We start from the raw sequence: 57,671 nt of genomic DNA, 5'->3' as shown, positions 1-57,671 counted from the left end.
ATCGACATCTACTACGAGGACCACGGCTCCGGCCAGCCGGTCGTGCTCATCCACGGCTTCCCGTTCAACGGCGCCACCATGGAGAAGCTGACCAACCCACTGCTGAACGCCGGCTACCGGGTGATCACCTACGATCGCCGTGGCTTCGGCGCCTCCAGCCAACCGGACACCGGGTACGACTACGACACCCTGGCCGCGGACCTCGACACCCTCATGACGGAGTTGGACCTGCGCGACACCATCCTCGCCGGTCACTCCATGGGCACCGGTGAGGTGACCCGCTACCTCAGCAGGTATGGCTCCGAGCGGGTCAGCGAAGGCGTACTGCTCAGCCCACTGGCGCCGTTCCTGCGCAAGACCTCGGACAACCCCGAGGGGGTCGACGGAAGCGTCTTCGACGGCTTCAAGCAGGCCGTCGCGGCAGACCGGTTCGCCTACCTCGCCGCCTTCTGCACCAGCTTCTTCAACTACGACAAGACCAAGGGCAAACAGGTCAGCGAGGAAGCGTTCCAGGCGCACTGGGCCATCGGGCGGCTCGCCTCCGCCAGTGCCATGTACCAGTGCATCGACGCCATCGCCACCGACTTCCGGGCCGACGTGCCCCGCATCGACGTGCCGATTCTCATCGTCCAGGGCGACCAAGACGCGGTGCTGCCCTACCCGGTCACCGGCCAGCGGCTCGCACCGATGCTGCCCAACGGCAAGCTCATCACCCTCAAGGGCGCCCCGCACGGCATCCCGTGGACGCACGCCGACGAGGTCAACAAGGCGATCATGGACTTCATCGGCGCGCCAGCCATGGCCCGTGCCTGAGCGCCAGGTCAGGACTTGGGGCCGACGTGCCGGTCCAGTGTGGCGACGGCGTCGCGTCGCGCCACCGACAGCGAGTTGCGTCGGTTCATCCGCCAGGCGACGCCGAGCAGGTCGAGGCTCCACTGGCAGAGCCGCATGATGTCGGCCGACTCGTTGACGAACATGTAGCGCGGGTAGACGTACGCCTTGCCGCGCACCGTCACCCGGTTGGCGAACCGGCAGCCGTCGGAGTGGAACAGTCCACGCAGGAAGTCGCCCGGGTGTGCCGTCACGAGTTCGCGTTGCCAGTTGGCCAAGATGATCGGGCGTTCGTGTTTTTTGCCAGGGCCATGCTGAGGGAGCAGGCAGGGCCAGTGCTTGCCGGAACTCTGCACGCTGACGCAGCCGACCTGCTGGACGCGCTGCACCCTCGCGGCGAGCACTGCTCGCATAGCGGCGTCACAGGCCTCGATCAGGCCTGGCCAGCTATCGCTGCAGGCGATGCGAAGCACCGGGACCCGGGTGGACGTGACGAGATGACCGTCGCCCAGGTAGAGGCCAAGTAGGTACAGGTATGACGACGGATCTGTCTGAATGTTGACGTTCGGTCGGCAGCGGAAGCAGCGGGACTCGGTGCCTTGCTGTTGTGGCTCAGCCGGCCCCCTGCACCAGCCGCGAACGGTTGGATAGGGAAGTCTCAGTCCTCGGGCGACCTCAGCGACCGTGCTGCCGGCGAGGTGCTGACGCCGTGCTCGTAGGCGCAGTTCAGGTGGGTGCACAGCACGATTTTGGAACAGCCGTACGACAATTTTGGTGCCCCCGGTGGGATTCGAACCCACACTGTCGGAGGTTTGAGCTCCGCTTCTCTGCCGGTTGGAATACGGGGACGCTTGGCCGAATGCTCTGGTGGCCTCCCATAGGTTACCTACTACGCTGAGGGCGGCGACACCCGGTCGGGTTGGTGTCGGCTTATGACTGGTGGGGGTAGGGCTGGTGGCTGAGATGCCGACGGATGCCGAGCGTAGGCGCGTACTGATCGCCGAGGACGAGGCGCTGATCCGGCTGGACCTCGCCGAGATGCTGGTCGAAGAGGGTTACGAGGTGGTGGGGGAGGCCGGTGACGGCGAGACAGCCGTACGCCTCGCCGAGGAGCTGAAGCCCGACCTCGTCATCCTCGACATCAAGATGCCGATCATGGATGGGTTGGCCGCCGCCGAGCGCATCGCCGGTGCCCGGATCGCCCCGGTGATCATTCTGACCGCGTTCAGCCAGCGTGATCTGGTGGAGCGGGCGCGGGCGGCCGGCGCGATGGCGTACCTGGTGAAGCCTTTCCAGAAGAGCGACCTGGTCCCGGCGGTGGAGATCGCGCTGTCGCGGTACTCGGAGGTCGCGGCCCTGGAGGCGGAGGTCGCGAGCCTGACGGACCGCCTGGAGATCCGTAAGTCGGTGGAGCGCGCCAAGGGCGCGCTGATGACCACGTACGGGATGACCGAGCCGCAGGCGTTCAAGTGGATCCAGCGCACGGCGATGGACCACCGGATGACAATGAAAGAGGTTGCCGAGCGGATCCTCGCGGAGACCGCCGGCGGCGAGGTGACTCTGCCGGCACCCTGATCGGCATCGACCCGTGTCGAGGCGGATGGGGGCGGTGCTCGGCGTTCTCGCCGTGCTGGTGGCCGCCTGTGGGTCCTCGGCCTGTTCCGACTGTGCGGGGCCGCTACCGGTCCGGCCGGCCTGGCAGTCGGTGGTTCTGCCGGACACGCCGGGTGTGCCGGGTCGATCGGTGCTGCGTGACGCCACCGCCTGTGCCGACCGGTGGTACGTGGTCGGCGGCGTGGTCGATCTGGCCGGGGAGACCCGCCCGGCCGCCTGGAGCAGCCCGGACGCCAGTTCCTGGGTGCCGCTGCCGACGGCGCCGGTGACGTTCTACGGCCGGCAGCATGTGCTCTCCGCGGCGGCCTGCCGGGATGGGCGGCTGGTGGCGGTCGGGGCGAAGAGTGGGGGCGCGCACGGCAATCCCCGTACTGGCACCTGGAGGCAGGCGTCGGACGGCACGCTGCACGAGGTGGACGCGCCTTTCGAGCGGTACGGGGGGCCGCGCGCGGTCAATGTGGCCCGGCTGGCGGCGGGGCCGCAGGGCTGGTTGATCGCTGGTAGTCGGATCGACGGTGCGGCGGTGTGGATCTCCCCGGATGGGGCCGGGTTCGCGCTGGTGGAGGGCGCACCAGAGTTGGCCGGTGATGAGCGGGGGCGGACGGCGGCGTACGACGTGGTCGCCGTGCCGTCGGGTTGGTTGGTGGTGGGTGCGCTGTTGCCGCCCGGGGGTACCGCGCTGGTGCCGCTGGCCTGGTCCTCGACTGACGGCCGGAGCTGGCGGCGGGCTGCCCTGCCGGTGGTGGACGGGCGGGGGCAGGCGCAACGGGTGGCGGTGGTTGGCGACGTGCCGGTGGCGGTGGGGCCGGTGCGGGCTGGGTTCGGCAGTTGGCGGCTGACGGCGCAGGGTTGGCGGCGGGCGGGCGGATTCGGGGCGGCCGGACCGGGTGTGGCGTCGGCGGCGGGGCTGGTGGCCGTCGGGCAGAGATTGGTGGCGGTGACGAGGGGCGGGGACCGTCACACACTGTGGCTCTCGGTCGATGTGGGCGAGTCATGGCGGCCGATGATCTTGCCGCGGCCGGTACCGGACAGCGGAGACACTGCTGTCGCGGTGACCTCGACGGGAGATCGACTGTTGCTGGTGGCGGACGATGGGAAAACGTCGCGTGCCTGGTGGGCGGGGGTTTCAGACCTCGATCGGTAGCTGACGGAAGCCCGCTGGCCGGTGCCGACGAAACAAAGGTGAAAAGGCTTCACGACCGAAGGTTCTTACAGGGATCGTTTCCAATCCGCCACGGCGTGTAACGGTTCGGTCAACCCGCTCGCTTGGGGCTTACGTCACAGCTCCACGGTGGGATAACGTCCGGCCCCAGACCGGCGACGACGGTCTGGTTCGTCCGCCCCCGCAAGGGCCAATAGCCAGCGGGTGGTTCGGACCATGGGACGAGGAGGGTTCGGGCCTTGAGGCAAAAGCTCGCGCGCGTTATCGGTGGGGTCGCCATGGTGGCGCTCGTCGCCGGCGGAACCGCATGCTCCAGTGGCGACGATGCGGCAGGCGGGGGCGGTGACGCCTGCGGCAGCAAGATCGCATTCTTCGGCGCGCTGACCGGCAGCTCGGCCGCGCTCGGCATCAACGAGAACAACGGTGTCAAGCTCGCCGTCGACAAGTACAACAAGGAAAACGCCGACTGCAAGGTCGAGCTGGCCTCCCTGGACTCGCAGGGCAGCCCCGACCAGGCGCCTGGTCTGGCGCAGAAGGCGATCGACGACACCAAGATCCTTGGCGTCGTCGGCCCGGCCTACTCGGGTGAGTCCGAGGCCGCCGGCCCGCTGTTCAACGAGGCCGGCCTGGTGACCATCACCCCGTCCGCGACCCGGCCGAGCCTGGCCGACCAGAAGTGGAAGACCTTCTTCCGCGCGGTCGGCAACGACTTCAGCCAGGGCCCGGCGGCCGGCAACTACATGAAGAACGTGATGAAGGCCGACAAGGTCTACGTCATCGACGACCAGTCCGCGTACGGCGCCGGCCTGGCCGACGAGGTCAAGAAGCTGCTCGGCCCGGCGGTTGTCGGCTCGGACAAGGTCCAGGGCGAGGGCAAGCAGACCGAGTTCTCCGGCGTGGTCACCAAGGTCAAGGCCGCCAACGTGAAGGCGATCTTCTACGGCGGTTACTACCAGGAGGCCGGCCTGATCCGTAAGCAGCTCACCGCTGCCGGGGTCACCGCGCCGCTGGTCGCCGGCGACGGCGTCAACGACGGTGCGTACATCACCTCCGCTGGTCAGGCGGCGGCCGAGGGCACCATCCTCACCTGCCCGTGCCAGCCGGCCGCTGAGGCCCGTGGCACCTTCGTGCAGGAGTTCAAGGCGCTCAACGGCACCGACCCGGGCACCTACAGCGACACCGCCTACGACGCGGCGAACATCCTGCTGGCCGGTATCAAGGCTGGCAAGACCACCCGTGAGGGCCTGCTGGAGTTCGTGAAGGGCTACAGCGGCGAGGGTGTCGCGGCGAGCTACAAGTTCACCGAGACCGGCGAGCTGGACCCGGCTCAGGTCAAGGTCTGGGCCTTCAAGGTCACCGGCGGCAAGGTTGTCCCGGACCAGGAGATTCCGAAGTCCTGATGTTGGTCGCTGCTTCGGCGATTGAGTTGTGATCGCGGGTGCGGCCGGGAGCTGCTCGCTCCCGGCCGCACCCCAATTTTCTCTCCAGACGTGATGGAGCGTCCCTCCCTTGGACTTCAATGGACTGTTCTCCAACTTCGGGGAACTCACCACGACCGGCCTGACCCAGGGCGCGATCTACGCCCTGGTCGCGCTCGGCTACACGCTGGTCTACGGCGTGCTGAGACTCATCAACTTCGCTCACTCAGAGGTCTTCATCGCCGGCGCGTTCGCGGCGATCTGGACCTGGAACGGCTTTGGACTCGACCAGAACTCGCAGGTCAGCGGAATTGGATCGATCCTGTTCTACCTGCTGGTGGCGATGATCGTCGCCGCCATCGCCTCGGCGGGCACCGCGACGGTGATCGAGCGGGTGGCGTACCGGCCGTTGCGTAAGCGCAACGCTCCGCCGCTGGCCTTCCTGATCACCGCGATCGGTGCCTCGATCGCGATCTCCGAGGCCTTCGGCATCTGGACCCGCCGACTGCCGGAGGGCGCGCCCAGTCTGGTGAGCAGCAAACCGCTGTTCCACCTCTTCGGCGTGCCGATCGACTCGATCCAGCTGCTGACGATTGGCGCGGCGCTGCTGATGATGGTCCTGCTGGACCTCTTCATCAACCGCAGCCGTACCGGCCGGGGCATCCGGGCCGTGGCCCAGGACGCCAACACCGCCGCGCTGATGGGCGTGAACAAGGACCGGATCATCCTGATGGTCTTCATCACCGGTGGTGCGATGGCCGGCGTGGCCGGTCTGCTCTACGACGTGCGGATCCAGACCCTGACCTACAGCGTCGGCTTCCTGCTGGGGCTCAAGGCCTTCACCGCCGCGGTGCTGGGTGGTATCGGCAACCTGCGCGGCGCGCTGATCGGTGGCCTGCTGCTGGGCGTGGTGGAGAACTACGCCGCTGGTCTGTTCGGCAGTCAGTGGAAGGACTTCGCCGCCTTCGCGGTGTTGGTGGTGCTGCTGATGTTCCGGCCGACGGGTCTGCTGGGCGAATCGCTGGGGAGGGCACGGGCATGACGACCGTCCTGGAGAGGGTGCGCTCTGGCCGCGAGGCGGCCGGAGAACGGTGGCGCGGCGCGCCACGCTGGGTGCGTTGGGCGTTGCTGGTCGCGGTGATCGCGTTCTTCTACGCGCTGCCGAACAGGGAGTTCTACCAGTATCTCGGGCCGATCCCGACCCCTGGTGCGAACTTCACGCAGGTGCTGTTCACCGTCTCGATCTACGTGCTGCTGGCCGTCGGGTTGAACATCGTTGTCGGTTTCGCCGGCCTGCTCGACCTGGGCTACTTCGGCTTCTTCGCCGTCGGGGCGTACACGGTCGCGGTGCTGACCTCGCCGAGCAGCAACCTGAAGACGCTCTGGCCGTGGCTGCTCGTGGTGCCGCTGGCGATCGGGCTGACCATGCTCTCGGGTGTGATGCTCGGTACGCCGACGCTGCGTCTGCGTGGTGACTACCTGGCGATCGTGACGCTCGGCTTCGCCGAGATGATCCGGATCGCCGCGGTCAGCTCGGAGTTCCTCAAGGGTCAGCGGGGTTTCAACCAGATCCCGCACCCGCCCGGCAAGTACGCCGACGGCAAGCCGTTCTTCGGCGTGCTGGACGCCCGGCCGTACTACTGGCTGGTGCTCACGCTGATCATCCTGGTGGTGATCGGTGTGCGGAACCTGACGCACAGTCGGGTCGGTCGGGCCTGGATCTCGATCCGGGAGGACGAGGACGCCGCGCAGCTGATGGGTGTGCCGACGTTCAAGTTCAAGCTCTGGGCGTTCGCCTCGGGTGCCGCGATCGCCGGTCTGGCCGGCGCGCTGTTCGCGGGTAAGCAGAACTTCGTCAACTCGCAGAACTTCGAGCTGCTCAACTCGATCATCATCCTGGCGGCGGTGATCTTCGGTGGTTCGGGCAACATCGTCGGCGCGATCGTCGGTGGTGGCCTGGTGGCGTACATGATCGAGCGGTTCCGCGGCATCGAGCTGTTCGGCGTGGAGCTGTACGAGTACCGGTTCCTGATCTTCGGTCTGGTCCTCGTGGTGATGATGATCTTCCGGCCGGAGGGCCTGATTCCGAACCGACGACGGGCGGCGGAGTTCAAAGACCGTCGCAAGGAGGTGATCGTCGGTGAGTGACACCGATCAGACGCCGGCTGTTCCGGCGCAGGCCGGCGCGCCGGCGATGGAGGCGGTCCCCACTCGGGAGCCGCTGCTGGAGGTCGACAACGTCACGCTGCGCTTCGGCGGCGTGGTCGCGCTCGACAACGTCAACTTCACCCTCTACAAGGGGGAGATCCTCGGGCTGATCGGCCCGAACGGCGCTGGCAAGACCACCTGCTTCAACGCGATGACCGGCATTTACCAGCCCACCAAGGGTGAGATCCGGTTCCGTGGCGGCAAGATCAGTGGGAAGAAGCGCCACCAGATCACCCAGATGGGTATGGCCCGGACGTTCCAGAACATCCGCCTGTTCCCGGAGATGACCGCCCTGGAGAACGTCCAGGTCGGCGCGGACGCGCACCACAAGACCAGCGTGCTCTCCGCTCTGTTCCGGTTGCCTCGGCACCGGCGCGAGGAGCGTGAGGGACGGGAGAAGGCCGAGCGGCTGCTGGAGTTCGTCGGCATCCGGCACCGGCTGCACGAGTTCGCCCGCAACCTCTCCTACGGGGAGCAGCGGCGGTTGGAGATCGCCCGGGCGCTGGCCACCGATCCGGTGCTGCTCTGCCTGGACGAGCCGGCCGCCGGCTTCAACCCGGCGGAGAAGGAGGAGCTGCTCCAGCTCATCCGGCAGGTCCGGGACACCGGCGTGACAGTGCTGCTGATCGAGCACGACATGCGCCTGGTCATGGGCGTCACTGACCGGATCGTCGTGCTGGAGTTCGGAAAGAAGATCGCCGAAGGGCTGCCCGCCGAGGTGCGGGACAACCCGAAGGTGGTCGCGGCGTACCTGGGGGTGCCGGACGATGTTGCTTGAGATCGAGGATGTGAGCCTGCTCTACGGGCGGATCCAGGCGTTGCACGGCATCAGCCTGACCGTGGCCGAGGGTGAGATCGTCGCGCTGATCGGCGCCAACGGCGCCGGGAAGTCGACCACCATGCGGGCGATCTCCGGCATTCGGCCGATCGCCACCGGCAGCATCCGCTTCGAGGGCGAGGACATCTCCAAGCTCCGGGCGGACCTGCGGGTCCGGCGGGGGCTCTGCCAGGCGCCCGAGGGCCGGGGGATCTTCCCCGGCATGTCGGTGCTCGAGAATCTGGACATGGGGGCGTACACCCGGCGCGACCGTGCCGGAATCGCCGAGGACCTGGCCCGGGTGCTCGACCTCTTCCCCAGGCTCGCGGAGCGACGTAAGCAGGCCGGAGGTACCCTTTCCGGCGGCGAGCAGCAGATGCTGGCGGTCGGTAGGGCGTTGATGAGCCGGCCCAAGCTGCTGTTGCTCGACGAGCCCTCGATGGGGTTGGCGCCGATGCTGATCCAACAGATCTTCGACATCATCAAGGAGATCAACGAGCAGGGCACCACAGTCCTGCTGGTGGAGCAGAACGCGCAGCAGGCGCTGGCCCGAGCACACCGGGCGTACGTGCTCGAGACCGGCAAGATCGTCAAGACCGGAACCGGCGCCGAGCTGCTGCACGACCCGGCGGTCAAAGAGGCATACCTCGGCGTGGCCTGAGCGGCCGTCACACCCCTCACGCAAGGAGTGCAGAGACATGTTCATTACCAACGGTGCCCGCCGGGCGGCGCTCGGTGCCGCCAGTGCGGCGCTGATCGCCCTCTCGCTGACGGCGTGTGGGGAGAAGGAAAACAGCGGCTCGCCCGGTGCCGGTCCGACCGTCACGGCGGCGGCCGACTCGGCGCTGGCCGGGAAGGTGCCCGACGCCATCAAGTCCGACGGTGTGATCAAGGTCGGCACCGACTCGACGTACGCCCCGGCGGAGTTCCTGGACCAGGACGGCAAGACGGTGGTCGGGTTCGACGTCGAGCTGTTCAACGCGGTGGCGCAGAAGCTCGGTCTCAAGGCCGAGTACGAGTCGGCGCCCTTCGACGCGATCCTGCCCGGTGTCGACTCCGCCAAGTACGAGATCGGCGTGTCGTCGTTCACGATCAACGCCGAGCGGCTCAAGAGCGTCAACATGGTGAGCTACTTCTCCGCTGGCACCCAGTGGGTGACCAAGGCCGGCAACGCGGCCAAGATCGACACTGAGAACGCCTGCGGCAAGAAGATCGCCGTGCAGACCGGCACCGTGCAGCTCGACGACATCACCGCCCGGTCGAAGAAGTGCACCACCGGCGGCAAGCCGGCGATCACCATCGACCAGTACCAGGCGCAGAGCGACGCCACCGCCGCCGTGTTCAGCGGCAAGAACGACGCCATGCTGGCCGACTCGCCGGTCGGGGCGTACGCGGTGAAGCAGAGCAACGGCTCACTGGAGCTGGTCGGCGAGATCTACGAGTCCGCCCCGTACGGCTACGCCGTCAAGAAGGACCAGACCGCCTTCGCCGAGGTGCTCAAGGAGGCCGTCCAGGCGGTCATCGCTGACGGCTCGTACCAGACCGCGTTGAAGAAGTGGGGCGTCGAGGGCGGCGCCATCACCTCCTCGGCGCTGAACCCCGCCAGCTGACGCATGTCGTCGGAAACGGACACAACCGAACGGGCACGGCCGGAACCCATCCAGGCCGTGCCCGTCCGGCATCCCGGGCGTTGGGTAGCGGTCGCCGTGATCGGGGTGCTGGTGGCCATGTTCGTCCACCTGCTGGTGACGAACAAGGCGTTCAACTGGGCGTTCATGGTCGACGAGATGTTCCGGCCGCCGATCATGGAGGGTCTGCGCGGCACGCTCGCGCTGACAGTGCTCGCGATGGTGATCGGCGTCAGTCTCGGCGTTGTCGTCGCCATCATGCGGTTGTCGGAGAACCCGATCTTGCGGGGCGTCTCCTGGGCGTACACCTGGTTCTTCCGGGCGGTGCCCCGGCTGGTGCTGGCGATCCTCTTCGGCAACCTCGGCATCCTCTGGGCCCGGATCGAGTTCGGGCTTCCGTTCGACCGGCAGATCGGCGCGCTCTTCGGCGTCGACGACTTCGAGGCACGTCTGTTCGGCTTCTCCGCGCTGGAGATCCTCACGGGATTCGTCGCCGGCATGCTGGCGCTCGGGCTCTCCGAGGCGGCGTACATGGCCGAGATCGTTCGGGCCGGGATCCAGTCGGTGGACGAGGGGCAGACCGAGGCGGCACAGGCGCTGGGCCTGAGCCGTACCCAGATCCTGCGCCGCATCGTGCTGCCGCAGGCGATGCGGGTGATCATCCCGCCGACCGGCAACGAGACCATCGCGATGCTCAAGGACACCTCGCTGGTGGCCTTCGTACCGGTCTCCACCGAGCTGTTCTTCCAGCTCAAGGCCGTGGGTAACCGAACCTTCCAGGTCTTCCCGATGTACGTGGCGGCCTGCCTGTGGTACTTGCTGCTGACCAGCGTGCTGCTCGTCGGGCAGTACTACCTGGAGCGGCACTTCTCCAAGGGGTTCGGCAAGAGCGCCCAAGCGAAGATCAGACTGCGCGGGATCACCGCGGAGGCCGGCGGTAGCGCGAGCGAGGCGGGTCGGTGATGAAGCAGGTGACGACACCGGCGGATGCCGCGGGAACGGCCGGCGACGGCGTGATGGTCCGCGCTGAGCAGGTGCACAAGTCGTTCGGGTCGGTGGAGGTGCTCAAGGGCATCGACCTGGAGGTCCGCAGCGGCGAGGTCTGCTGTCTGCTCGGGCCCTCCGGCTCGGGCAAGTCGACGTTCCTGCGCTGCATCAACCATCTGGAGAAGATCAACGCTGGCCGGATCCGGGTGGACGGCGACCTGATCGGCTACCGGGAGCGCGGCGGCAAGCTGCACGAGATGCGGGAGAAGGAGATCGCCACCCAGCGCCGCGCGATCGGCATGGTGTTCCAGCGGTTCAACCTGTTTCCGCACATGACCGCCCTGCAGAACGTCGCCGAGGCGCCGGTGCTGTCGGGCCGGGAGCGCAAGGCCGCCGCCCGGGACCGGGCCGCCGCGCTGCTCCAGCGGGTCGGGCTCGGCGACAAGCTGGGCAACTACCCCGCGCAGCTCTCCGGCGGGCAGCAGCAGCGGGTGGCCATCGCCAGGGCGTTGGCGATGCAGCCGAAGCTGATGCTCTTCGACGAGCCCACCAGCGCGCTGGACCCGGAGCTGGTCGGCGAGGTGCTCGACGTGATGAAGGACCTGGCCCGCGACGGCATGACGATGATCGTGGTGACCCATGAGATCGGCTTCGCCCGGGAGGTCGGCGACTCGCTGGTCTTCATGGACGACGGCGTGGTGGTGGAGTCCGGTGCGCCGCGCGAGGTGATCGCCAACCCCCAGCACGACCGGACGAAGGCGTTCCTGGCAAAGGTGCTCTGAGCCGGCACCCGGCGCGGCCGTCCCGAACGGCCGCGCCGGGCGTCGTGCCGGTGTCTCATCCTGTCGTAGCGGCGGGCTAGAGTCGCTGCCGTGACAGCTACGACACCGCGCCTGCTCCTTGTCGACGGACATTCCATGGCATACCGGGCTTTCTTCGCCTTGCCTGTGGAAAACTTCTCCACCACGACGGGGCAGCCGACCAACGCGGTGTACGGCTTCACCTCGATGCTGATCAACGTGCTGCGCGACGAGCAGCCCACCCACATCGTCGTGGCCTTCGACGTCTCCCGCCACTCCTTCCGCACCGACAAGTACGCGGAGTACAAGGCCGGCCGCAGCGAGACCCCAACCGACTTCAAGGGCCAGGTCAGCCTGGTCAAGGAAGTCCTGGCCGCGCTCCAGATCCCGGTGGTGGAGAAAGAGGGCTTCGAGGCCGACGACGTCATCGCCACGCTCGCCTGCCAGGCCCGCGACCAGGGCATGTCGGTGCTGATCAGCAGCGGTGACCGCGACGCGTTCCAGCTGGTCGACGATCAGATCACCGTCCTCTACCCGCGTAAGGGCGTCTCCGACCTGGCCCGGATGGACCCGGCGGCGATCGAGGCGAAGTACGGCGTTCCGCCACAGCAGTACCGGGACCTCGCCGCGCTGGTCGGCGAGACCAGTGACAACCTGCCCGGCATCCCGGGCGTCGGCCCGAAGACCGCTGCCAAGTGGATCACCACGTACGGCGGGGTGGACGGCGTGATCGCCCGGGCCGACGAGATCAAGGGCAAGGCCGGCGACAGCCTGCGGGAGCGGCTCGCCGACGTGATCCGCAACTACGAGATCAACTGCCTCGTCTCCGACCTGGAGCTGCCGCTACGCCCGGAGGACAGCCGCTGGACAGGCTGGGACCGGGAGGCGGTGCACCAGGTCTTCGACACCCTGGAGTTCCGCATCCTGCGCGACCGTCTCTACCAGTACCTGGAGGCGGTCGAGCCGGAGGCCGAGTCCGGCTTCGACCTCACCGGCGAGGTGCTCACCGAGCCCGGCGCGCTCGCCGGGTGGCTGACCACGCACGTCCCGACCGGCGCCCCGGTCGGGTTGGCGGTCAAACTCGACACCGGTCCCAACCGCCGGCATACCGCCTCGATCACCGGTCTCGCGCTGGCCACCGCCGGCGGCGCGGCGGCCTGGGTCGACCCGGCGCAGCTCGACCCGACCGACGAGGGCGCCCTGGCCAGCTGGTTGGCCGACGAGCAGCGTCCCAAGGTGCTGCACGACAGCAAGCCGGCCGTGCTGGCCTGCGCCGCGCACGGCTGGCAGCTCGCCGGCATCGTCCGGGACACCCAGATCGCCGCGTACCTGGCCCGCCCCGACCAGCGCTCCTACGACCTGACCGACCTGGCGTTGCGCTACCTGCACCGCGAGTTGCGGGTCGACGTCCCGGAGTCCGGCCAGCTCACCCTCGACGGCCTCGGCGACGAAGGGGTGGTCGAGCAGAACCTGATGCTCCAGGCCCGCGCCACCCTCGACCTGGCCGACGCGATCGACGCCGAGCTGTCCCGCGACGGCGAGCAGTCCGCCCGGCTGATGGCCGGCGTGGAGCTGCCGTTGATGCGGGTGCTGGCCACCATGGAGAGCACCGGCATCGCCGCCGACACCCACTACCTCTCCGAGCTGGAGGCCCACTTCGCCGCCGAGGTGAAGGCCGCCGCACAGGGCGCGTACGAGGCGGTGGGGCGGGAGTTCAACCTCGGCTCGCCCAAGCAGTTGCAGGAGATCCTCTTCACCGAGCTGGGTCTGCCGAAGACCAAGAAGATCAAGACGGGTTACACCACCGACGCCGACGCCCTGCAGTGGCTCTACGCGCAGCAGCCGCACGCGGTGCTGGCCCACCTGCTGCGTCACCGGGACGTGGCCAAGCTCAAGTCGACAGTCGACGGGCTGCTGAAGTCGGTCTCCGACGACGGGCGGATCCACACCACCTTCAACCAGACCGTGGCGGCCACCGGTCGGCTCTCCTCCACCGAGCCCAACCTGCAGAACATCCCGATCCGCACCGAGGAGGGCCGTCGGATCCGGCGGGCCTTCGTGGTGGGAGACGGCTACGAGTGCCTGCTCACGGCCGACTACAGCCAGATCGAGATGCGCATCATGGCGCACCTCAGCTCGGACGACGCACTTATCGACGCGTTCAACTCCGGCGCCGACTTCCACGCCGCCACCGCCTCGTCGGTCTTCGGGGTGCCGCTCGGCGAGGTCACCCCCGACCAACGCCGCAAGATCAAGGCCATGAACTACGGCCTGGCGTACGGTCTGAGCGCCTTCGGCCTGTCCCAACAGCTCAGCATCAGCACCGAAGAGGCGCGCGGGCTGATGGAGAACTACTTCGCCGGCTTCGGTGGGGTGCGCGACTACCTCCAGCAGGTGGTAGCCCGGGCCCGTCAGGACGGCTATACCTCCACCATCCTCGGCCGTCGCCGCTACCTGCCCGACCTGGTCAGTGACAATCGGCAGCGCCGTGACATCGCGGAGCGGATGGCGCTCAACGCTCCCATCCAGGGCTCCGCCGCCGACATCATCAAGGTGGCGATGCTGCACGTCGACACCGCGCTGCGCGAGGCTGGGCTGCGCTCGCGGATGCTGTTGCAGGTGCACGACGAGTTGGTCTTCGAGGTCGCCCCGGGTGAGCGGGAGTCGTTGGAGGCCCTGGTCCGGCGGGAGATGGGCGGGGCGTACCCGTTGTCGGTGCCGCTGGAGGTGTCGGTCGGCCTCGGTCGGGACTGGAACAGCGCCGATCACTGATCGTTTCTTGGTTGCGGGTGGGGGGTTCCGGGGCAGCCCGACCCACTCCGGGCGGTCAGGCTTGATCCCTGCGTGGGTCGGGCCGCCCCGGAACCCCTGACCGGGTCGTCCTGGTCGCGGCCGTTGGCGTGGTGGATCAAGGGTCGCCGGGCTGCGCCGTCTACTTCAGGGGGTCGTGGCCCCAGTTCATGAGGGACCAGCGCCACTTGGTGTCGCGGACGTTGCCAGAGGGGCGCTGCGCCATGTGCCGGCGTACGTAGCCGACGACCTTGCGCATGTGCTTGTAGTCGCCGTCGGACAGGTCACCCCGTTTGCGACGGAGCAGGTTGATGATCTTCCGCCCGGATTCGTGTCCGACGGACTCGCCACCACCAGCTCGACCGCCCTTGTGCCAGCCGACCTGCTTCGACTCGTCGGTCTCCAGCCATGTGGACAGCTCACCGGGCTTCATGTTCACTGCTTCGGTGAACTCCCGGTAGGTGTCCCGGCCGTCGTCACCTCTGCTCATGGCGCAGCGCCTCGGGGCGGTGGGCCACGTCGCGGCCCGTGCCGTCACTGCGGACCCGGTACTGCGGGTCGTCGGGGCCCGCGTTCACGGCCCGCCCACGGATCCGTGTCCGCTCGGTGATCGTCCCCCGCACCACGCCGTACGCGCGGCTGCCGTGGGCCGACCAGGAGACATGGTCGCCCTCGTGGAATCTCTGTTCGGCCATGGTCCTCGGCTACCCGGGGCGGCCACTGCGAAACGACTACGGGGTGATCTCGGCGACCGGCAGCTTGATCTCGAACGGCTCGGTCAGGTCGATCAACTCGGCACCGTCGGCGACCAGCTCGTACTGCCGCTCACCGCCCGGCCCCACCCGGTCGCCGATCCGGTACGCGTACACGTGCACCGGATCCTGCTCGATCCGCCAGAAGAACGGGATGCCGGCGGCGGCGTACTCGCCCGGTTTCGCGAACCGGTCGATCCGTCGCGTGCCGGGCGAAACGATCTCCACGGCGAGCACGACATCCTGCGGCAGCAGCGAGGACCGGTCGGACGGTACGTCGGAGCGGCACAACAGGACATCCGGGCGCCGGATGGTGTCGTGACCGAGCTCGACCGCGACGGCCTGGGTGGCCCGGATCTCCGCCGGCGCGTGGCTTCGCAGCCACCTCCAGAGCAGGCCTGAGATGTCCTGGTGACCGAGGGTCGGGAAGGGCACCACCTGGAGGGCTCCGTCGACGAGTTCGACGCGCCGGCAGTCGTCGTCCGGCAGGCTCTGCAGGTCCGCGACCTGATAGTCGGCGCGCTGTTGTCGTGCCGGGTACGGACGCCAGCGGTCCGGTGGTGTCGGATTCGGCCATGCGCTCACCGGGGGACCGTAGCGCCGGTGACGGGCGGCCCCGTCGCACCCGGCGTGCGGCGCTCACCCGGCGGGCTTCTCCGTCACGAAGATGGCGGTGCCCGGGAAGAGTCGTCCGCGCAGCGGGCTCCACTGCCCCCAGATCCCCTCGTGTCCCTCCGGCCACTCCGGCTCCACCAGGTCCACCAGCCGGAACCCGGCGCCGACCAGCTCGCGGATCCGGTCGCCGAGGGTGCGGTGCTGCTCGACGTAGGTGGCCACGCCGCTCTCGTCCTGCTCCACGTACGGGGAGCGGTCGAAGTACGAATGCACGGCCGTCAGGCCGCCCTCGCCGGGGTCGTCGAGGAAGATCCACCGCATCGGGTGGGTCACCGAGAACACCCACCGGCCGCCCGGGCGCAGCACCCGGTGCACCTCGGCGAACAGCGCCGCCGAGTCGTCCACGAACGGGATCGCGCCGAACGCGGTGCAGGCGACGTCGAACGACCGGTCGGCGAACGGCAGGGCGAGCGCGTCGGCCTGCACCAGCGGTACGCGTACCCCGGTGCGGTCGGCGGCCTCGGCGGCGTGCCGCAACATGCCGGCGGACAGGTCGAAGGCGACCGGCCGGGCACCCTGGGTGGCGAGCCAGCGGGCGGCGGCCGCGGCGCCGGCGCCCACCTCCAGCACCCGCCGCCCCGACACGTCGCCGAGCAGCCGGGCGTCGGCCTCGCGTAGGCCCTCGGGGCACCACACGAAGTCCACGTCGCCGAGGAACGCGCCGTGTTCGGCCTGGTAGGCGTCGGCGTCGGTGTCCCACCAGCCGCGGTTGGCGCGCCGGGCCTCGGCGTCACCCACCCGGCGCCGGGTAACCCGGCTGTCGTCATCCACGCGCTCACGCTAGGCCCCACCCACCCCATTGGGTGCGGCGGCGCGTCCACGATCTGAGCGACTCCTTCGCGCGGCGGGCTTGAGCGGCCCGTCTTCGGCGACGTCGCGGTGTCCGAGCCGCTTGGACGCACCGACATCCGAAGAACCGAGTCGATCAAGTGCGGTGGCGGTGGCGCGGTCGGCGGGGCGGGAGGGGCTGCTGTGACGCAGGAGACAGCAGGGGTGTTTTCCGGGCGATTGTTCGGCTTTCGCAGGTCATCGCACGAAGAGAACCCGGGAGGGCTTGCACGCTGTGGTAATGCGCACGGTAGGCTAGACGATGCGCTCGCGGATCGCGTTGCCTCGGCAGGGAGCAGGTGCGCGGTCGACGGAGCCACATCATGATCTCACTAGGCGATCGTTCGGTGTGCCCGGCGACGGATCCGCTGGCGCGAACAGGTCACTGCGACACACCAGCCTGCTGTGACAACCCACCGACCGGAGCAACCGCCCACATGACGAGCAGCATCGAGGCCCCCTCGAGCGCCACCCGGGTCACCCACGACGATCTCGGTTCCGAGGAGGCATTCCTCGCCGCGATCGACGAGACCATCAAGTACTTCAACGACGGCGACATTGTCGAAGGCACCGTCGTCAAGGTCGATCGGGACGAGGTCCTGCTCGACATCGGCTACAAGACCGAGGGTGTCATCCCCTCTCGGGAGTTGTCGATCAAGCACGACGTGGACCCCGCCGAGGTTGTGACTGTTGGCGACCACATCGAGGCCCTGGTTCTCCAGAAGGAGGACAAGGAGGGTCGTCTGATCCTCTCCAAGAAGCGGGCACAGTACGAGCGGGCCTGGGGCACGATCGAGAAGATCAAGGACGAGGACGGCGTCGTCCGCGGTTCGGTCATCGAGGTGGTCAAGGGCGGCCTCATCCTCGACATCGGGCTGCGCGGCTTCCTGCCCGCGTCCCTGGTCGAGATGCGTCGTGTGCGTGACCTGCAGCCGTACGTCGGGCGGGAGCTCGAAGCCAAGATCATCGAGCTGGACAAGAACCGCAACAACGTGGTTCTGTCCCGCCGGGCCTGGCTGGAGCAGACGCAGTCCGAGGTGCGCACCGAGTTCCTCAACAAGCTGCAGAAGGGCCAGGTCCGCAAGGGCGTCGTGTCCTCGATCGTCAACTTCGGCGCCTTCGTGGACCTGGGCGGCGTCGACGGTCTGGTGCACGTCTCCGAGCTGTCCTGGAAGCACATCGACCACCCGTCCGAGGTCGTCGAGGTGGGCCAGGAGGTCGAGGTCGAGGTCCTGGACGTCGACCTGGACCGCGAGCGTGTCTCGCTGTCGCTGAAGGCGACCCAGGAAGACCCGTGGCGGCAGTTCGCCCGCACCCACGCGATCCAGCAGATCGTGCCGGGTAAGGTCACCAAGCTGGTTCCGTTCGGTGCGTTCGTCCGCGTGGACGACGGCATCGAGGGCCTGGTCCACATCTCCGAGCTGGCCGAGCGCCACGTGGAGATCCCGGAGCAGGTCGTCCAGGTTGGCTCCGAGGTCATGGTCAAGGTCATCGACATCGACCTGGAGCGTCGCCGGATCTCGCTGTCGCTCAAGCAGGCCAACGAGGGCTTCGTCGAGGGCGAGGAGCACTTCGACCCGACCCTCTACGGCATGGCCGCGACGTACGACACCGAGGGCAACTACATCTACCCCGAGGGCTTCGACCCGGAGACGGGCGAGTGGCTCGAGGGGTACGACAAGCAGCGCGAGACCTGGGAGAACCAGTACGCCGAGGCTCGTCTGCGCTGGGAGGCCCACACCAAGCAGGTGCAGACCTCTCGGGCCGCCGACGCCGAGGCTGCTGCCAACCCGACTCCGGTCGTCCCGGCCGCTGCCGGTGGCGGCGGCGGTGGCACCACCTCCTCGTCCAGCCCGGCCCCGAGCCGGCAGGCCGAGGAGCCGGCCGGCACGCTGGCCACCGACGAGGCGCTCGCCGCTCTGCGGGAGAAGCTCGCCGGCGGTAAGTGACCCGCTGAACGACGACGGGCCCCGTCCCCGCGATCTCCGGATCGCTGGGGGCGGGGCCCTCGCCGTACCCGCCGCCAGCCGTGCGGCACGCTCGACCGGGGATGGGTTTGGCGGCGGGCTTGTCGATCCGGTTGACTGTTCGGGTGCTGAGGGTGGGGTTGACCGGCGGGATCGGGTCAGGCAAGAGCGCGGTGGCCGCGCGGCTCGTCGAGCGGGGCGCGGTGCTGATTGACGCCGACCGGGTGGCCCGGGAGGTGGTGGCGCCGGGTACGGACGGGCTGGCCGAGATAATCGCCGCCTTCTCCGACGCGGTGGTGGACGCCGACGGCGCACTGGACCGTGCCGCGCTGGGAGCTGTGGTGTTCGCCGACGTGACCGCCCGCCGTCGGCTGGAGGCGATCACCCACCCCCGGGTTCGGGCCCGCACCGCGGAGTTGGCCGCAGCGGCGGCACCCGACGCGATAGTCGTCAACGACGTACCGCTGCTGGTCGAGGTGGGTCTCGCGCCGACGTACCACCTGGTGGTCGTGGTGCAGACGGCCGTGGCGACAAGACTGGAGCGGCTGGCGCGCGACCGGGGGATGGGTCGCGCGGAGGCCGAGCGGAGGATCGCCGCCCAGGCCGACGACGCCCGCCGCCGGGCGGCGGCGGACGTGGTGCTGACAAACGACGGGAGCCTGACGGCGCTGCACGACGCCGTCGACAGGCTCTGGAAGCAGCGGTTGGTGCCCTACGAGGACAACCTGCGCCAGCGGCGGGTGGTCCCCCCGGACGCGGCCGAGTTGGCGGGGGCCGACGCGAGTTGGCCGGAGCAGTACGCGCGGCTGGCCGCCCGGATTCAGCACACGCTCGGCTCGGATGCCCTACGCATCGATCACATCGGTTCGACGGCGGTGCCCGGCCTGGCCGCCCAGAACGTCATCGACGTGCAGGTGGCGGTCGCCAGCCTCGTCGACGCCGACGGGCCGTTGGCCGATCGGCTGGCGAGCGCCGGGTTTCCGCGGGTGCCGGGGCAGTGGTGGGACGACCCGCGCCCGGCCGGCAGGGGCCGGTGGGAGAAGCGGTTGCACGGTAGTGCGGACCCGGCCCGCCCGGTTCGTCTGCACGTGCGGGTGGCGGACTCGCCGGGTTGGCGGTACGCGTTGCTGATGCGTGACCACCTGCGTGCCGACCCGGATCAGCGGGCCACGTACCTGCTGCTCAAGCGGGATCTGGTCGACGCGGCGCCAGAGGCCGGCGATTCCGGCACGGCGCGCAACCCGTGGTTCGACGAGGAGTACCTGCGGGCCGAGCAGTGGGCCGCGCAGACCGGCTGGCGCCCCTGAGGCGTCGGTCAGCGGCCACCGGGTCGAGGGGTCGGAGACCGAGGGGCCGTCGGTCGAGGGGCGGCGGGCCGCGGGTTGGCGGCCAGTCGGGGCACGACGGCGGGCTGGAGATCCAGGTGTGCCCACGCGCCGGCGTCGGTCTGCACCTCGAGCCGGCGGAGCGACCCGTCCCGGTCGAGCCAGTAACGCAGCCGCGCGTCGGCCGGACCCGACTCGATGACGTCCACCGTCCGTCCGGCGGTGACGTCCTCGCGTACCCGCACGGCCGCGCCGCGCTGCCCGACCGACCCAGCGGCGATTGCGGCGTCGACCAGCACGCTCAGGTCGTCCCGGGCGGGCCGGGAGACCCGCCATCCTCCGGCCGGGGGTGGTAGCGGCGGCCGGGCAGGCGCCTCCGCGGTGCCGCCGGCGTCGGCCGCCGGCAGGTCCGCCCGGGCCAGACCGGCGGCGTCGCGGCGCAGCAGGGTCCGGCGGTCCGGTACGCCCAGGTCGGCGACAGCGAGGTACGCGGTACGCGCGGTCCAGCTCAACCAGCCGGTGCCCCGCAGGTTCGTGTCAGTGCCCACCGGTGCGGTCAGCGTCACAGTGGCACCGCCGTGGGCTCGGAGCCGGGCCGGCAGCCGGTCGAGCCGACGTTGCTCGGCGTCGGTCAGCGCGCGGGGCAGACCGGGGCGGCCGCCTAATGCGTCCACCGGTCGAAGTGTCGGCCGGTCCGCGCGGTTGAAGATCATCGTGATCGCACCGGTGCCGGGCAGCACAGTCACCAGCTTGTGCAGCCGGGCGTCCTGGTCGAGCCAGAACCGGGTCTGTCCGTGCGGGGCGGGCGTCGCGGCGCTGGGGGTGCCGATGGCCGTGCTGGCGGCTGGCGCGCCGCTGGGCAGTGGTGCCTGAATGACGTCCAGTGGGCCAGCCGGGACGGCCTCGCGGGCGATCCAGCGCGCCCCGTCGGACGCTGCCGCCCGGGTCGCGGTGTCGGGGCGGTCGGCGGCGAGATCGAGGAGCAGGTCGAGCACCGGTGCCAGGTGCGCCCCGGGTGCCAGTCGGTGCAGCCGCCACCGGTCCGGCGGGGGCATCAGCGGTGGTGCGGCGGGAGTGGGCACCGCCGCCGGATCGGGCCGGATCACCAGCACCGGGCCGCTCTTCTGCAACAGCCCTCGTTCGGCACCCGCTCCCGGCCCGCCCACGTCGAGGTAGAGCAGGGACCGGGACCAGTCCACCCAGCCCACCAGCTCGATGCGGGCGGCGCCGGTGCCGGCAGTGACCCGTACGCCCGCGCGCAGGTCCCGCAGGTTGGTGACCCGCACGGCGGCCAGCCGCTCGCCCTCCGCCAGGGTCAGCGGTCGGGCCGGCTCGGGCGGGTCGGGCGTCCAACTCAACAGCCCGAGCACCAGCGCCGTCGCGGACGTCACAGCCGTTAGACCGAGCAACAGCAGCACCGTACGACGACGACGGCCGGCCGAGGGCGGCCCGGTGGTGTCGGCGGTCTCGCTGTTGTCGGCGGTGTCCGAGGTGTCGTCGCGGCGGGTGGTCCCGCGGTTCTCCGCGAGGCTTCGCTCGGCGGCGGCCCGCCGCGTGTCGTCGGTCTTGCGGCCGGCGGCGGCTCGGCGCGCGCCACCGGCGGACCGGCCGGCTGTGGACCTGTTCCCGGTGTCGTTGGTTCGGCCGGCCTTGGACGTGTTCTTGGTGTCGTTGGTTCGGCCGGTCGCCGAGGCGCCGCCGGCCGAGCCGGTGCGGTGCCGCCCGCTGCCGCTGGCCGGGCTGCCACCGCTGGCCGGGCCGCTGCCGGTGCTCCCGGCCTCCGGCCGGGGTGTGGCGGTGCGGGCGGTGTCGGGCGCCGGGGTCGGAGAGGTGTCCACGGAGATGAAACGGGCGGGAAGGCACCGGGGTGACGAGCAGGGGCGCTCGCGGCGGCCGGTCTGCGCCTCGAGCGCGACCACACGGGTGCGCACGCCGGACGAGCCGGGTGCTGCGACCGCAGTGCCGGGGGTGACCGGCCGTGATGTTGGCCTGGCCACCGGCCCGGTCGGCCGCCGCGAGCGGCCTACATGAAGAGGGTAGTCCCGGTGACATGGGCCACACAATGGGAATATTGAAGCCGATCACGTACCTGGCGTGACGGCCGTTCCTGTCGGACCTCCGGCGTACCGTTGACGGCATGGCGCTCGACATTCCCCGGCTGGACAGCCGCTTCCAGGTCGTCAGTGACTTTCAGCCGGCCGGCGACCAACCGGCGGCCATCGATGACCTTGAGCGTCGGGTTCGGCGCGGCGACCGCAACACGGTTCTGCTCGGCGCGACCGGCACCGGCAAGAGCGCCACCACGGCGTGGCTGATCGAACGGCTGCAACGCCCCACCCTGGTGCTCGCCCCGAACAAGACGCTCTGCGCGCAGTTGGCCAAGGAGTTCAGCGAGCTGCTGCCGCACAACGCTGTCGAATACTTCGTCTCGTACTACGACTACTACCAGCCCGAGGCGTACATCCCGCAGACCGACACCTACATCGAGAAGGACTCCTCGATCAACGAGGAGGTGGAGCGGCTGCGGCACTCGGCGACGATGTCGCTGCTCACCCGCCGCGACGTGATCGTGGTGGCTACCGTCTCGGCGATCTACGGCCTGGGCACTCCGGAGGAGTACCTCAACCGGGCGGTGAAGGTGCAGATCGGGCAGGAGCTCGACCGCGACCAGTTGCTGCGCCGGCTGGTCGACATCCAGTACACCCGCAACGACATGGCCTTCCAGCGGGGCACCTTCCGGGTCCGCGGCGACACGCTGGAGATCATCCCGGCGTACGAGGAGCTGGCGATCCGGATCGAGCTGTTCGGTGACGAGGTGGAGAAGCTCTACTACCTCAACCCGTTGACCGGTGACGTGGTCCGCGAGGTCGACCAGCTGGTGATCTTCCCGGCCACCCACTACGCGGCCGGACCGGAGCGGATGGAACGGGCGATCCGTGACATCGAGGTGGAGTTGGCCGAGCGGCTCGCCGAGCTGGAGCGGCAGGGCAAGCTGCTGGAGGCGCAGCGGCTGCGGATGCGCACCACCTACGACATCGAGATGATGCGGCAGGTGGGCTTCTGCTCCGGCATCGAGAACTACTCGATGCACATGGACGGGCGGCTGCCCGGCAGCCCGCCGCACGCCCTGCTCGACTACTTCCCCGACGACTTCCTCACTGTGGTCGACGAGTCGCACGTGACGATCCCGCAGATCGGCGGCATGTACGAGGGCGACGCGTCGCGCAAGCGGATGCTCATCGACCACGGCTTCCGGCTGCCCAGCGCTGCCGACAACCGGCCACTGCGTTTCGACGAGTTCCTGGAGCGGGTCGGCCAGATGGTCTACCTATCCGCGACCCCCGGCACCTGGGAGATGGAGCAGGCCCAGGGCGAGTTCGTCGAGCAGGTGATCCGACCCACCGGTCTGGTCGACCCGGAGGTCGTGATCAAGCCGACCAAGGGCCAGATCGACGACCTGATGCACGAGATCAAGCTGCGGACCGACCGGGACGAGCGGGTGCTGGTCACCACGCTGACCAAGAAGATGGCCGAGGACCTGTCCGACTACCTCCTGGAGAACGGCATCCGGGTGCGCTACCTGCACTCGGAGGTCGACACGTTGCGCCGGGTGGAGCTGCTGCGCGAGCTGCGCAAGGGCGACTACGACGTGCTCGTCGGCATCAACCTGCTCCGCGAAGGTCTGGACCTGCCCGAGGTGTCGTTGGTGGCGATTCTCGACGCCGACAAGGAGGGCTTCCTGCGCAGCGGCCGGTCGCTGATCCAGACCATCGGGCGGGCCGCTCGTAACGTCTCCGGCCAGGTGCACATGTACGCCGACAAGATCACCCCTTCGATGGCGGCGGCGATCGACGAGACCGATCGGCGTCGGGCCAAGCAGATCGCGCACAACGAGGCGCACGGCATCAGCCCGGAGCCGCTGCGCAAGAAGATCCACGACATCCTGGACGACATCTACCGCGAGGCGGAGGACACCGAGAACTCCCGGGTCGGCGGCGCGGTGCGTCAGCTGTCCCGAGGGAAGGCGCCGGTCAAGGAGACCCGCAGCCGGAGCCGGTCCGCCGCGAGCACCACCTCACGGGAGGGGATGGCCCGCGCCGACCTCGCCCAGCTCATCCAGGAGCTCAACGACCAGATGTTGGCCGCCGCTCGCGAGCTTCAGTTCGAGTTGGCCGCCCGGATTCGTGACGAGGTCTCCGACCTGAAGAAGGAGCTGCGCGGCATGGACGCCGCCGGCGTGAAGTGACTGTCACCCGGTCGGCCCCGCCCAGCGCACCGCTCGGGCCCGGCCGACCGGGGCACGCGAAGGGCGGGCACTGTTGACGGCGGTGGCACCGATCGGCGAGATGGTCCTCGGGCTGCCTGACGCCAGCCTGCGTCCCTTCGTCGACAGGTACGTGGGCTACCGGGAGCGGGCGGACGTGCCACTGGTCCGCCGGGAGTCGGCGGGCGTCTTCGTGGTGCTGATCCTGGGCTGGGGCGCTCCGCTGGACGTGACCGACCCGCGTAGCGCGCAGCGTGGCGTCACAGCTGTCGACTCGTTCGTGGCCGGCACCTTCGACAGTTGGTGCACCACGCGCACGGTGGGCGTGGGGGAGGGCGTCGAGCTGCTGCTCGCTCCCCTCACTGCCCGCCGGCTTCTCGGCCTGCCTCTGAGTGAGCTGACCAATCGGGCCGTCGGCGTCGGGCAGCTCCCGGGCCGTTGGCTGGATCGGCTGCGCGGCCGGCTCGCCGAGGCCCCCGGCTGGTCGGAACGATTCGACCTGCTCGACCGGGTGCTCGCCGCCCGGCTGGCGGCGTCCCCGCCGGTGGACCCGCGGCTCGACTGGGCGTGGCGGTGGCTGACCGCCAGCGGTGGGCGGGGGAGCGTCGGTGTGCTCGCCGACGAGTTGGGCTGGAGCCGCCGGCACCTCACGTCCCGGTTCCGGCAGGAGGTCGGCCTGCCGCCCAAGATGGCCGCCCGGCTGCTGCGTTTCCAGCAGGCTCATGCCGCCTCGACCCAGGCCGGCGGGGCCGGGCGAGGAGTCGACTGGGCCGCTGTGGCGGCGGGCTGCGGCTACTACGACCAGTCCCACCTGATCCGGGACTTCCACGAGTTCGCGGGGGCCACACCGGCCGCGCTGCTCTCCGGGCGCTGACGACCGCCGGCCGACCGGAGCCGGGTCGGCGACCCGCCGAGGTCACATTCGTCCAATCCGGAGCCGTGCCGCCGGCCGCAGAATCGGGTCATGCGAGCCATCTATCCGATCTTCCGTTATCCCGATCCCCGCGCCGCGATCGACTGGCTCGGTGCCGCCTTCGGTTTCCGGGTGCATGCCGTGTACGAGGCGCCGGACGGTACTGTCGCGCACGCCGAACTGGTCCTCGACACCGGCATGATCATGCTGGGTGGTCGGGCCGACGCCCGGCCCCGGCCGGCCGACGACGACTGGTCGGTCTACGTGGCCGTGCCGGACGTCGACGCCCACTGCGCCCAGGCCCGCGCGGCAGGCGCCGAGATCATCCGCGAGCCGTTCGACACCGACTACGGCTCCCGTGACTACGCAGCCCGCGATCTGGCCGGCAACGTCTGGTCCTTCGGCACCTACCGACCCTGAGCCCGGCCATGCCGATCGGGGACGGGTGACCCGCCGGAGCCAGCCTTCGCTGCCTAAAACCACACTGACCTGCGGAAACGGTGTGTGCGGGCTGGTCCGGACGGCCGACGGCGTCGAATGCCCTGATTGCGGTGCGCGAGCGAGCTATTGCACTGGGTGATCGTCCTGCGTAGTCTCCCTCGGTGGGGAGGCCGGGATGCCGCTGCCAACAAGTCCTGTCATTCGACGTGCACGTCTCGGCGCAGAGCTGCGCCAACTCCGTCGGCGCGAGTCGCTGACCCTGGAGCAGGTCTGCGACCGGCTGGGCTGGGCCTCGACGTCGAAGCTGTCCCGCATCGAGCTGGGTCAGAGTCGCCCGGACCTCGCCGACGTGCTCGATCTGCTGGATGTCTACAAGGTGCCCACGCCGGCCCGGGAGGCGCTGATCGTCATCGCCCGGGACGCGGCGACCAGTCGAGGCTGGTGGAAGACGCTGGGCGAGATGAGCGAACGGCAGCGCACCTACGCCGAGTTGGAGGCGGGCGCCGCCGACATCGTCGAGTACCAGCCGTCGGTGGTGCCGGGGTTGCTCCAGACGCCCGCGTACGCCCGGGTGTTGGTCACCGCCGGCGCCCAGCTCACGCCGGAGGTCGATGTGGAGGCCGAGGTGCGCGCAAGGGCGCTGCGGCAGGAGGTGCTGCGGCGGGCCTACCCGCCGCGCTACACGGCGGTGCTCGCCGAGGCCGTCTGCGACCCGGGTGACCTGCCGGTGGCGGTCTGGCGTGAACAGCTGCGTCATCTGGTAGCGGTGACCGGCCTGTCCCACGTCACGGTGCGGCTGTTGCCGCGCGGAGTGGCCGGTGGCGGGCTGCATCCACTCACACCGTATTCCTGCTACGCCTTCCCCGACCCGGCGGACCCGCGCACTGTCATGCTCGAGGCCTTGACCACCGACGTCCGGTTGGCCACGGTGATCGACGTCGACCGCTACGAGCGGATGACCGCGGCGCTGCTGGCCGCGGCGCTGTCACCGGAGGAGACGGTCACAGTGCTGGCCCGCCGCGTCGGCGAGTGACGGCTGACCGGTGCCCCACGGTGAGGCGCCGCGCGGCCACCGGGCCCGGCGCCCCCGAGCCCGTCGGGACCGGCGGCCGGCGCGTGCGTCCGGCACGATAACCGTGGGGTACGACAGCTCGGCTCAGGCCGGTACGTCGAGGAAGTGTTCGACGACTGGCGGTCCCGCGAAGTGCGGCCCGATCAGCGCCCGCCACTTGTCGAACCGATCGGTGGCCCGGAAGTTCTTCTCGTGCGCCTCGACCGAGTCCCATTCGACGAGCAGCACGAAGCGGGTCGGTGACTCGATTCCTCGGGTCATCCGCACGGACCGGCAGCCGGTCGCACCGGCGAGCACCGGGTGACCCTCGGCGTACGCGGCGGCGAACGCGTCCTCGTGTCCGGGTAGTACGTCGATCAGCGCGACCTCAAGCACCATGTCGGACAGCCTCCCACGGCGGTCGGGGCAGTCGGTGTCGCGGGTCTGTGCCGGACCACTGCCTGGACTCCGCCTCGGCTCGACGGAGGACGTTGACACGGACCCTAGGGTGGCCTCGTGATCATCGACTGGCTCACCGGCACCGCGTTTCGGGTGGCCGGTACGGGCACCACCTGGGCCGAACTGCTGGGGTTCGTGACCGGTGTGCTCAACGTGTGGTTGGTGGCCCGGCAGAAGATCGCCAACTGGCCGATCGGCATCGCCAACGTGCTGCTGCTCATGGTGCTGTTCTGGACCGCCGGGCTGTACGCCGACGCGGGGCTCCAGGTCGTCTACGTCGCGCTCGGCTGCTACGGCTGGTGGCACTGGCTCTTCGGGGGTGAGCGGCGCACCCGGCTCACTGTCAGCCGGACGGGGCGGCCGGAGTGGCTGGCGCTGGCCGCCGCCGGGCTGCTGCTCACCGGCGCGCTCTGGGTGCTGCTGGACCGGGCCACCGACTCGACAGTGCCGCTGCCGGACGCGTTGACCACGACGCTCTCCTTGCTGGCCACGTACGGGCAGACCCGCAAGCGGGTGGAGAGTTGGTGGCTCTGGATCGCCGCCGACCTGATCTACATCCCGTTGTACGCGTACAAGGGGCTGCACCTGACGGCAGTGCTCTACCTGGTCTTCCTCGCCCTGTGCGTACTCGGGTTGCGCGCCTGGCGCGCCGACCTGCGTCGGGCCGACCGGCCGAGCGCGATCCCGCCCGGCCCGGCCCCGGTCACCGCGTGAACGCCGAGACATCCGGCCCCGCGCCGGCACCACGCAAGCCGGCGCGTCCGGCCGCAGCGGAGTTCGGGCACGGGATGGTGGTCGGCAAGTTCTATCCACCGCACGCCGGGCACCACGCGCTGATCCGGGCCGCCGCCGCCCGCTGCGCCGAGGTGACAGTCGTCGTGGCGCCCTCGCGTCGGGAGTCCATTCCGCTCCCGCTTCGCCTCGACTGGATGCGCGAGGTGCACGCGGACACGCCGTGGGTCCGTTTCGTCGGCCGATACGACGACCACCCGGTGGACTACGCCGATCCGGCGGTCTGGGACGCGCACTGCGCGGTGTTCCGCGAGGCGGTCGGGCCGGGGTCGGTGGACGCGGTCTTCTCCTCCGAGGCGTACGGGGCCGAGTTGGCGCGCCGCTTCGACGCCGTACCCGTGTCGGTGGATCCGGATCGGCGGACCGTGCCGGTGTCCGGGACGGCGGTGCGCGCGGACCCGGCGGGTCACTGGCGGTGGCTGAGCCCGCCGGTGCGGGAGTGGTTCGTCCGGCGGGTGGTGGTGGTCGGGGCCGAGTCGACCGGGACCACGACGATGGCGGCGGCGCTCGCCGGGCACTACGGCACGTCCTGGGTGCCGGAGTACGGCCGGGAGTTGACAGCTCGCAAGCTGGCCCGGTTGCGGGAACGAACACTGGAGGCGACCGTCTTCGACGTCACCTGGGATCCTGACGACTTCCGCGCTGTGGTCCGCGAGCAGCAGGCGGCCGAGGACGCGGCGGCCCGGACGAGCGGGCCGCTGCTGGTCTGCGACACCGACGCGCGGGCGACGGCGGTGTGGGAGGAGCGCTACCTGGGCAGCGCGTCGGAGGAGGTACGGGCGGCGGCGCGCCGGCCGGCGCTGTATCTGCTGACCGACCACCGGGGGGTGCCGTTCACCGATGACGGGTTGCGCGACGGTGAGCACCTGCGGGCCTGGATGACCGAGCGCTTCCGGGCCGAGCTGGCCGGGTGCGGGGTGCCGGTGGTGGAGTTGGCCGGGTCGCACGCCGAGCGGTTGGCCCGAGCGGTGCGGGCCTGCGACGACCTGCTCGCCGCCGGCTGGCCGCTCGTCGACCCGATCGCCGCACCAGACATGCACTAGCCTCCTAGGATGCGTCAGGCGGTGTGGCGCGTCGAGCGGTGTCCAGCACCACCGGGTGCCCGGGGTGTGATCACGGGGCGTGGTGGGCAACAATGGTCACCGAGGAGGGGAGTATTCCCCCGCAACGGAGTCGTCAGCACGGTCGATCGCCGGAACCACGGCGCCCGACCCGGCCCCGTAGGTCGCCGCCCCTTTCCGGGGCGACGGCGGAAGAGACCTCCGACAGTCACCAGAGTGAGCGACAGCGGCACGCCGGCTCCCGCAGGGGCGTACGGTGTGCCCGACGCCGCGTGTCTGCCGGAGGAATGAACGTTGGACGTGTCCGGATTGGTGTGGGCGGGAACGCTTGTCGCACTGACTGCGGTCCTGCTCGTCGACCTGTTGATCATCGGTCGGCGCCCGCACGAGCCGAGTGTGCGGGAGTCGAGCCTCTGGGTCGGCTTCTACGTCGGTCTCGCCCTGCTCTTCGGTGTGGGTGTGTGGCTGACCTCCGGAGCCAGCGCGGCCGGCCAGTTCTACACCGGCTGGCTCACCGAGTACAGCCTCTCGGTGGACAACCTCTTCGTCTTCGTGATCATCATGGCCCGCTTCGGGGTGCCTCGGCAGTACCAGCAGAAGGTGCTGCTCGTCGGCATCGTGCTGGCGCTGGTGATGCGCGGCGGGTTCATCGCCGCGGGTGCGGCGCTGATCACACAGTTCTCCTGGGTCTTCTACATCTTCGGCGCGTTCCTGATCTACACCGCGGTGAACCTGGCCCGGCAGGGTGAGCCGGACGAGGACGAGTTCTCCGAGAACGTGCTGATCCGGTGGAGCCGCAAGGCGCTGCCGATCTCGAAGGACTACGACGGGGCGAAGCTCACCACCCACGTGGCCGGCAAGCGGCTGTTCACCCCGATGCTGATCGTGATGATCGCGATCGGCACCACCGACCTGATCTTCGCGTTGGACTCGATCCCGGCGATCTTCGGCATCACCCAGGAGCCGTACCTGGTCTTCACCGCGAACGTCTTCGCGCTGATGGGCCTCCGGCAGCTCTACTTCCTGCTCGGTGGCCTGCTGGACCGGCTGATCTACCTGAGCTACGGCCTGGCCGTCGTGCTCGGGTTCATCGGGGTCAAGCTGGTGCTGGAGGCACTGGCCGACAACAAACTGCCGTTCATCAACGGTGGCGAGCACGTCGGCTGGGCGCCGCACATCCCGATCTGGTTGTCGCTGCTGGTCATCATCGGCACCCTGGGCGTCGCCACCGCCGCCAGCCTGATCAAGTCCTCCCGGGACCGGCGTCGCGAGTTGGCCGACGCCCGACACTGACCGGTCACCGGCCGGGTGCGGACACGCGCCCGGCCGGTGCAGGCTCGACCGACGCGTCCTAGACCCGGTGCGCGCTAACCAGCGTGGCCGTCCGGTCGGCCTGCAGTTCCTCTTCGATGACCCGCCGCCGCCGGTAGCAGGCGTGCAGCATCCGGCGCTGGCCGCCGTCGCCGGGGGCGGCGGTGACGATGCCGATGTGGTGGATCTTGCGGCCCGGTCGGGCGAAGAAGTAGAGATCGCCGGGGCGTTCCGCGCCCAACGACAGCGGGGTGGTGGCCACTGCCTGATCGTCGGCGTCGCGGGGCAGCAGCACCCCGAAACGCCGCCAGGCCAGATGCACCAGCCCCGAGCAGTCGATGCCGTGTGCGGAGAGACCGCCCCAGATGTAGACCACGTCCAGCAGGCGTTGTGCCACAGCGAGCGCCTGCGCGGCGGCCGGCGACGCGGCCGCCGACGGGACCAGGTGGCTGTCGGGCAGCCAGAGCGGGGTGGACCGGCCGGGGACGTGCACCGGCCGCCAGTCGTCGAGCGCGGGGCCGGCCGGGACGAGCCGGGTGCCGACGACGACGCCGGGCAGCACCACCGGCCCGTTCGGGGCGGCGTGCAGGCCAGTGACGGTGGCGTCGACCACCAGCGGGTGGTCGGTGCTGGTGTGGGTCGGGTCGAGAACGGTCAACTGCTCGGCGGGGAGCCAGCCCGGGTAGCCGCGGGGGTCCAGCTTGGCGGCTGGTTGTTCGACGGCGACGACCCGGGCCCAGCCGTCCGGGCGTAGCTCGCTGACGAGGACCCGTTCGCCGAGCAGGAGTTGGCTCAGCACGCAGTCGCCGACCTGCTGGTCGGTATCCATTCCCGAGACCCAGCTCGGGATGTCGGCGCCGGCGGTCAGCGCCGGACGGTCGACCGGGCGGACGGCCTCGGGGGAGGTCCACAGCGTCGCCACGGCGACCCGGACGACGGCCTCGCGGCCCGGTTGCAGCTCCACGTCAACCCCCAGATCGTGTCGGCTGTCCAGGGGAACCCTATGAAAGAAACCGACAGTCATCAACCATGCGCCTGCACTTTTGCTTCAGCGAGGCCGGAGATGCCCAGGCCAGGGGCGTCCGGAAGCACCACTGTCGCCCCGTCGTAGCGGATGCCGCCCTGCACCGGTGACCACGCCAGCCACCAGGCGGCGTCCAGGTCGGGGACCGCTGTGGTGCCGTACGCGGCGACCAGACTCGCGGCTGCCCCGATGCCGACCTGGCTCTCCATCATCGAGCCGACCACAGTGCCGAGCCCGTGCGCGGTGGCCAGGTCGAGGAGGGTACGGGCCGGATGCAGCCCACCGCACTTGGCCAGCTTGACGTTGACCAGGTCGGCGGCCCGGCGGCGGATCACCTCCACCAGGTCACGGACCCCGAAGACCGCCTCGTCGGCCAGGATCGGCACGGACACCCGGTCGCTGACCCAGGCCAACCCGTCCAGGTCCCAGCGGGCCACCGGCTGCTCGACCAACTCCACGTCGAGCCCGGCGTCCTCGATGCCGCGGATCACCCGGACCGCCTCCCGGGGCGTCCAGCCCTGGTTGGCGTCCAGCCGGATCCGGGTGCCGGGGCCGACGGCCGCCCGTACCGCCCGCACCCGGTCCAGGTCACCGGCCGCGTCGGTGCCGACCTTCAACTTGAGCACGCCGAAGCCGTCGGCCTGCCGCTGCCGTGCCGCGGTCGCCAGGTCCACCGCGTCGCCTGCGGCGAGGGTGACGTCCGTCGGGACCCGCAGCGTGGTGCCCCCGAGCAACCGCACCAGGGGTACGCCCAGCCGCCGCGCGGCGAGGTCGTGCAGGGCGACGTCCACCGCCGCCTTCGCGGCCTCGTTGCCGACCACGGCGCGCTGCACCTCGGCGCAACGGGTCACCAGGTCGTCCGGGTCACGGCCGATCAGCTGTGGGCCGAGCAACTCGCGGACGCACGCCTGCGCGCCGGCGACCGACGCGCCGGTGACCTGCCAGACCTGGGGCGCCTCACCGAAGCCGGACCGGCCGTCGCTGTCGACGAGTTCGACGACCAGGGTGTCCACTGTGGTGGTACGGCGCAGCGCGGTGACGAACGGGGTGTGTAAGGGGGCGGAAACCCGGTGGGTGCGTACCGCCGAGATCGTCATGTGAGGCACCCTATACAAAGGTTCACCGCGGGAGGGGAGACCGGATGACCGGGCAGGGCTGGGAGCTGGTGGGTGCACCGAACGCGCGTGACCTGGGCGGGCTCGTCGGCGCGGACGGGCGGCGGGTCCGGGTCGGCCAGTTGATCCGTACTCCGGCGCTGGGTCGGCTGACCGACGAGGACCTACCGGTGCTGGCGAAGCTGGGGCCGGCGTGCGTGGTGGATCTGCGCGACGCCTCGGAGATCGCTGTCGCGCCCGAGGACCGGTTCGCCGGTGAGCCACGGGTGGTGCGCCTGCCGGTGCACGACGCGGAGCACCCGGTCTTCACGTACGTCTCGGCGGTGCTGCTCGGTCACGACCTGGACGCGTACGCGGAGCTGGCCCGGCAGGGCACGGCGGGGGCGATGGCGGCGATCTACCGCTGGTTCGTGACCGGTGAGTCGGCGCGGGTCGGTTTCGCCGAGGCGGTGCGGCTGGCGTCCCGGCCGGAGAATCTGCCGCTGCTCTACCACTGCTCCGCCGGCAAGGACCGCACCGGTTGGTTGACAGTCATCCTGTTGACGGCGCTCGGGGTGGACGACACGGCGATTCGCGCCGACTACCTGCGCAACAACGAGCTGACCGACAGTCTGCGGGCGGTGATCGTCGAGGCGATGCGTCGGCGGAATCCCGAGTTGGACGTCGACGCGGTGTTGCCGGTGCTGGAGGTCCGCGCCGAGTATCTCGACGCCGGTTACGCCGAGGTGCGTCGGGTGCACGGTTCGTTCGACGCGTACCTGCGCGACGGGCTGGGGCTCACCGAGGCCGACCTCAGGGCGTTGCGGGCGCAGTTGCTGGAGTGACAGGTGCGTCGGTGGGCGTGCCGGCGCGGGCGGCGAGGCCGGTGACGATCAGTGCCTGGCCGGCGGCGTAGGTAGCCATGACCAGCACCGGCGCGCCGGTTGGTTGGGCCACCTCGGCCACCCCGGCGGCGATCAGCAGGTCGGAGCCGAGGAAGAGCGCGGCGCCGAGACCGACCCGCCAGCCCTGGGTGGCGGCGGTGCTGGCCATGGCGGCCAGCGCGATCGCGTAACCGGCCACCGGTAGGGCCAGCCCGACGTCGGTCAGCCCCGCCCACATCCAGGTCAGCGCGACGACGGTCAGCACCGCGTACCCCAGGGGCACGGCGACCAGCGGCGTGCGACGCAGCGCTGTCGCTGCGCCGTGTCGGGTGAAGGCCGCGAGGTAGCAGAGGTGCGTGCCGAGGAAGCAGGCCATGCCGGCGAGGAACCAGCCGGTGCCGTCGATCATCAGGGCGACGTCGCCGCCGGTGGCGAAGGCCAGCGCGGCCAGCAACAGCCGGTCCGGTCGGGCCGCGCGTTCGGCGCTGACCCGCCAGAGGTACGCGGCCAGCAGCGGCATCAGCAGCGGCTTGGTCAGGAGGAAGGCCAGGCCGCCGCCGGTGGCGTTGGCCAACAGGTTCGCGGCCGTCACGACGAGGAAGGCGATCAGCACTGTGCGACTGCGGGGCATCGGCGGCTCCGGGGTGGGGGTGCGAGCAGCGTAGCCGCAGTCGGCGGCGCTGGCCTCGCCGCCGAGGCTGTCGGGTCAGAGTTGGTGGCGGGCCGCCCAGACCTGCGCCGAGATGTGCGCGAGCAGCAGGCAGGCGTCGTCCTCCACCTGGTCGTCGCCGTCAGACAGGTCGGCGGTGGTGCAGACGGCGATGAGGTACGGCGGGGCGTCGTCGGGCAGCACCAGGCCGGCGCCGTGACGGACGCCGCGCACCCAACCGTTCTTGTGCGCGATGCGGGTGCCAGTGGGCAGGCCGGCGGCGAGGTCCTCGCGGTGTTCCTGGGCGAGCAGGACGTCAAGCATGGTGGCGCAGGCGGCCGGTGAGGCGAGTGGGCCGGGGGTGTCGGCCCCGGTGGCCAGGGCGCCGAGTAGGGCGGCCAGGTCGGCGGCGGTGACCGTGTTGGTGATGCCGGCCTCGCGGGCGGCGAAGTCCTCGATGCCGCGGCCGGTGACGCTGTTGCGGGCGCCGGCGAGCGCCCAGACCTCGGCGACCGCGGGTAGCCCGGCGTGGCCGAGGACGAGGTTGGTGGCGAGGTTGCTGGAGCGCACGATCATGCGGTCGGCCAGCCAGCGCAGCGACGCGGTGCCGCCGATGCGGTCCCAGACCGCGTCGTCGTTGTCGTAGGGCTGCGCGTTGGCGAAGCGGGGTGCGCCGGGCTGGGCGGAGGCGAAGTCGTTGACGACCGGGACCGGGGCGTCCAGGTCCAGGGTGCCGGCCTCGGCGGCGCGGTGCAGCGCGGCGAGCACCGCCACCTTCATGGTGCTCGCGGCGTAGTGGCCGGCGTCCGCGTGGCGGGTCCAGGTCGGCGGGGCGTCGAGTCGCCCGACGTACGCGGAGACGGTGCCGGGCACCCGGTCCAGGTGGGCGTCGAGATCATCCCAGGTCATGCCGGTGACCGTAGCGGATCAAGCGGGGGTGGGCTCGCGTAGCCGTCGGGGGAAAGACGACGGGCGCGTCGGCCGCAAGCGGCCGACGCGCCCGGTGTCGGGTGCTGGTGGGTCAGCCGGCGTGCTTGCGGCGGGCGGTGGCCCGGCCCCGCAGCTGCTGGTCGAGCACCACCTTGCGGATGCGCACCGTGGCCGGGGTGACCTCGACGCACTCGTCCTCGCGGCAGAACTCCAGCGCCTGCTCCAGGGTGAGCTTGCGCGGCGGGACCAGCTTCTCGGTCTCGTCGGAGGTCGACTGCCGCATGTTGGTGAGCTTCTTCTCCTTGGTGATGTTGACGTCCATGTCGTCGGAGCGGGAGTTCTCCCCGACGATCATGCCCTCGTACACCTCGGTGGTGGGCTCGACGAAGAGCTGACCGCGCTCCTGCAGGTTGGTCATCGCGAAGGCGGTGACCGCGCCGGCCCGGTCGGCGACCAGCGAGCCATTGTTACGGGTGCGCAGCTCGCCGAACCACGGCTCGTACGACTCGAAGACGTGGTGCAGGATGCCGGTGCCCCGCGTGTCGGTGAGGAACTCGGTGCGGAAGCCGATCAGGCCGCGCGCCGGCACCAGCCACTCCATCCGGATCCAGCCGGTGCCGTGGTTGACAAGCTGCTCCATCCGGCCCTTGCGGGTGGCGAGGAGCTGGGTGATCGCGCCGAGGTATTCCTCCGGGGCGTCGATGGTCAGCCGCTCGACCGGCTCGCAGGTCTTGCCGTCGATTACCCGGGTGACCACCTGCGGCTTGCCGACGGTCAGCTCGTAGCTCTCCCGGCGCATCTGCTCGACCAGGATGGCCAGCGCCAGCTCGCCGCGGCCCTGCACCTCCCAGGCGTCCGGCCGCTCGGTGGGCAGGACCCGCAGGGACACGTTGCCGATCAGCTCCTTGTCGAGCCGGTCCTTGACCATCCGCGCGGTGACCTTGGAGCCCTTGAGCCGGCCGACCAGCGGCGAGGTGTTGGTGCCGATGGTCATCGAGATGGCCGGCTCGTCGACGGTGATCAGCGGCAACGCGACAGGGTTCTCGACGTCGGCGAGGGTCTCACCGATCATGATCTCCGGGATGCCGGCGACGGCGATGATGTCGCCCGGGCCGGCGGTCTCGGCCGACGTGCGCTCCAGGCCCTCGGTCATCAGCATCTCGGAGATGCGGACCCGCTGGGTGCTGCCGTCGGTGCGGCACCAGGCCACCGTCTGGCCCTTGTTGATGGTGCCCTGGCGGACCCGGCACAGCGCGAGCCGGCCGAGGAACGGCGAGGCGTCCAGGTTGGTGACGTGGGCCTGCAACGGCGCGCCCTCGTCGTACGAGGGTGCCGGGATGGTGTCCAGCAGGGTGCGGAACAGCGGCTCCAGGGAGGTGCTGTCGTCGGGCACCGAGCCGTCGGCGGGCTGGGTCAGCGAGGCGACGCCGTCGCGGGCGCAGGCGTAGACGATCGGGAAGTCGATCTGCTCCTCGTCGGCGTCCAGGTCGAGGAAGAGCTCGTAGGTGTCGTCCACGACCTCCTTGATCCGGGCGTCCGGACGGTCCACCTTGTTGATCACCAGGATGATCGGCATCCGGGCCCGCAGCGCCTTACGCAGCACGAAGCGGGTCTGCGGCAGCGGGCCCTCACTGGCGTCGACGAGCAGCACCACACCGTCGACCATGGTCAGGCCGCGCTCCACCTCGCCGCCGAAGTCGGCGTGGCCGGGCGTGTCGATGATGTTGATGGTGACCGGGTCGGAGCCGTCCGCCGGCAGGTAACGCACACCGGTGTTCTTGGCCAGGATCGTGATGCCCTTTTCCCGCTCCAGGTCACCGGAGTCCATCACCCGCTCGGTGTTCTCGCCGCGTGCGCCGTACGCGCCGGCCTGCCGCAACATGGCGTCGACCAGGGTGGTCTTGCCGTGGTCGACGTGAGCGATGATGGCGACGTTGCGGAGGTCGGTGCGAAGCTGCATACCCTCTATCCTTCCGCCTGCGCTCGCGCAGGCTGCGTCGGGGTCACCCCCAGGTGCCCCTGATCTATGGTGAAACCGCTGTGCCGGTGGTTCTCCCGGCTGGCATGCTGGCACCCGTGTCCCGGGGGCCTGAGTGCACGACCTGCTGACCTGGGTGCAGGGTCTGCCCACCCTGTGGATCTACCTGGTCGCCGCGCTGATCGTGGCGGGCGAGACCGCGGTGATCTTCGGCCTGCTCGTGCCGGGTGAGGCTACCCTGCTGCTCGTCGGCTTCCTCACCTACAACGGTACCTTGCGGCTCGGGCCGGCGTTGCTCGCGATGATCGTCGCGGCGGTCCTCGGCGATGGGCTGGCCTTTCGCGCCGGACGGCGGTACGGCTCCCGGCTGCGCGCCGGGCTGGGTCACCGGGTCGGGCCGCAGCGGTGGGCCCGCGCCGACGCCATGCTCGCCCGTCTCGGTGGGCGGGGGGTGTTCGCCGCCCGATGGGTGGCTTTCGCCCGGACCCTGGTGCCCCGGCTGGCCGGTGCGGCCGGCATGCCGTACCGGCGGTTCGCCCTCTGGAACCTGGCCGGGGTGGTGACCTGGGTGGGCGGCTCGGTGCTGCTCGGTCACCTCGCAGGTGAGTCGTACGACACTGTCTCCCGGCTTCTCGGCCGGGCCACCGGGGTGGCGTTCCTGCTGCTGGCCGGCCTGGTGGGTGTGGTGCTGGTGGGTCGGTGGCTGGGCCGTAACCCCGACCCGGTGCGCGCGCTGCTGTCCCGGGCCGGCGCTCTGCCTCCGGTGCGGTGGCTCACCGCCCGCTACGGGGTGCTGTTCTTCCTGGTGGCCATGCGGATCGGCCCGGCCTGGACGCTGCTGCTCAATCTGGCCGCCGGGCTGCTGCTGCTGTTCGCCGCCGGGCTCGCCATCGCCGGTCTGCTCGCGGTGGCGGTCCGCAACAGTGGGCTGGCCGCGCTGGACGGCGCCATCGCGGGGTGGTTCGCCGCTCGGCGTACCCCGGACGCCGCCGACGCCACACTGGTGTTGGTGTCGGTGGTACGCGGGTCGGTGCTGATCCTGTTGGTGGCGCTGGTGGCGGCGGTGCTGGCGTGGCGCAACCGACCCTGGCGGGCGGACCTGCTCAGCGTGGTCGGCACTGTGGGCGCGTTCGTGCCGCTGGTGGTGCTGGCCGTGGTGGCCGAACTGACCGGCCCGAACGGGACCGCCCCGGGCGGCGGTGAGGTGGCGCCGCTCTCCACCCAGAACGCCGTCGTCGCGGCGAGCTTCTGCACCCTGGCGTGGCTGGTGTCGCGCAGCGCCCACTGGCCGGTGGCGGTGGCCGCCTGGACCGCAGCGGCGGCGGGGGTGCTCGGGATCGGCGGCGCGCGGCTCTACCTCGGACTGGACACGGCGAGTGGGACGGCCGCCGCGGTGCTGCTCGGGGTGCTCTGGACAGTGGTGTTCATGGTCGCCTGGGCGACCCGGGACCGGGCGGTGGGCAACGGTCAGCCCTCAGTGGACCAGGCCCCCCGGCGGCCGTCGCAGGGGCAACGCCGCCCGGTCGAACCTTGTTAGGGTGCGGCGACAATCACACGGGGGAGGCCACGGCATGGTTCGACGCACCGATCGGCTGGGCGCCGCAGTGCTCGCCGGGCTTCTGCTCGCGAGCGCGCTGGTCGGCTGCGCCGCCAAGGGGGAGAGCCCACCGGGCCTGGCCGCGCCGGTCGCCATCACCGACGGGCCGACCGACACCCCGTCCGACGAGGTCAGCGAGGAGCCGAGCCCGTCGGTGAGCGCCGTGGAATCGATGGGTTCCGCCCCGAGTCGGAGCGCGACCCCGAAGCCGAAGACGACGAAGAAGCCGACCCGGGCGGCGCCGAAGCCGCGCCCGGTGCCGAAGCCGCCCACCGAGACCGAGGTGCCGCCGGCACCGCCGAAGCCGGCCCCGAGCTCCTGCAAGCCGACCTACAAGGGCAGCCAGGCGAGCCGGTCCGAGGTGAAGGCGGCGCTGACCGATGCGGCCAACCGCACCTACTGGCCGGTCTCGGCACCGGACATCAAGATCCCGCTCAACCTGCTCAAGGCCACCGCGTGGCAGGAGAGCGGCTGGCAGTCCAACATCTACGCCTGCGACGGTGGGGTCGGGCTGTTGCAGGTGATGCCGGACACCGCGACCTGGATGAACCAGCGGTTCGAGAAGAGCTACAAGATCGACGCCTACCAGGACAACGCCTACCTCGGCGCCACCTACCTGGCCTGGGCGACGAAGTACATCGGCGACATGTACTTCGAGTCCGACTTCCGGCTCGACCCGGCACTGTGCACCAGCGAGCTGAATTCCTGCCTGCTCAACGCGGTCATCGCCGCGTACAACTTCGGGCACGGTGCGGTGGCTCAGGAGGGGAGGCCGCTGGCCATCCCCAACCCGTCGTACGTGCGCAACGTGCGGGCGCTGATGAGCGAGTGCGTCTGCCTGGCGTACTGACCTCGACGGGAGCCGTGGCGGATCCGCCACGGCTCCCGTCGAGTCGGTCAGTCGTGCGCGGCGACCGGCTCGGGCGAGCGCGGGGTGGCCTGCACCGGGTCACGCGTGATGCGACCGGGCCACCAGAAGCGGTCGCCGAGCAGGAACGCCAGCGCCGGCACCAGGACCGTACGGACCAGCAGGGTGTCGAGCAGGACACCGATGCAGACGATGATCCCGATCTGGGTCAGGGTGATCAGCGGGAGCACACCGAGTACGGCGAAGACCGCGGCGAGCAGCACTCCGGCGCTGGTGATCACACCACCGGTGACCCGCAGGGCGGAGAGCATCCCGGCGCGGGTGCCGGCGCTGCGGGCGTCCTCCCGGGCCCGGGTGACCAGGAAGATGTTGTAGTCCACCCCGAGCGCCACCAGGAAGACGAAGGCCAGCAGCAGTACACCGCTGTCCAGGGCCGGGAAGCCGAGCACGTGGTCGAAGAGCAGCCAGGCCGCGCCGAGGCTGGCGAAGTACGACGCGATCACGGTCAGCACCAACAGCAGCGGCGCGAGCAGACCGCGTAGCAGCAGCACGAGCACGGCGGCGACCAGCAGCAGGATGATCGGCAGGATGAGTCGCAGATCCCGGTCGTTGGCCTCGTCGGAGTCGTAGGTGGCGGCCACGGAGCCGCCGACGATGGCCCCGGGCGGGGCGTCGGCGCCGGCGGCGGCCGGCGGCGCGGAGTCGGGAACGGCGGCGACCGCCGCCCGCAGCGCCTCGATCGCGCGGTCCGAGGCGGTGGTGCCGGGTTCGGCGTCGAGGACCACGTCGACCTGGGCGATGGCCGCGCCGGCGTCGCCGGGGCGTGCCGAGGCGACACCGGGCACGGCCGTGGCTGCGTCGGTGACCGCCCGCACCGCCGCCGGGGTGGTGATCACGGCGACGGGCTGGGTGCTGCCGGCGGGGAAGGCCCGGGCCAGGGTCTGTGCCCCGGTCACCGCCTCGGGCTCGGCCCGGAACTGTTCGGTCTCGGACAGGCCGGTACGGATGCCGAGCCCACCCAGTGCCAGGCCGCCGAGCAGCAGTGTGGCCAGCGTCGCGACAACCACCGGGCGGCGTTGCACGGCGGCGCCGAGCCGACCCCAGAGCCGACCCTCGCGCACCGGGCCGCCGACCCGGGGTACGAACGGCCAGAACAGGCCGCGACCGAACAGCACCAGCACGGCGGGGAGCACGAACAGGGCCGAGAGCATGGCGAAGACCACACCGGTGGCGCATGCCACGGCCAGCGCCCGGTTGGTCTCCTGCTCGCTGAGCAGCAGGGTGAGCACGCCGAGCACGACGGTGCCGCCGCTGGCGAGGATCGGCTCCGCGGTGCGCCGCAACGCGGCGCGCATCGCCGCGAACCGGTCCTCCTCGCGGCGCAGCTCCTCCCGGTAGCGGGCGATGAGCAGCAGCGCGTAGTCGGTGGCGGCGCCGAAGACCAGCACGCTGGCGATGCCGGTGACCTGACCCTGCTGGAGGTTGATGCCGACGCCCGGCACGATGACGTCCACCGCGCGCAGTGTGAGCTGCTCGGTGGCGGCGACCACGGCCAGCGGCACTATCCACAGGAACGGGCTGCGGTAGGTGATCAGCAGGAGCAGCGCGACCACGGCGGCGGTCACGACGAGCAGTGTGACGTCGGCGCCGTCGAACACCGAGGAAAGGTCGGCGGTGAACGCCGGGGCGCCGGTCACCTCGGCGGTCAGCCCGTCGGGTAGGTCAGCGAGGGTGGCGCGCAGCTGGGTCACCGCGTCGGTGACGATCTCCTGCCCGCCGGCGGTGTCCAGCGGCACGGCGACAAGGGCCACCGCGCCGTCCGGGGAGACCTGGGCGGGGCTGACCTGCCCACCCACCGCGAAGCGGCGCAGACCGTCGGCGCGGGCGCCGACGGTGGCCCGGTCGGCCTCGCTCAGCGCGCCGCCGTCACCACGGCTGATCACCACGATGGCCGGCTGCACGTCGCTGGAGGGCAGCTGATCCTGCAGACGTTGCACCTGGGTCGACTGCCACTGCACGGACAGGCCGGTGGCGGACACCGGCGCCGGGTTGTCCGGCTGAGGTGTCCCGAAGACGGCGGCGCCCACGACGATCGCGGCGGCCACTGTGAGCCAGGCGGCCAGCCGGCCACGAGCGACTCTGGTGAACACAGACATCAGGTGACCTCAAGGTCTTTCGAAAGCCGAGTATCTTGATAGCCGAGATTATCCGGGGCTGTTCTATGCTGCAACCCGGGGGACCGACGACGGGAAGAGCGGCGCGAGGTGGCGACTCACGGCATGTACCGACGGCGCGACACGCGCCGCGAGCAGCTGGTCGCGGAGATCACCAACAACCTCCGGCGGTACGCGGTGGACGCCCAGCAGGTCGGCCACGCCTTCGCCAACCTGCACGGCCTCAACCCGACCGACCTGCAGGCGTTGATCGCGGTGATGGACGCCGAACTGCTCGGTGACCCGATCACCCCCGGCCGTCTCGGCGAGCAGCTGAACCTCTCCTCCGGCTCGGTCACGGCCCTGATCGACCGCCTGGAACGGGCCGGGCACATCCGTCGCGACCGGGACACCGTCGACCGGCGCAAGGTGCTGCTGCACTACGCCGACCAGGGTGCCGCCCTGGCCATGGAGTTCTTCCGCCCGCTGGGCGCCCGTACCGACACGGTGATGGCCCGCTTCAGCGAGGACGAGCTGGAGGTGGTGCACCGGTTCATGGCGGAGATGAGCGAGTCGCTGCGCGGGCACCGCGACGCGGTGCGCGCCGCCCGGCCGGAGTCACCCCGCCGCCCGACGGGCTGACCGGTGCCGGACCTCGTCACCCGCCTCGCCAGCGCCGCGCTGCACCTGCCACCGACCCGCCCCGGCCCGGTGCGGGTCCGCCGTGACCTCCCGGTGCGGGCCCGCGACGGTGTGGTGCTGCGGACCGACCACTACGCCCCGGCCGTCCGCGGCGCGCCGACAGTGCTGATCCGCACCCCCTACGGGCGGGGTGGGCCGTTGCGGCTGCTCGGTCGGCTGCTCGCCGCCCGGGGTCGACACGCGGTGATCCAGTCGTGCCGGGGCACCGGCGGCTCAGGTGGAACGTTCGCCCCGCTGGTGCGCGAGCGCGACGACGGCGCGGACACGCTGGACTGGCTGCGTCGCCAGCCCTGGTGGTCCGGGCAACTCGGCATGTTCGGGGTCAGCTACCAGGGCTTCGCCCAGTGGGCCCTGGCCGCCGACGCCGGCGAGGAACTGCGCGCGATGGTCGCCGTGGTGACAGCCTCGGCCACCCGCGACTCGACGTACGCGGGGGAGTCCTTCGCCCTGGACACAGTGCTGACCTGGGCGGAGCTGCTGCACGCGCAGACAGTGCCGTGGCTGGCCCGGCAGTGGGAGCTCAAGCGCGGGCAACCCCGGCTGGCCGCCGCGCTGGAGCACCTCCCCCTGGTCGAGGCCGACCGGGTGGCCACCGGCGTGACCATCCCGTTCTTCCAGGAGTGGCTGCGCCACCACACACCGCAGGCCGCCTACTGGCGGACCCGGGTCTTCGCCGACCAGGTCGCGAAGGTGCGGGCGCCGGTGACCATGGTCAGCGGTTGGCACGACATCTTCCTGCCCGCCCAGCTCGACGATTACGCCGTGCTGCGCGCCGCCGGCACACCGTCGCGCCTGGTGATCGGCCCGTGGACGCACGGGAGCCCCGGACTGTTCGTGGCCGCGCTGCGCGAGGGGTTGGCCTGGCTCGACGAGCACCTGCCGGCAGTGCCTCGATCGCCCGTCCCGGCGGGACCAGCCCGGCCACCCGTGCGCATCCACGTCGGCGGCGCCGGTGGCGGCTGGCGGGACCTGCCGGACTGGCCACCCCCAGCGGTCGAGACCGCCTGGCACCTGCAACCCGGTGGCGAGCTGGCGGCACGCCCACCTGTCGCGTCGGCACCGGACGCTCTGCTCTACGACCCCGCCGACCCCACCCCGTCGCTGGGCGGTCCACTGCTCGTCGCCCAACGGGCCGGCCCGGTCGACAACAGGCGTGTCGAGGCCCGCCCCGACGTGCTGACCTACACCAGCGCCCCACTGACCGCGCCGGTCGAGGTGATCGGCCCGGTCCGCGCCGAGATCCACCTCCGCAGCGATCTGCCCTACCTGGACGTCTTCGTTCGCCTGTGCGACGTGGACCGCCAGGGTCGCTCGTGGAACGTGTGCGACGGCCTGGTGCGGGTCACGCCAGAGCGCTTCCCGACCGACCCTTCCGGGGCACTGCGGATTCCGGTGCCGCTCTGGCCGACCGCGTACCGCTTCGCCGCCGGAAACCGACTGCGGGTGCAGGTCTCCGGTGGTGCCCATCCACGGTGGGCCCGCAACCCCGGCACCGGGGAACCCCTCGGCACGGCGGTGACGCTGCGTGCCGGTTGGCGGCAGGTTTTGCACGATTCGGCTCACCCCTCGGCGCTGCTGTTGCCAATCGTCCACTCTGACCCTCGGCAGTCTCCAGTTTGCACTGACCTGCTCTGAGCTGGGCGTTTGTCCAAAACGCGGGCTATGGTTGAGTCAACGCCCGGCGCCGTGCACCAGTAGGCCGGGCTCGCCCCAAGCCCAGCACCGCGTACGCGGTGTGACGTCGTGCCCGGTCCCCGCCTCTCGGAAAGGGGGACCCCATGACCCGGGCCCCGGCTAATCTTCTGGCCCTCCGAAGCCTGCTCCTCACTCACCTCGACAACGCCCCCGGGCCAGACGACCTGGACCCGGGCGAGGTCGGCATCGTCGGCGACTCAGCCCACCGGGGTGGCTACCACTGCGGATCGGACCGGGTGGTCACTAACGACTACTCGGTGGTCGAGTCGCCCCGCGACCGGGCCGGGCTGACCCTCGACGCGGCGGCGTTGGACGTCGGCCAGTTCAATGTCCGCTCCGGTGGTCGTACGAACACGCTGCCCAGCTTCTCGGTCTGGTGCGTCGCGCAGTGCGTCGCGAACGCGGCCGACGCCCGGGACATCCGGGAGATCATCTACAGCCCCGACGGCACCACTGTGCGGCGGTGGGACCGCCTCGGCAAGCGCACCAGTGGCGACAGCTCCCACCGCTGGCACACCCACTTCAGCTTCTTCCGCGACGCCATCAAGGCGGGCCGCGACCAGCGGCCCCTGTTCCGCCGGTACCTCAGCTCCATCGGACTCCTGGAGGACGACGACATGACCCCCGAAGAACACAACTGGCTGGCCACCGTCCACAAGAACCTCACAGTGCTGGACGGCCGTAACCCGATCGGGCAGATCTACACCCGGATGGCGGTCGGTGAGGATGCCACGGTCCCGAACTTCGTCTCGGCGCACCCGACGCTGACGTCGCTCGCCGCCCAGGTGAGCGCGTTGCAGGCGGCGCTGACCGCGCTGTCCAACCGGGACTTCACCGATGAGCCGGCGATCGTCCAGGGCGTCCTGGCGTCGCTGACGCCGGAGAAGATCGCCGCAGCCATCCCGCCCACCATGGCCAAGCAGGTCGCCGACGAGTTGGCCCGCCGGCTGGTCGCCTGAGCGAGGGGCGGCCCGAGGCCGCCGGGCCGCCCCTCTTGGCGCATCCGCAACGGCTCTTGAGCAATAGTTATTGCGCAAGAGCTGTTGCGGATGCCATCCTGTCGGTATGGACAGCTCCGACGTACGCCAGATCAACGACTCCCGGGTGCTGGCCGCCATGTCCCACCCGCTGCGCCGCCGGCTGATGGACGTGTTCAAGGTCCACGGGCCCTCCACCGTCGGGCTGCTCGCCGAGCGCACCGACCAGGCCCCCGCGAACGTCAGCCACCACCTCAAGGTCCTCGCCGCCGCCGACCTGGTCACCGAGGCGCCCGAGTTGGCCCGGGACCGGCGCGAGCGGTGGTGGCGCCTGGTCACCCGAGCGCTGAGCTGGTCCAACGCCGACTTCGACGCCGACCCGGCGGCCCGAGCGGTCGCCGACGCCGCCACCTCGCTCAACCTGGACCGGCACGTCGCCCTGGCCCGGGCCTGGCACGCCGCCGACGAGAGCACCCAGGCCACCTGGAACGACGCGCCGTTCTCCACCGACCACTGGCTACGCCTCACACCCGAGGAACTGGCCGAGCTGAGCCGCGAGATGATCGACGTCCTCGCGCGCTGGGCCGACCGGGAGCCACCCGACGACGACGCCGACCGCAGGCCGGTCTTCGTGTTCGTCCACGGCGTACCGGCCAAACCGTGACCACCGCCACCCGCGACGACACCACCGACGTCCGTCCGACCGGAGGGCTGCTGCGGCACCGCGACTTCCGGCTGCTCTGGGCCGGCCAGGCGGTCAGCAGCGTCGGCAGCAACGTCACCACCGTCGCGCTGCCCCTGGTCGCGGTCGCCGTCCTCGACGCCGGCACCTTCCAGGTGGCGGTGCTCACCGCCGCGGCCTGGCTGCCCTGGTTGCTGATCGGCCTGCCGGCCGGCGCGTGGGTCGACAGGCTGCCCCGCCGACCGGTGATGGTGATCTGCGACCTGCTCTGCGCGGTGGCCTTCCTCAGCGTGCCAGTGGCCGCGCTGGTGGACCGGCTCACCGTCGCGCACCTGCTGGTGGTCGCCCTCAGCGCGGGCGCCGCGCGCGTCTTCTTCGAGACCGCCGACCAGGTCTACCTGCCGGTGCTGCTGCGACCCGAGCAACTGCCGGAGGGCAACGCCAAGCTCCAGGCGACCCAGACAGTGAGCTACGTCGTCGGACCCGGCCTCGCCGGTCTGATCGCCCAACTCGTCGGCGCCGTCGCCGCGCTGCTGCTGGACGCGCTCACATTCCTGCTCTCCGCGGTGTTCCTACTGCGCATCCGCACCCGCGAACCACGCGTACGCCCTTCTGAGCGGTCCCGACCGCTGCGCCGGGAGATCAGCGAGGGGCTGCGCTTCGTCATCAGGGACCCGTACCTGCGGGTGCTCACGCTCTTCGGCGCGGCCAGCAACATCGGGCTGACCGGATACCAGGCCGTCCTGGTGGTCTTCCTGGTCCGCGAACTGCGTCTCGAGCCGGGCCTGGTGGGCGGGCTCGTCGGGGTGATGAGCGCCGGCGGAATCATCGGCGCGCTGCTCGCCACCACTGTGGCCAGGCGCTGCGGCACCGCACGGGCGCTACTGATCGCGGCGGCGTTCACCGGCCCGCCCGCGCTGCTCATCCCGCTCGCCGCACCCGGCGTCGGGCTGGCCTGGCCCGCCCTCGGCGGCCTGCTGATCGGTCTCGGGGTGGCCATCGGCAACGTGGTCAAGGGCGCCTTCCGGCAGACCTACACGCCGCACCACCTGCTGGGCCGGGTGACGGTGAGCATGCATCTGCTCAACTACGGCACGATCCCGCTGGCGGCCGTGCTGGCCGGTGCCATCGGCGCACGTTACGGCGTCGAGACGGCAATTGTCGTGATGACCGCCTGGCTGGCGCTCACCCCGTTGATCCTGCTGGTAGGGCCAATCCGGAGGCGGCGGGACCTGCCCGCCGCCCCGGCGGCGTCTTGAGTGCGCTGCGACGGCGGCCGGAGACCGGCCGCCGTCACCGGCACGGAGCTACATCGGGCGGACGTTGTCCGCCTGCGGACCCTTCTGCCCCTGGGTCACCTCGAACTCGACCTTCTGGCCCTCGTTGAGCTCCCGGTAGCCGCTCGAAGCGATGGCGGAGTAGTGGACGAACACGTCCGGCCCTCCACCGTCCTGCTCGATGAAGCCGAAGCCCTTTTCCGAGTTGAACCACTTAACCGTGCCGGTTGCCATGCATCTCTCCCTGTTCAAAGCGGCTGACCCTCGGCCTCTGGCCGATGATCGCCCGTACCTGTTCGACAGTAACGGGCAAAACCCCGATCCGCTGGCCGAAGTGCCGTAGGTATTTGACTGAACTCGGGTGAACTCTGCGCGGCGGCATGCGAAACCCGCCCCGACCAACCGCCGCTGGGGCATGCTTGCGCCGATGAGAGATGCCGCAGCCGACGCGTTGACCGAGCTGGAACGCGAGATTCACGCGCCCGGCGCCGGTCTGGACCGGCTCCGGCTGATGCCCACTCCGTTCGTCCCCGAGGTGCGGCTGCACCTGGCCGAGGACGCGATCGTCTGGTGGGCCCGGATGGAAGCAGCCGCCGGACACGCGCTGCCCGCGCCGTACTGGGCGTCCGCCTGGGCCGGAGGGCAAGCGCTGGCCCGCCACCTCCTGGACCACCCGGAGCTGGCAGCCGGCCGCCGGGTGCTCGACCTTGCCGCCGGGTCCGGACTGGTAGCCATCGCCGCCGCGCTCGCCGGCGCCGCGGAGGTGATCGCCAACGACATCGACCCGTACGCCGTCGCCGCCGTCACCCTCAACGCGCGGGCCAACCAGGTCGCCGTCGACGCCACCGGGGACGACCTGCTCGACAGCACCGAAGCGAAGGTCGACCTGGTCGTCGCCGGAGACGTCTTCTACGACCGCGCGATGGCCGACCGCATGCTGCCCTTCCTGCAGCGGGCCGCCGCCGCAGGTGCCGACGTGCTGGTCGGCGACCCCGGTCGCGGACACCTACCGACAGACCGGCTGACCGTGCTGGCCGACTACCCGGTGCCCACCACCGAACCGTCGGTCGACTCGTCGCTACGCCACGTGCAGGTGCTGCGCCCCGCCTGAGGCGGACCCCGACTCAGGGGCGACCCCGAGGCGGATACCAGGGGTCACTGGGGGCTACGACCCGATGTCCGAAGTGGTGCCACGGCCATAGCGTCGACGGCATGACGCAATGGCTGGCCCAGATCGGAGAACTACCGATTCTGCTGCTGATGGGTGCGCTCGGGCTCGTCATGCTCTTCGACGCCGTACCCCTGCTGGGTGTCCTGGTCCCCGGCGACGTCGCCATCCTCGCCGCCGTCGGCGTCGGCCGCCCGAGCACCGGGCTGGCCACCTTCACCGCGGTGCTGATCGGCTGCCTGGCCGGCTGGTCGCTGAGCTTCCTGGTCGGCCGTCGCTACTCCGACCGCCTGCGCGGCAGCCGCGTCGGCGGCTGGATCGGCGAGGCCCGCTGGACGGCGGCCGAAGGAATCCTGCGTCGCGGCGGCGGCCGGATGATGATGGTCGCGCCGTTCCTGCCGGTCTTCAACGCGCTGCTGCCCCTGGCCGCCGGCGGGCTGCGGATGTCGTACCGCCGATTTCTCGGCTGCGCGACGATCGGCGCGGCCGCCTGGGCCGGTCTCTACCTCGCCCTGGGCACCGCGTCGCGGTCGGTGGCCGCGCTGCTGCCGGGCGACCCCAGCCCGCTGCTGGTCACCATGGGGGTCGGGCTGGTGCTGGCTTCCGTCGCGTTGCTGGGGGCGCGGCGGCGGTTGTTCTCCGTCGTTGGCTGAGCTTTCTTCGTTCTGGGGGGCGCGGGGGCGCTTGGGCGCGGGGGCGCTTGGGCGCTTGGGCCGGGTTGCGGTGGGTGGGGGCGGGGGCCCGCCGTGCCCGGCTCCGGGCGGTCAGGCTTGATCCCTGCGCCGGGCACGGCGGGCCCCCGCCCCCGTCGTGGTTCCGGTTTGTGCGAGGGTGCCGCCTTCGCCGGTGGTTTTTGATCTTGGGAGTGGGTTACCAGCCTCTGGCTTTCCACTGGGGGAGGGCGGGGCGCTCGGCGCCCAGGGTGCTGTCCTTGCCGTGGCCCGGGTAGAACCAGGTGTCGTCCGGGAGTTGGTCGAACAGCTTGTGCTCGACGTCGCCGATCAGCGCCGCGAAGCGCTCCGGGTCCTTGTCGGTGTTACCCACCCCACCGGGGAAGAGACTGTCGCCGGTGAACAGGTGCGGGGTGCCGGCCGGGTCGCGGTAGAGCAGCGCGATCGAACCCGGGGTGTGCCCCTTGATGTGGATGACCTCCAGCGCGCAGTCGCCGACCGCCACCGTGTCGCCGTCGGCCAGCCGCTCCGCCTCGATCGGCAACCCCGACGCGTCATCGGCGTGCACCAACGCCCGGGCGCCGGTCTTGGCGACGACCTCCTCCAGTGCCACCCAGTGATCCATGTGCTGGTGGGTAGTCACCACCGAGGTGAGCCCACCGTCACCGATCAGTTCGAGCAGCCGGGGCGCCTCGTTGGCGGCGTCGATCAGCACCTGATCACCGGTGCCCGTGCAGCGCAGCAGGTAGGCGTTGTTGTCCATCGGACCCACCGACAGCTTGCTGATGGTCAGCCCGTCCAGCTCCCGAACCGCCGGTGCGCCGCCGTGCGTGACGTCTCCGCTGTATGTCATGACGTTTCTATATCCATTCCGGTGGAGTAGGCAGGGGACCGTCAGGAGTGACGGAGAGCAGGGCGCCGTCGGCGCGGCCGATCAGCCAGGCGGCGAGGTCGGGGGCGGGGCCGGCGACGACCGGGGCGTCCACGCGCTCCCCGATCACCACCTCGTGCTCGCTGCCGTCGAGGCGCAGCACCATCGACGGCGGTGTCGGCCTCATGGCGTGATGGCCGGCAGCCTCTCGCAGCAGACGGTGGGCGAATGTCTCCGACCAGTTCGCGGCCCGGTAGTCGGCGGCCAGATCGAGGTGATGTACCTCGATCTCCCGCAGCCGACCCCAGACCAGCAGCGCCGCCGGCCAGGGGCCCTTACGCGCCTGCACCGTCGCCGCCCAGGCGTCGGCCGGCATCGCCGCGACCGCCTCGGAGAACAGGTCCGCGGTGCGTCGCAGGTCGTCCAGGTGCGCGGCCGGTGGCCGGTCCGAACCGGCTTCGATGTCCGCGTTGCGGGCGTCCAGCGAGGCGTACATCGGTAGCGCCGCCCCGGTGCGGGCCGCGGTGAGCAGGTTGACGAAACCGTCCGCGTTGCGCGCCACATGCGCCAGCACGTGGCCGCGTGTCCAGCCCGGCAGCAGCGACGCGGCGGCCAGGTCCGCCGCGTCGAAAGAGGCGGCGGTACGCAGTAGTCGGCTGGTGGCCGCGTCCACCTCGCCCATCAGCAACAGCGGATCCGTGGTCACCCGTCGACCCTAGCGGTCCGCCGTCGCGCCGTCGCCGGGGAAATCGCTTTCGGCGCGTCGGTGCGGGACCTACCGTCAGCGGCAGACGCGGCACCGGGACATCGGACGGAGGTGGTGATCATGCCGGACGTGGCACGCGTGTTCCGCCATCACCAGCTTCGACACCGATGAGGATGCCATGACGATCGATCTGACCGCCCTCGGCTGGGACGCCGAGCGGACGGCGTACGCCGCGCGCCGCGGCGAGCACCAGCCGGGTCGGGTGGCCCGGGTGGACCGAGGGGTCTGCACCGTGCTCACCGCAGTCGGCCCGGTCCGGGCCAGCCTGGGTGGGGCGGTGCTGACAGTCGCCGCACGGGACCCGTCCGCGCTGCCCTGCGCCGGGGACTGGGTGCTGCTCACCCACTGGCCGGACCGCCGCGTCACAGTGGAGGCGGTGCTGCCCCGGCGAGGCGCGCTGATCCGGCGTACCGCCGGCAAGGACGCCAGCGGTCAGGTGCTGGCCGCCAACCTCGACGCCGCCGCAGTGGTGGAGCCGGTGCACCCCGAGCCGGACGTGGGCCGGATCGAGCGGCTGCTCGCCCTGGCCCACGAGTCCGGCGCCCGGCCACTTGTCGTACTGACCAAGGCGGACCTCGCGGCCGACCCGGCCGCGCTGGCCCGCCAGCTGGCCGCCGTCGCCCCCGGGGTGCGGGTGCTGCCGGTCAGCGCCGAACGTGGCCTCGGGCTGGAACCGCTGCGCGCCGAGGTGACGCCCGGCCGCACGCTCGGCCTGCTCGGCCCGTCCGGTGCGGGCAAGTCGAGCCTGGTCAACGCCCTCGTCGGGGCGGTGATGATGCCCACCCAGGCGATCCGGCGCGTCGACGGCAAGGGTCGGCACACCACCACCTGGCGGGCCCTCGTACCCATCCCCGGTGGCGGTGCGGTGATCGACACGCCCGGTGTCCGGGCGGTCGGCCTGCTCGACGGCGCGGCCGGGCTCGACCGGGCGTTCGCCGACATCGCCGGGCTGGCCGAGGGTTGCCGGTACGCCGACTGCGGCCACGACGGCGAGCCGGCCTGCGCGGTCCGGGAGGCACTGCACACCGGCGAGCTCTCCACCCGTCGGTGGGAGAGCTGGCGGCGGCTGCAGGGTGAGGTGGCCCACGAGAGCCGACGGCGCGAGGCCCGGGTGGCGGCGGAGCGACGCGGAGGGTGGCGTTCGGCCCGGCGTCGGGCCGCGCGTCCGCCGGCGCCCGGGGGCTTCTGACCGGGCGCTCGCCGGCCCCACGTACGCGGGCTTGTGGGCGGCGCTTACGCGGGGCTTGTGGGCGGCGCGGCCGACCGGGCTGAGCTGGGGGAATGTGCGGGCGGGGGAAACTGTCGTACCTCGGGGCTAGAGTTGCCGAGGCGTGTTTTCCGCGCCCGCACGACCGCTCAAGACCACCCAGAGCGGGACAGATCCTTCGCTTCGTCTTCTCCCGGGAGTACACGCACCGTGGCCGACCGACTGATCATCCGTGGCGCGCGCGAGCACAACCTGCGTGACGTCAGTCTCGACCTGCCCCGGGACGCACTCATCGTGTTCACCGGGCTGTCCGGGTCGGGCAAGTCGAGCCTGGCCTTCGACACGATCTTCGCCGAGGGGCAGCGCCGCTACGTCGAGTCGCTCTCGTCGTACGCCAGGCAGTTCCTCGGCCAGATGGACAAGCCAGACGTCGACTTCATCGAGGGCCTGAGCCCTGCCGTCTCGATCGACCAGAAATCCACCTCGCGTAACCCGCGCTCGACAGTCGGCACCATCACCGAGGTCTACGACTACCTGCGTCTGCTCTACGCCCGCATCGGTGAGCCGCACTGTCCGGTCTGTGGTGAGCGCATCTCCCGGCAGAGCCCGCAGCAGATCGTCGACCGGGTCCTCGCCATGGCCGAGGGCACCAAGTTCATGGTGCTCGCCCCGGTCGTCCGTGGCCGCAAGGGCGAATACGTCGACCTCTTCGCGGAGCTCCAGGCCAAGGGCTACGCCCGGGCCCGGGTCGACGGCGTGGTGCACCCGCTGACCGAGCCGCCGAAGCTCAAGAAGCAGGAGAAGCACACCATCGAGGTGGTGATCGACCGGCTCACCGTCAAGCCGAGCGCCAAGCAGCGGCTCACCGACTCGGTCGAGGCCGCCCTGGGCCTGTCCAGCGGCCTGGTCCTGCTCGACTTCGTCGACCTTCCCGAGGACGACCCGGACCGCGAGCGCCGCTACTCCGAGCACCTGGCCTGCCCCAACGACCACCCGCTCGCCATCGAGGATCTCGAGCCTCGGGTCTTCTCCTTCAACGCGCCCTACGGCGCCTGCCCGGAGTGCACCGGCCTGGGCACCAAGAAGGAGGTCGACCCGGAGCTGCTGGTCCCCGACCCGGAGCGCAGCCTGCGTGAGGGCGCCATCCAGCCCTGGTCCACCGGGCACAACCTGGAATACTTCCTGCGCCTGCTGGAGGCGCTCGGCGAGGCCCAGCACTTCGACATCGACACCCCGTGGCGGGCGTTGCCGGCGCGGGCGCAGAAGACGATCCTGCACGGCTCCGACGACCAGGTGCACGTGCGCTACCGCAACAAGTACGGCCGTGAGCGCTCCTACTACACCGGCTTCGAGGGCGTGGTGCAGTGGATCGAGCGCCGGCACTCCGACACCGAGTCCGAGTGGTCCCGCGACAAGTACGAGGGCTACATGCGCGACGTGCCGTGCGCGGCCTGCGGCGGTGCCCGGCTCAAGCCCGAGGTGCTCGCTGTCACGCTGGCCGGCAAGAGCATCGCCGAGGTCTGCAACCTGTCAGTGGGGGAGTGCGCCGACCTGCTCGCCGGCATCGAGCTGACCGACCGGCAGAAGATGATCGCCGAGCGGGTCCTCAAGGAGATCAACGCCCGGCTGCGGTTCCTGCTCGACGTCGGCCTGGACTACCTCTCCCTGGACCGCCCGGCCGGCACGCTCTCCGGCGGTGAGGCACAGCGCATCCGGCTGGCCACCCAGATCGGCTCGGGCCTGGTGGGCGTTCTCTACGTGCTCGACGAGCCGTCGATCGGGCTGCACCAGCGCGACAACCACCGGCTGATCGAGACCCTGATCCGGCTGCGCGGGCTCGGCAACACGCTGATCGTGGTGGAGCACGACGAGGACACCATCCGCACTGCCGACTGGATCGTCGACATCGGCCCCGGCGCGGGTGAGCACGGCGGCAAGATCGTGCACAGCGGCTCGGTGCCGGCGTTGCTGAAGAACAAGGAGTCGATCACCGGGGCGTACCTGTCCGGTCGGCGGTCGATCCCGACCCCGACGGGCCGCCGCCCGCAGGACCCGGCCCGCGAGTTGGTGGTGCACGGCGCGCGGGAGCACAACCTGCGCAACCTGACCGTCTCGTTCCCGCTGGGCCAGCTGATCGCGGTCACCGGGGTCAGCGGCTCGGGCAAGTCGACGCTGGTCAACGACATCCTGTACGCGGTGCTGGCCAACCAGATCAACGGCGCCCGGCTGGTGCCCGGCCGGCACACCCGGGTCTCCGGGCTGGAGCACGTGGACAAGGTCGTCGGCGTGGACCAGTCGCCGATCGGCCGCACGCCGCGTTCCAACCCGGCCACCTACACCGGCGTCTGGGACCACGTCCGCAAGCTCTTCGCCGAGACCACCGAGGCGAAGGTGCGCGGGTACGGTCCGGGTCGGTTCTCCTTCAACGTCAAGGGCGGGCGCTGCGAGGCGTGCTCGGGTGACGGCACCATCAAGATCGAGATGAACTTCCTCCCCGACGTGTACGTCCCCTGCGAGGTCTGCAAGGGCGCCCGGTACAACCGGGAGACCCTGGAGGTTCACTACAAGGGCAAGACCGTCTCGGACGTGCTGGAGATGCCGATCGAGGAGGCCGCCGAGTTCTTCTCCGCCATCCCGGCCATCCACCGGCACCTGAAGACCCTTGTCGACGTCGGCCTGGGCTACGTCCGCCTCGGCCAGCCCGCGCCGACCCTCTCCGGCGGTGAGGCGCAGCGGGTCAAGCTCGCCTCCGAGTTGCAGAAGCGCTCCACCGGGCGGACGGTCTACGTGCTCGACGAGCCGACCACCGGTCTGCACTTCGAGGACATCCGCAAGCTGCTGATGGTGCTGGAAGGGCTGGTCGACAAGGGCAACACGGTGATCACGATCGAGCACAACCTCGACGTGATCAAGACCGCGGACTGGCTGATCGACATGGGTCCCGAGGGTGGCCACCGTGGCGGCACAGTGCTCGCCACCGGCACCCCCGAGGAGGTCGCCGAGGTGGCCGAGAGCCACACCGGCGAGTTCCTGCGCCAGGTGCTCAAGCTCGACGGCAAGGCCAAGGGTGCGGCTGCCGCCACCACCCGGGCCGCCAAGGCCAACGGTGTGACCAAGGCGCGGGCCAGCCGTAAGGTGCCGGCCGCCGCGCGCTGACCTTTCGGTGCGTGTTCGGCGGGGCGGGGCGGGTCGGTCGACGACCCGCCCCGCCTCATTTGCCGGGTCGGACGAGTCCCGCGATGAACCATCCGGCACAGTTGCCCGTGTGGAGAAGTGTGGCCGGTTATCGACCGGCAGCGGGCTAGAGAGAGGCGAGGCATGAGTGACGATCAGGCGCTGACCGGTCCGAGTGCGCAGACACGTCGTACCCTGCTCACCGGCGTTGGGGCGGTCGGCGCGGCCGTCGTGCTGGCTGCCTGTGGCAGCGACGACGGTGGCAACGGCAGCGGCAGTGACGCACCCACCAGTGGTGGCCCCGCCGTACCCAGCACCGGTGACGCCGGCGGCGGCGACCGGCAGAATGCCCAGTCGTTGGCCACCACCGCCGACATCCCGGTCGGAGGCGGCAAGGTCCTCGCCGCCGAAGGTGTGGTCATCACCCAGCCCGCAGCGGGCCAGTTCAAGGGCTTCAGCCCGATCTGTACGCACCAGAACTGCCCGGTGACGAACGTCGACGGCGGCACCATCAACTGCACCTGTCACGGCAGCAAGTTCTCGATCGAGGACGGCTCGGTGAAGGCCGGCCCGGCCACCAAGCCGCTGCCGCCCAAGGACATCAAGGTCACCGGCGACCAGATCTCGCTGGCCTGATCCGACGCGGTGCCGGGCGGGCTGGCCCGACCGCACGCTGACCGACCGGTCGGCGGCCCGGCGTCGCAGGGTCGACTCGCGTTTCGGCAAGTCGGGGTGTCAGCGGTGTGCCGACGCCCCGACTGCCGGGACGGCGAGTGGATCACGCCTGCGGTGGGCTGTCGGTGCTGCGGACTAGGCTTGTTGGTGTGGCTGACCCCTCGACCTACCGCCCCGCACCCGGCACCATCCCGGAGCTACCGGGGGTCTACCGCTTTCGCGACGGCACCGGCCGGGTGATCTACGTCGGCAAGGCGCGAAATCTACGCAGTCGGCTCAACTCCTACTTCGGCGACGTCTGGAACCTGCACGAGCGCACCCGGCAGATGGTCACCACCGCCGAGTCGGTGGACTGGATCACCGTGGGCACCGAGGTCGAGGCGCTCCAGCAGGAGTTCACCTGGATCAAGCAGTACGACCCGCGGTTCAACGTCCGCTACCGCGACGACAAGTCGTACCCCTATCTCGCTGTCACCCTCGACGAGGAGTACCCCCGGCTGCAGGTGATGCGCGGCGCCAAGCGCAAGGGCGTGCGCTACTTCGGTCCCTACTCGCATGCCTGGGCCATCCGGGAAACCCTCGACCTGCTGCTGCGGGTCTTCCCCGCGCGGACGTGCTCCGCCGGGGTGTTCAAACGGGCCGGCCAGGTCGGTCGTCCCTGCCTACTCGGCTACATCGGCAAGTGCTCGGCGCCGTGCGTCGGCACCGTCTCCGCCGACGAACACCGGGCCATCGTCGACGGGTTCTGCGACTTCATGGCCGGGCGCACCGACACCATGGTCCGCAAGATCGAACGTGAGATGACCGACGCGAGCGAGCAACTGGAGTTCGAGCGGGCCGCCAAACTTCGTGACGACGTGGCGGCGCTGCGCCGGGCCATGGAGAAGCAGACAGTGGTGCTCGGCGACGGCACCGACGCCGACGTGGTCGCGTTCGCCGACGACCCGCTCGAGGCGGCCGTGCAGGTCTTCCACGTCCGCGACGGCCGGGTCCGTGGCCAGCGTGGTTGGGTGGTCGAGAAGACCGAGGACCTGACCACCGGGGACCTGGTGCACCACTTCTGCACCCAGGTGTACGGCGGCGAGCACGGCGAGGCCGACGTGCCTCGGGAACTGCTGGTCCCCGAGCTGCCCGCAGACGCCGACGCGCTGGCCGAGTGGCTCTCCAACCACCGCGGCAGTCGGGTGTCGCTGCGGGTGCCGCAGCGCGGCGACAAACGCTCACTGATGGAGACGGTGGAGCGCAACGCCAAGGACGCCCTGGCCCGGCACAAGCTCAAGCGCTCCGGTGACCTGACCACCAGGGGCAAGGCACTGGACGAGATCAGCGAGGCGCTCGGCATGAGCACCTCGCCGCTGCGCATCGAGTGTTTCGACATCTCCCAGATCCAGGGCACCGACGTGGTCGCCAGCATGGTGGTCTTCGAGGACGGGTTGCCCCGCAAGAGCGAGTACCGGCGGTTCATCGTCCGGGGCGCCACCGACGACCTCTCCGCGATGTCCGAGGTGCTCCGTCGCCGCTTCGCCCGCTACCTGGACGCCAGGGCCGAGACGGGCGAGGTGGGCGTGGAGTCGGCCGACGACTCGGCCGCCCCCCAGGACGCGGTCGAGCCCCAGGTCGGCGTCCTGATCGACCCGACCACCGGCCGGCCCCGGAAATTCGCGTACCCGCCGCAGTTGGTGGTCGTCGACGGCGGCGCCCCCCAGGTCGCGGCCGCCGCGCAGGCCCTCGCCGACCTGGGCATCGACGACGTGGCCCTGTGCGGGCTGGCCAAGCGGCTGGAGGAGGTGTGGCTCCCGGACGACGAGTTCCCAGTCATCCTCCCGCGCACCTCCGAGGGGCTCTACCTGCTGCAACGGGTGCGTGACGAGGCCCACCGGTTCGCCATCACCTTCCACCGGCAGCGCCGCTCCAAGCGGATGACCGAGTCGGCGCTGGATCACGTACCCGGCCTGGGCGAAGTGCGTCGCAAGGCGCTGCTGCGGCACTTCGGCTCGCTCAAGCGACTCTCGGCCGCGACGGTCGAAGAGATCATCGAGGTGCCGGGGGTGGGGCGTCGCACCGCCGAGGCGATCCTGGCCGCCCTGGACAATGACACGAAGGCCGGCGACGGCGCCGAGGCGAAGCCCAGCACCTGAGCGCGGCTCGCGCTCGTCCTCGTCGGGTGGTCGCGACCCCGCATGATCGTGCCCGATCCTTGTTGTAGTGGCCTCGTTGGCATGGGGAAGGCACTGTTTCCTGGATCGAGCGCGATCTTGGGCTGGGTTCGCCCGGCGTTTCTACCCCCTCCGGAAGTGGGCCTGCCCGCGTGGCGCTCCGCACCGGGGCGTGTCCAGATCTGCGCACTATCGGTGAAACTGCTGCCTCACGGCGTGCCGAGGCAGCAGTTTCACCGAAGTTGCGCGGATCTTGGGGGCGGGGCGGGGCGGGGTGGGCGGTTTGTCGGGTCTGACGTCGGGTGTCGGGTGGTCGGGGCCACCCCGGCGGCGGAATCGTGGGCCGGGCGGGGTCGTTATACCTGGCAGACCACCGCAA

Annotated in this window: 51 protein-coding genes and 1 tRNA gene (1 of these 52 running past the window's edge); 35 read left to right on the top strand and 17 right to left on the bottom strand. The window is 70.7% G+C overall.

The features are described from left to right. Positions 1–813, top strand: partial view of an alpha/beta hydrolase gene (locus tag AB0C19_RS28940; RefSeq protein WP_357190381.1) — the 3' portion only. The gene continues 39 nt to the left of window position 1, outside the view; the window shows 813 of its 852 coding nt (coding positions 40–852); its start codon lies beyond the left edge, outside the window; its stop codon occupies positions 811–813. 8 nt (positions 814–821) lie between these two features. Here AB0C19_RS28940 and AB0C19_RS28935 read toward each other — a convergent pair whose 3' ends face one another. Then, positions 822–1,085, bottom strand: a complete 264-nt coding sequence (locus AB0C19_RS28935; protein WP_266304925.1) for a hypothetical protein — start codon at positions 1,083–1,085, stop codon at positions 822–824. A gap of 518 nt (positions 1,086–1,603) precedes the next feature. Continuing rightward, positions 1,604–1,680, bottom strand: a tRNA-Leu gene (locus AB0C19_RS28930). A gap of 105 nt (positions 1,681–1,785) precedes the next feature. Here AB0C19_RS28930 and AB0C19_RS28925 point away from each other — a divergent pair. From AB0C19_RS28925 to polA, 11 genes are all read left to right on the top strand, one after another. Further along, complete coding sequence (locus AB0C19_RS28925) at positions 1,786–2,406, top strand: response regulator (RefSeq protein WP_112582684.1); 621 nt, start codon at positions 1,786–1,788, stop codon at positions 2,404–2,406. Positions 2,407–2,419: 13 nt separating this feature from the next. Next, positions 2,420–3,589 (top strand): hypothetical protein, encoded by a 1,170-nt coding sequence (locus AB0C19_RS28920; protein ID WP_357190378.1) that lies wholly within the window; start codon positions 2,420–2,422, stop codon positions 3,587–3,589. Between the two features lie 257 nt (positions 3,590–3,846). Continuing rightward, a complete protein-coding gene (locus tag AB0C19_RS28915; protein ID WP_238686058.1) occupies positions 3,847–5,007 on the top strand; it encodes a branched-chain amino acid ABC transporter substrate-binding protein in 1,161 nt (386 codons plus the stop codon). A 109-nt stretch (positions 5,008–5,116) separates the two neighbouring features. Further along, positions 5,117–6,067 (top strand): branched-chain amino acid ABC transporter permease, encoded by a 951-nt coding sequence (locus tag AB0C19_RS28910; RefSeq protein ID WP_124815745.1) that lies wholly within the window; start codon positions 5,117–5,119, stop codon positions 6,065–6,067. Next, positions 6,064–7,173 (top strand): branched-chain amino acid ABC transporter permease, encoded by a 1,110-nt coding sequence (locus AB0C19_RS28905; RefSeq protein ID WP_091407909.1) that lies wholly within the window; start codon positions 6,064–6,066, stop codon positions 7,171–7,173. Before AB0C19_RS28910 ends, AB0C19_RS28905 begins: the two co-directional genes overlap by 4 nt. 46 nt (positions 7,174–7,219) lie before the next feature. Further along, the gene (locus tag AB0C19_RS28900; RefSeq protein WP_357190430.1) at positions 7,220–8,011 is read left to right on the top strand and encodes an ABC transporter ATP-binding protein; all 792 of its coding nucleotides are present in this window, start codon (positions 7,220–7,222) and stop codon (positions 8,009–8,011) included. Then, positions 8,001–8,711 carry an ABC transporter ATP-binding protein gene (locus tag AB0C19_RS28895; RefSeq protein ID WP_124853574.1) on the top strand — a complete coding sequence of 237 codons (711 nt, stop codon included), beginning with the start codon at positions 8,001–8,003 and terminating at the stop codon, positions 8,709–8,711. Before AB0C19_RS28900 ends, AB0C19_RS28895 begins: the two co-directional genes overlap by 11 nt. 37 nt (positions 8,712–8,748) lie before the next feature. After that, complete coding sequence (locus AB0C19_RS28890; RefSeq protein ID WP_357190374.1) at positions 8,749–9,660, top strand: ABC transporter substrate-binding protein; 912 nt, start codon at positions 8,749–8,751, stop codon at positions 9,658–9,660. Between the two features lie 3 nt (positions 9,661–9,663). Continuing rightward, positions 9,664–10,641, top strand: a complete 978-nt coding sequence (locus AB0C19_RS28885) for an amino acid ABC transporter permease (protein ID WP_112582677.1) — start codon at positions 9,664–9,666, stop codon at positions 10,639–10,641. After that, positions 10,641–11,447, top strand: coding sequence for an amino acid ABC transporter ATP-binding protein (locus AB0C19_RS28880; RefSeq protein ID WP_357190371.1), 807 nt, complete (start codon positions 10,641–10,643; stop codon positions 11,445–11,447). The genes AB0C19_RS28885 and AB0C19_RS28880 overlap by 1 nt, the downstream gene beginning before the upstream one ends. A 90-nt stretch (positions 11,448–11,537) precedes the next feature. After that, entirely contained in the window at positions 11,538–14,237 is a 2,700-nt protein-coding gene (gene polA / locus AB0C19_RS28875; RefSeq protein WP_357190369.1) for a DNA polymerase I, read from the top strand. Between the two features lie 160 nt (positions 14,238–14,397). On the opposite strand, the gene AB0C19_RS28870 is transcribed toward polA, so the two are convergent. The 4 genes from AB0C19_RS28870 to AB0C19_RS28855 are packed head-to-tail and all read right to left on the bottom strand — an operon-like array spanning position 14,398 to position 16,453. Further along, the gene (locus tag AB0C19_RS28870; protein WP_112602944.1) at positions 14,398–14,745 is read right to left on the bottom strand and encodes a DUF3140 domain-containing protein; all 348 of its coding nucleotides are present in this window, start codon (positions 14,743–14,745) and stop codon (positions 14,398–14,400) included. Next, complete coding sequence (locus tag AB0C19_RS28865; protein ID WP_357190367.1) at positions 14,732–14,950, bottom strand: DUF2945 domain-containing protein; 219 nt, start codon at positions 14,948–14,950, stop codon at positions 14,732–14,734. The genes AB0C19_RS28870 and AB0C19_RS28865 overlap by 14 nt, the downstream gene beginning before the upstream one ends. Positions 14,951–14,986: 36 nt before the next feature. Further along, positions 14,987–15,592: a Uma2 family endonuclease gene (locus AB0C19_RS28860; protein ID WP_357190365.1), complete on the bottom strand. Its 606-nt coding sequence runs from the start codon at positions 15,590–15,592 to the stop codon at positions 14,987–14,989. Positions 15,593–15,646: 54 nt separating this feature from the next. After that, positions 15,647–16,453 carry a class I SAM-dependent methyltransferase gene (locus tag AB0C19_RS28855; protein WP_357190362.1) on the bottom strand — a complete coding sequence of 269 codons (807 nt, stop codon included), beginning with the start codon at positions 16,451–16,453 and terminating at the stop codon, positions 15,647–15,649. Between the two features lie 494 nt (positions 16,454–16,947). Between AB0C19_RS28855 and rpsA the strand changes: the two genes are divergently transcribed. Both rpsA and coaE read left to right on the top strand, forming a co-directional pair. After that, on the top strand, positions 16,948–18,459 hold the full coding sequence (gene rpsA / locus AB0C19_RS28850; RefSeq protein WP_124815727.1) for a 30S ribosomal protein S1: 1,512 nt from the start codon (positions 16,948–16,950) through the stop codon (positions 18,457–18,459). A gap of 143 nt (positions 18,460–18,602) precedes the next feature. Then, the gene (gene coaE, locus AB0C19_RS28845) at positions 18,603–19,784 is read left to right on the top strand and encodes a dephospho-CoA kinase (protein WP_357190359.1); all 1,182 of its coding nucleotides are present in this window, start codon (positions 18,603–18,605) and stop codon (positions 19,782–19,784) included. 8 nt (positions 19,785–19,792) lie between these two features. On the opposite strand, the gene AB0C19_RS28840 is transcribed toward coaE, so the two are convergent. Then, on the bottom strand, positions 19,793–21,733 hold the full coding sequence (locus tag AB0C19_RS28840; protein WP_357190357.1) for a hypothetical protein: 1,941 nt from the start codon (positions 21,731–21,733) through the stop codon (positions 19,793–19,795). A 206-nt stretch (positions 21,734–21,939) separates the two neighbouring features. On the opposite strand from AB0C19_RS28840, the gene uvrB reads away from it, so the two are divergent. From uvrB to AB0C19_RS28820, 4 genes are all read left to right on the top strand, one after another. Beyond that, positions 21,940–24,048, top strand: coding sequence for an excinuclease ABC subunit UvrB (gene uvrB, locus AB0C19_RS28835; RefSeq protein WP_124858842.1), 2,109 nt, complete (start codon positions 21,940–21,942; stop codon positions 24,046–24,048). A gap of 82 nt (positions 24,049–24,130) precedes the next feature. Then, positions 24,131–24,940 (top strand): helix-turn-helix domain-containing protein, encoded by an 810-nt coding sequence (locus AB0C19_RS28830; protein ID WP_357190355.1) that lies wholly within the window; start codon positions 24,131–24,133, stop codon positions 24,938–24,940. Positions 24,941–25,030: 90 nt separating this feature from the next. After that, entirely contained in the window at positions 25,031–25,399 is a 369-nt protein-coding gene (locus AB0C19_RS28825) for a VOC family protein (protein ID WP_357190353.1), read from the top strand. 196 nt (positions 25,400–25,595) lie between these two features. After that, entirely contained in the window at positions 25,596–26,453 is an 858-nt protein-coding gene (locus tag AB0C19_RS28820; RefSeq protein WP_357190352.1) for a helix-turn-helix transcriptional regulator, read from the top strand. A gap of 123 nt (positions 26,454–26,576) precedes the next feature. Here AB0C19_RS28820 and AB0C19_RS28815 read toward each other — a convergent pair whose 3' ends face one another. Next, positions 26,577–26,870 (bottom strand): antibiotic biosynthesis monooxygenase family protein, encoded by a 294-nt coding sequence (locus AB0C19_RS28815; protein WP_357190350.1) that lies wholly within the window; start codon positions 26,868–26,870, stop codon positions 26,577–26,579. A gap of 117 nt (positions 26,871–26,987) precedes the next feature. Here AB0C19_RS28815 and pnuC point away from each other — a divergent pair, with 117 nt between their 5' ends. The 3 genes from pnuC (at position 26,988) to AB0C19_RS28800 (ending at position 30,076) form a co-directional block, all read left to right on the top strand. Next, a complete protein-coding gene (gene pnuC / locus AB0C19_RS28810; RefSeq protein ID WP_357190348.1) occupies positions 26,988–27,644 on the top strand; it encodes a nicotinamide riboside transporter PnuC in 657 nt (218 codons plus the stop codon). Beyond that, entirely contained in the window at positions 27,641–28,765 is a 1,125-nt protein-coding gene (locus AB0C19_RS28805) for an AAA family ATPase (RefSeq protein WP_357190346.1), read from the top strand. The genes pnuC and AB0C19_RS28805 overlap by 4 nt, the downstream gene beginning before the upstream one ends. A gap of 312 nt (positions 28,766–29,077) precedes the next feature. Then, positions 29,078–30,076 carry a TerC family protein gene (locus AB0C19_RS28800; protein WP_238685543.1) on the top strand — a complete coding sequence of 333 codons (999 nt, stop codon included), beginning with the start codon at positions 29,078–29,080 and terminating at the stop codon, positions 30,074–30,076. A gap of 58 nt (positions 30,077–30,134) precedes the next feature. On the opposite strand, the gene AB0C19_RS28795 is transcribed toward AB0C19_RS28800, so the two are convergent. Both AB0C19_RS28795 and AB0C19_RS28790 read right to left on the bottom strand, forming a co-directional pair. Next, a complete protein-coding gene (locus tag AB0C19_RS28795) occupies positions 30,135–31,058 on the bottom strand; it encodes an NlpC/P60 family protein (RefSeq protein WP_357190344.1) in 924 nt (307 codons plus the stop codon). Positions 31,059–31,117: 59 nt separating this feature from the next. Next, the gene (locus AB0C19_RS28790; RefSeq protein ID WP_357190342.1) at positions 31,118–32,215 is read right to left on the bottom strand and encodes a dipeptide epimerase; all 1,098 of its coding nucleotides are present in this window, start codon (positions 32,213–32,215) and stop codon (positions 31,118–31,120) included. A gap of 44 nt (positions 32,216–32,259) precedes the next feature. Between AB0C19_RS28790 and AB0C19_RS28785 the strand changes: the two genes are divergently transcribed. Beyond that, positions 32,260–33,057, top strand: coding sequence for a tyrosine-protein phosphatase (locus AB0C19_RS28785; RefSeq protein ID WP_357190340.1), 798 nt, complete (start codon positions 32,260–32,262; stop codon positions 33,055–33,057). Here AB0C19_RS28785 and AB0C19_RS28780 read toward each other — a convergent pair. From AB0C19_RS28780 to typA, 3 genes are all read right to left on the bottom strand, one after another. After that, a complete protein-coding gene (locus AB0C19_RS28780; protein WP_357190338.1) occupies positions 33,026–33,727 on the bottom strand; it encodes a lysoplasmalogenase in 702 nt (233 codons plus the stop codon). The genes AB0C19_RS28785 and AB0C19_RS28780 overlap by 32 nt on opposite strands. Positions 33,728–33,802: 75 nt before the next feature. Further along, the gene (locus tag AB0C19_RS28775) at positions 33,803–34,654 is read right to left on the bottom strand and encodes a serine hydrolase (RefSeq protein ID WP_357190336.1); all 852 of its coding nucleotides are present in this window, start codon (positions 34,652–34,654) and stop codon (positions 33,803–33,805) included. A 112-nt stretch (positions 34,655–34,766) separates the two neighbouring features. Continuing rightward, a complete protein-coding gene (gene typA, locus AB0C19_RS28770) occupies positions 34,767–36,635 on the bottom strand; it encodes a translational GTPase TypA (protein WP_357190334.1) in 1,869 nt (622 codons plus the stop codon). Positions 36,636–36,768: 133 nt separating this feature from the next. Between typA and AB0C19_RS28765 the strand changes: the two genes are divergently transcribed. Next, the gene (locus AB0C19_RS28765; RefSeq protein WP_357190332.1) at positions 36,769–38,190 is read left to right on the top strand and encodes a DedA family protein; all 1,422 of its coding nucleotides are present in this window, start codon (positions 36,769–36,771) and stop codon (positions 38,188–38,190) included. Positions 38,191–38,224: 34 nt separating this feature from the next. After that, positions 38,225–39,100, top strand: a complete 876-nt coding sequence (locus AB0C19_RS28760; protein ID WP_357190330.1) for a lytic transglycosylase domain-containing protein — start codon at positions 38,225–38,227, stop codon at positions 39,098–39,100. 47 nt (positions 39,101–39,147) lie between these two features. Here AB0C19_RS28760 and AB0C19_RS28755 read toward each other — a convergent pair whose 3' ends face one another. Then, positions 39,148–41,274: an efflux RND transporter permease subunit gene (locus AB0C19_RS28755; protein ID WP_357190328.1), complete on the bottom strand. Its 2,127-nt coding sequence runs from the start codon at positions 41,272–41,274 to the stop codon at positions 39,148–39,150. 123 nt (positions 41,275–41,397) lie between these two features. On the opposite strand from AB0C19_RS28755, the gene AB0C19_RS28750 reads away from it, so the two are divergent. The 5 genes from AB0C19_RS28750 (at position 41,398) to AB0C19_RS28730 (ending at position 46,586) form a co-directional block, all read left to right on the top strand. Further along, the gene (locus AB0C19_RS28750) at positions 41,398–41,913 is read left to right on the top strand and encodes a MarR family transcriptional regulator (RefSeq protein WP_091407987.1); all 516 of its coding nucleotides are present in this window, start codon (positions 41,398–41,400) and stop codon (positions 41,911–41,913) included. 3 nt (positions 41,914–41,916) lie between these two features. After that, positions 41,917–43,608 (top strand): CocE/NonD family hydrolase, encoded by a 1,692-nt coding sequence (locus AB0C19_RS28745; RefSeq protein ID WP_357190326.1) that lies wholly within the window; start codon positions 41,917–41,919, stop codon positions 43,606–43,608. A 143-nt stretch (positions 43,609–43,751) separates the two neighbouring features. Beyond that, a complete protein-coding gene (locus tag AB0C19_RS28740) occupies positions 43,752–44,627 on the top strand; it encodes a hypothetical protein (RefSeq protein ID WP_357190324.1) in 876 nt (291 codons plus the stop codon). A 106-nt stretch (positions 44,628–44,733) separates the two neighbouring features. Beyond that, positions 44,734–45,309, top strand: a complete 576-nt coding sequence (locus AB0C19_RS28735) for a helix-turn-helix domain-containing protein (protein WP_357190322.1) — start codon at positions 44,734–44,736, stop codon at positions 45,307–45,309. Next, complete coding sequence (locus AB0C19_RS28730) at positions 45,306–46,586, top strand: MFS transporter (protein WP_357190320.1); 1,281 nt, start codon at positions 45,306–45,308, stop codon at positions 46,584–46,586. The genes AB0C19_RS28735 and AB0C19_RS28730 overlap by 4 nt, the downstream gene beginning before the upstream one ends. Before the next feature lie 48 nt (positions 46,587–46,634). Here AB0C19_RS28730 and AB0C19_RS28725 read toward each other — a convergent pair whose 3' ends face one another. Next, positions 46,635–46,838 (bottom strand): cold-shock protein, encoded by a 204-nt coding sequence (locus AB0C19_RS28725; RefSeq protein ID WP_007462771.1) that lies wholly within the window; start codon positions 46,836–46,838, stop codon positions 46,635–46,637. Between the two features lie 193 nt (positions 46,839–47,031). Between AB0C19_RS28725 and AB0C19_RS28720 the strand changes: the two genes are divergently transcribed. Then, positions 47,032–47,715, top strand: coding sequence for a 50S ribosomal protein L11 methyltransferase (locus tag AB0C19_RS28720; protein ID WP_357190318.1), 684 nt, complete (start codon positions 47,032–47,034; stop codon positions 47,713–47,715). A 101-nt stretch (positions 47,716–47,816) separates the two neighbouring features. Further along, a complete protein-coding gene (locus tag AB0C19_RS28715) occupies positions 47,817–48,425 on the top strand; it encodes a VTT domain-containing protein (RefSeq protein WP_357190316.1) in 609 nt (202 codons plus the stop codon). Between the two features lie 217 nt (positions 48,426–48,642). Here the strand turns inward: AB0C19_RS28715 and AB0C19_RS28710 are convergent, their stop codons facing one another. Next, positions 48,643–49,296, bottom strand: a complete 654-nt coding sequence (locus AB0C19_RS28710) for an MBL fold metallo-hydrolase (protein WP_357190314.1) — start codon at positions 49,294–49,296, stop codon at positions 48,643–48,645. A gap of 7 nt (positions 49,297–49,303) precedes the next feature. Then, complete coding sequence (locus tag AB0C19_RS28705; RefSeq protein ID WP_357190312.1) at positions 49,304–50,020, bottom strand: maleylpyruvate isomerase family mycothiol-dependent enzyme; 717 nt, start codon at positions 50,018–50,020, stop codon at positions 49,304–49,306. Between the two features lie 178 nt (positions 50,021–50,198). On the opposite strand from AB0C19_RS28705, the gene rsgA reads away from it, so the two are divergent. From rsgA to uvrC, 4 genes are all read left to right on the top strand, one after another. Continuing rightward, the gene (gene rsgA, locus AB0C19_RS28700) at positions 50,199–51,269 is read left to right on the top strand and encodes a ribosome small subunit-dependent GTPase A (RefSeq protein ID WP_357190310.1); all 1,071 of its coding nucleotides are present in this window, start codon (positions 50,199–50,201) and stop codon (positions 51,267–51,269) included. A 228-nt stretch (positions 51,270–51,497) separates the two neighbouring features. Further along, positions 51,498–54,443 (top strand): excinuclease ABC subunit UvrA, encoded by a 2,946-nt coding sequence (gene uvrA / locus AB0C19_RS28695; RefSeq protein WP_357190308.1) that lies wholly within the window; start codon positions 51,498–51,500, stop codon positions 54,441–54,443. A gap of 162 nt (positions 54,444–54,605) precedes the next feature. Beyond that, a complete protein-coding gene (locus AB0C19_RS28690; RefSeq protein WP_357190306.1) occupies positions 54,606–55,097 on the top strand; it encodes a Rieske (2Fe-2S) protein in 492 nt (163 codons plus the stop codon). Positions 55,098–55,285: 188 nt separating this feature from the next. Beyond that, positions 55,286–57,274, top strand: a complete 1,989-nt coding sequence (gene uvrC / locus AB0C19_RS28685; RefSeq protein ID WP_357190304.1) for an excinuclease ABC subunit UvrC — start codon at positions 55,286–55,288, stop codon at positions 57,272–57,274. The last annotated feature ends 397 nt before the right edge of the window (positions 57,275–57,671 follow it).

The organism is Micromonospora sp. NPDC048842, from assembly GCF_040649935.1.
GTDB lineage: Bacteria > Actinomycetota > Actinomycetes > Mycobacteriales > Micromonosporaceae > Micromonospora > Micromonospora hortensis.
Note: the sequence above shows the minus strand (reverse complement) of the source record. Positions and strands in the feature narration are given on the sequence as shown.

What these genes read in the sequence shown, in the direction of transcription:
- AB0C19_RS28905 (WP_091407909.1), top strand. Translation starts at nt 6,064, where the DNA reads ATGACGACCGTCCTGGAGAGGGTGCGCTCTGGCCGCGAGGCGGCCGGA.
- AB0C19_RS28900 (WP_357190430.1), top strand. Translation starts at nt 7,220, where the DNA reads ATGGAGGCGGTCCCCACTCGGGAGCCGCTGCTGGAGGTCGACAACGTC.
- AB0C19_RS28895 (WP_124853574.1), top strand. Translation starts at nt 8,001, where the DNA reads ATGTTGCTTGAGATCGAGGATGTGAGCCTGCTCTACGGGCGGATCCAG.
- AB0C19_RS28890 (WP_357190374.1), top strand. Translation starts at nt 8,749, where the DNA reads ATGTTCATTACCAACGGTGCCCGCCGGGCGGCGCTCGGTGCCGCCAGT.
- AB0C19_RS28885 (WP_112582677.1), top strand. Translation starts at nt 9,664, where the DNA reads ATGTCGTCGGAAACGGACACAACCGAACGGGCACGGCCGGAACCCATC.
- AB0C19_RS28880 (WP_357190371.1), top strand. Translation starts at nt 10,641, where the DNA reads ATGAAGCAGGTGACGACACCGGCGGATGCCGCGGGAACGGCCGGCGAC.
- AB0C19_RS28870 (WP_112602944.1), bottom strand. Translation starts at nt 14,745, where the DNA reads ATGAGCAGAGGTGACGACGGCCGGGACACCTACCGGGAGTTCACCGAA.
- AB0C19_RS28865 (WP_357190367.1), bottom strand. Translation starts at nt 14,950, where the DNA reads ATGGCCGAACAGAGATTCCACGAGGGCGACCATGTCTCCTGGTCGGCC.
- rpsA (WP_124815727.1), top strand. Translation starts at nt 16,948, where the DNA reads ATGACGAGCAGCATCGAGGCCCCCTCGAGCGCCACCCGGGTCACCCAC.
- uvrB (WP_124858842.1), top strand. Translation starts at nt 21,940, where the DNA reads ATGGCGCTCGACATTCCCCGGCTGGACAGCCGCTTCCAGGTCGTCAGT.
- AB0C19_RS28825 (WP_357190353.1), top strand. Translation starts at nt 25,031, where the DNA reads ATGCGAGCCATCTATCCGATCTTCCGTTATCCCGATCCCCGCGCCGCG.
- AB0C19_RS28820 (WP_357190352.1), top strand. Translation starts at nt 25,596, where the DNA reads ATGCCGCTGCCAACAAGTCCTGTCATTCGACGTGCACGTCTCGGCGCA.
- AB0C19_RS28815 (WP_357190350.1), bottom strand. Translation starts at nt 26,870, where the DNA reads ATGGTGCTTGAGGTCGCGCTGATCGACGTACTACCCGGACACGAGGAC.
- AB0C19_RS28790 (WP_357190342.1), bottom strand. Translation starts at nt 32,215, where the DNA reads ATGACGATCTCGGCGGTACGCACCCACCGGGTTTCCGCCCCCTTACAC.
- AB0C19_RS28785 (WP_357190340.1), top strand. Translation starts at nt 32,260, where the DNA reads ATGACCGGGCAGGGCTGGGAGCTGGTGGGTGCACCGAACGCGCGTGAC.
- AB0C19_RS28780 (WP_357190338.1), bottom strand. Translation starts at nt 33,727, where the DNA reads ATGCCCCGCAGTCGCACAGTGCTGATCGCCTTCCTCGTCGTGACGGCC.
- AB0C19_RS28775 (WP_357190336.1), bottom strand. Translation starts at nt 34,654, where the DNA reads ATGACCTGGGATGATCTCGACGCCCACCTGGACCGGGTGCCCGGCACC.
- typA (WP_357190334.1), bottom strand. Translation starts at nt 36,635, where the DNA reads ATGCAGCTTCGCACCGACCTCCGCAACGTCGCCATCATCGCTCACGTC.
- AB0C19_RS28760 (WP_357190330.1), top strand. Translation starts at nt 38,225, where the DNA reads ATGGTTCGACGCACCGATCGGCTGGGCGCCGCAGTGCTCGCCGGGCTT.
- AB0C19_RS28755 (WP_357190328.1), bottom strand. Translation starts at nt 41,274, where the DNA reads ATGTCTGTGTTCACCAGAGTCGCTCGTGGCCGGCTGGCCGCCTGGCTC.
- AB0C19_RS28750 (WP_091407987.1), top strand. Translation starts at nt 41,398, where the DNA reads ATGTACCGACGGCGCGACACGCGCCGCGAGCAGCTGGTCGCGGAGATC.
- AB0C19_RS28740 (WP_357190324.1), top strand. Translation starts at nt 43,752, where the DNA reads ATGACCCGGGCCCCGGCTAATCTTCTGGCCCTCCGAAGCCTGCTCCTC.
- AB0C19_RS28735 (WP_357190322.1), top strand. Translation starts at nt 44,734, where the DNA reads ATGGACAGCTCCGACGTACGCCAGATCAACGACTCCCGGGTGCTGGCC.
- AB0C19_RS28725 (WP_007462771.1), bottom strand. Translation starts at nt 46,838, where the DNA reads ATGGCAACCGGCACGGTTAAGTGGTTCAACTCGGAAAAGGGCTTCGGC.
- AB0C19_RS28720 (WP_357190318.1), top strand. Translation starts at nt 47,032, where the DNA reads ATGAGAGATGCCGCAGCCGACGCGTTGACCGAGCTGGAACGCGAGATT.
- AB0C19_RS28715 (WP_357190316.1), top strand. Translation starts at nt 47,817, where the DNA reads ATGACGCAATGGCTGGCCCAGATCGGAGAACTACCGATTCTGCTGCTG.
- AB0C19_RS28710 (WP_357190314.1), bottom strand. Translation starts at nt 49,296, where the DNA reads ATGACATACAGCGGAGACGTCACGCACGGCGGCGCACCGGCGGTTCGG.
- rsgA (WP_357190310.1), top strand. Translation starts at nt 50,199, where the DNA reads ATGACGATCGATCTGACCGCCCTCGGCTGGGACGCCGAGCGGACGGCG.
- AB0C19_RS28690 (WP_357190306.1), top strand. Translation starts at nt 54,606, where the DNA reads ATGAGTGACGATCAGGCGCTGACCGGTCCGAGTGCGCAGACACGTCGT.